This window comes from Rhodoferax sp. (assembly GCF_028714215.1).
Classification (GTDB): Bacteria; Pseudomonadota; Gammaproteobacteria; order Burkholderiales; family Burkholderiaceae_C; genus Rhodoferax.
Map to the genome: position 1 here is coordinate 1 of NZ_JAQTMS010000030.1, position 57,671 is coordinate 57,671.

Genomic DNA, 57,671 nt, shown 5'->3' on the forward strand with positions numbered 1-57,671 from the left:
ACGGCGGACTTGACGAATGCTTCCTTGAACGCCGCATAGGAACCCCACTTGGCATTGATGGCCGCAGCCAGCGCACCTGAGGGTTCGCCACCGCCTTGCGGTTTCATGCAGTTCCAGAAAAAGGTGGGATTCCAGATCTGGGCCGCGTTGTTATAGATGCCGCCACTGGACTTCTTGACAATGTCTTCCAGCGCCATGTTCTCAAAATCGGTCCCTTTTTGCAGATTGTTGAGGTTCACCACATAGGCGTTGTGGTGCTTGCCATGGTGGTACTCAAGCGTTTCCTTGGAATAGTGCGGCGCCAGGGCGTCAAGCGCAAAAGGCAGTGCAGGCAGTGTATGTTCCATGAGATCCTCGTTGGTCGGTTGGTTGAGATGGGCGATTGTAGAAACTTTGCCTACTTTGGGTTGGATACCGTCAAATCAAGCTCACCGTCAGCAAGGGTAGCCCGCAACGGCTGACCGCCCCGGACCTGCCGCACGCTGTTGATGGTGTCGCCGTCACGGTTGCGCAGCCAGGCATAGCCACGCTGCAACACCAGTGTCGGGTCCAGCAGACCCAGGCGCAAGGAGGCGCGCTGCAAGCGCTCGTCGGCGTGACTCAGACCGCGCCCCATGGCGTCTGGCAGAGAGTCCTGCAAGCGTTGTAATTCCTGCTGTCTTTGTTTCAATAGCTGCAAGGTAAAAAGGTGCAGCCGCTGCGCATTGGAGGACAGTTGCAAACGCTGCCGACCGACCAGCGCGGACGGTCGCCCCAACCGGGAAGCCGTCAAATCGAGCTGCTGACTCCGTTGGTCGATGTGTCGGTAGGCCGCGTCCCGCAGACGCTGCGCCAGCCCCTCGACGGCACCCAGCCAGACCTCGCGCGGCTGCGCCACCAGCTCGGCTGCGGCAGTCGGAGTGGGAGCCCGCAGGTCGGCGGCAAAATCAGCCAGGGTGAAATCGGTTTCGTGTCCGACACCACAAACAATGGGGACCGGGCTTTGCGTCAGGCTGCGCACCAGTTGCTCGTCATTGAAAGCCCACAAATCCTCCATGGAGCCGCCACCGCGCACCAGCAGGATGACGTCAATGATCGGAGCTGACAGGCTTGGCGCGCCTTGCCCCTGCGCGGTGAAATCGACGGCAAGACGTCCTTGCGGCGTCAGCCGGTATAAATTCGACAGCGCCTGGATCAACTCGGCCGGCGCATTGGCCCCTTGAACCAGGGCCGGTGCGACCACCACCGGGATATGCGGTGCGCGCCGTTGCAGGGCACTGGTCACATCGTGCAGCGCTGCCGCACCCAGCGAAGTCACCACACCTATGCCACGCGGCAACACCGGCAGCGAGCGTTTTCTGGCAACGTCGAACAGCCCTTGCGCCTCGAGCTTGGCTTTGAGCTTGAGGAACTGCTCAAACAATGCGCCCTGTCCGGCCCGGCTCATGCTCTCCACTATCAGTTGCAGATCGCCCCGCGGCTCGTAAATCCCCAAGCGGCCGCGCAACTCAACCAGTTCGCCGTCGCGCGGTGAAAAATCCAGCAAACTGGCGGCCCGGCGAAACATCGCACACCGAACCTGGGCGCTTTCGTCCTTCAGGGAAAAATAACAGTGACCACTGGACGCGCGGGAGAAGCCGGACAACTCGCCACGTACCACGACCGGGTTGAATCTTGCTTCCAGCGCGTCCGCAACAGCGCGGCACAACGCGCCGACCTGCCAGATTCTTGGCGCCGATGGAGGTGAAATGATTTCAGGCATTGATCTGCAAAAGGGTCTTGGCAAACCCCCAATCGGTTAAGGACAGAGCTTGCTCATCCGGTGTGACTGCGGTTTGTCCGACAAGGTTTTGAGTTGATGGTCGGGGTCTGTCACGGGAAGTTACAAAAATGAGTGTTCCACTGCAAGTTCCATTGTCGGGGCCTTGGGTAAAACCCCTTGGGGAACCCTATTTTTATGTTGTAAGTCATTGATTTCATTTGATTTTTAACCGCCCAATTTGTCATCAATGTGTCACAAGCCACAGCCCATGCGGCTTGGCGGCACTTCGCCGCCTGGTTCTTCACAAAGTTATCCACAGATTTTGTGGGTGGCCACGAACCGACGACAAGACCTGAACTGCCGCGGCAACTCTCCATGTCTCAAAATGCCGGAGCCTGGGACATAATCGCGTGGCCCCTCATCTGCGCGGAGATTTCATTTGCTTTCAATCATACAAGCCGCCGGCTGGCCGATCTGGCCATTGATTGCCTGCTCTGTCCTGGCTTTGGCGCTGGTCATTGAACGCTTTATCAGCCTCAAGACCTCCAAGGTGGCCCCCCCCAAATTGCTGGAAGAGGTGTTGATCGTCTCTCGTACCACGGTGCCTACGCCGGACATGGTCGTCCAACTGGCTCAAAATTCCGCCTTGGGCGAGGTGCTGGCCAGCGGCTTGCGCGCGCTCAACAGCAACCCGCGCTGTAGTGAGGCCGACCTTCGCTCCGCCATGGAAGGAACCGGCCGCCTGGTCGCGCACCGGCTGGAGCGTTACCTGAGCACCCTGGCCACCATCGCCTCGGCCGCGCCGCTGATGGGCCTGTTTGGCACCGTGATCGGCATGATCGAGATTTTTGGCTCCCAGACTCCATCCGGCGTTGCCACCGGTGGCAACCCGGCACAACTGGCGCATGGCATCTCGGTGGCTCTGTACAACACGGCTTTCGGTTTGATTGTGGCCATTCCGTCGCTGATTTTCTGGCGCTACTTCCGGGCTCGACTGGACGCCTATCTGCTGGTCCTGGAACTCGCCTCCGAACGCTTGGCGCGCCATCTCAATACCCTGCGCAGGTAAAGAACAAGAATCATGAATTTCCGCCCCCGAGTTCGCGAGGAGCCCGAAATCAACCTGATTCCGTTCATCGACGTATTGCTGGTGGTGCTGATTTTCTTGATGTTGTCCACCAGCTACAACAAATTCACCGAACTACAGCTCAAACTGCCGGTGGCGGATGCCGAGGTACAACGCGACTACACCAGGGAAATCATGGTCAGCGTCGGCAGCGATGGCTCCTACGCGGTCAACAAAATGCCGCTGCCTGAGCGCAGCGCCGATGCCCTCGCGGCGGCCCTGCTGGAAGGCGCCAAAGCGGGCCGGGAGACGGTCTTGATCATCAACGCCGACGCCAGTGCCAGGCACCAGGCGGTGGTCACCGTGATGGAAGCGGCCCGGCGTGCCGGCCTGACGCAAATCACTTTCACCACCCAGTCGTCGGCCCAGGCCAGGACCCGGTAAGCCATGATCGGAGCAGCGCAACAGTCAGCGTTGCAGCGCGTGTTGACCGGCGCCTGGACACACCGGGGCGCGCTGGCCTGGCTGCTCTGGCCGGTCGCGCTGATGTTTGGTGCGCTGGCGGCACTGCGGCGCGGCTTGTACCGCGTCGGCTGGTGCCGGACCGGACGCGTGCCGGTGCCGGTGATCGTGGTCGGCAATGTAGTGGCGGGCGGTTCCGGCAAAACCCCTGTCGTCATTGCCCTGGTGCGCCACCTGCAGTCCGCCGGCCTGCGGGTGGGCGTGATCTCGCGCGGCTACGGTCGGCGTACCAGGGACTGCCGGGAAGTCCTTTCAAGCAGCCCCATTTCGGAGGTCGGGGATGAACCGGCGCTGATCAAACGCAACACCTCGGCCGCCGTTTTTGTGGCGCCGCGTCGCCTGGCCGCGGCCAGATCGTTGCTGCGACTCTATCCTGACACCGACGTCATCGTCTGCGACGATGGCCTGCAACACCTGGGCCTGGGGCGCGACCTGGAGATTTGCGTGTTTGACGACCGTGGCATCGGGAATGGCTTTTTGCTGCCGGCCGGGCCCTTGCGCGAGCCCTGGCCGCGCGCCGTCGATCTGGTGCTGCACACCGGGGTGCGGCCGGCTTTTGCCGGTTTCAGCGCGCAACGTACCTTGGCCCGGCAGGCCCAGCGTGCCGACGGCAGCCAGGTCGCCTTGACCGATCTGATGCGCGCTGGCAGCAAGCCCTTGCTGGCGGTAGCTGCCATCGCCAAGCCGGATGATTTTTTCGCCATGCTACGCGCTCAGGGCTTGAAGTTGGCCGGCACCATGGCACTGCCGGATCACTTTTCTTTTGCCGCCTGGTCGCCCGACGACTACCGCGGCCACACCGTTATTTGCACTGAAAAAGATGCCGTCAAGCTGTGGCACAAGCAACCGGATGCGCTGGCAATACCGCTGCTGTTCACGCCTGAACCGGCGTTCCTGACCAAGTTCGACTCCCTGTTGTCCGTTTTACTGGCCGCCCAACCGAAGCCGACGCTATCATCACGCCATGGACACACGATTACTTGAACTGCTGGTTTGCCCGGTCACCAAAGGCCCCCTGGAATACGACCGCGAAAAGCAGGAATTGACCTCCCGCAGCGCGCGCCTGGCCTACCCGGTGCGCGACGGCATACCGATCCTGCTCGAAAATGAGGCGCGCACCCTGACGGACGAGGAACTCGGACTTTGAATTTCACGGTTCTGATTCCGGCCCGTCTGGCATCGACCCGCCTGCCCAACAAGCCGCTGGCCGACATCGGCGGCGCTCCGATGGTGGTGCGCGTGGCGCAGCGGGTCAGGTCAATCTCCTGTCCCGGTGGCTTCGTCCGGGTGGTTGTTGCGGCCGACAGCCCGGCCATCGTCAAGGCCTGTCAGGAGCACAACATAGAGGCTTTGCTGACCGGCACCGACCATCCTTCGGGCAGCGACCGTCTGGCGGAGGCCTGTCAGTTGCTGGGTCTTGAGGACGACCAGATCGTGGTCAACGTGCAGGGCGACGAGCCCTTGATTGATCCGGCATTGGTGGACGCGGTCGCGCAACTGCTGGCCCGGCGACCTGAAGCCAGCATGAGCACGGCGGCCCATGCCATCGAGACTCTGGCCGACTTCCACAACCCCAACGTGGTCAAGGTGGTGCTCGATGGCGGTGCCATGGCGCTCTACTTCAGTCGCGCGCCGATTCCGCTTTGGCGTGATCGACCCGACGCCCTGCCCAGCCCGGCGCCGTTGCGTCACATCGGCATTTACGGCTACCGGGTCGGCTTTTTGCGCCAGTTCCCCAAGCTGGCGCAAGCGCCCCTCGAAATCACGGAAGCGCTGGAGCAATTGCGCGCCCTGTGGCATGGCCACCGCATTGCGGTCCACATCACGGCGCACACACCCGGCCCCGGGGTCGACACGCCTGAAGACCTGGAACGGGTGCGCCAACTATTCAAGTCCTGAGCGGCGGCCGTGAGAACTTGTCCCAGAGCAATAGGTGGCCAAATTCCAGGTCGGCGAGCAACGGCGGCATGCTATTCTTCACTGTAGCCAAGCATTGCGGCCTGCCCCGGAACAAGCACGGTGATGCTGCCTGATAGTCATTTATTCGAAGGACATCCATGAAACTTATTTTGTTGGGCGCACCCGGCGCTGGCAAGGGCACACAAGCGACCTTTATCTGCCAAAAATACGGCATACCGCAAATTTCTACCGGCGACATGCTGCGCGCCGCGGTCAAGGCCGGCACGGCGTTGGGCATTGAAGCCAAGAAGGTCATGGATTCAGGTGGCCTGGTCAGCGACCAGTTGATCATCGACCTGGTGAAAGAACGCATTGCCCAGAACGACTGCGCCGGCGGCTTCCTGTTTGACGGGTTCCCGCGCACCATTCCGCAGGCCGACGCCATGAAAGCAGCGGGCGTGAAACTCGATTACGTGCTGGAGATAGCCGTGCCGTTTGAGGCCATCGTCGAGCGCATGAGCGGCCGGCGCTCGCACGCCCCCTCGGGTCGTACCTACCACGTCAAATTCAACCCACCGAAAGTCGCGGGTGTCGACGACATCACCGGTGAAGCCCTGATTCAGCGCGATGACGATAAGGAGGAAACCGTCAAGAAACGCCTGGCGGTGTACAGCGCCCAGACGCGCCCACTGGTGGACTACTACGCCAACTGGGCCAAAGCGGAGCCCAGCGCGGCACCCAAGTACCGGGCCATCGACGGTACCGGCAGCGTCGACGAAATCAGGGCCAAGGCACTCGCCGCATTAGCCGCTTGACCTTGCCTGGGCGCCAGGTTCAATAGCGGGCGCTGCCTGGCGTGCGCGGAAACGGGATCACATCGCGCACATTGGAAAGACCGGTGGCATAAGCAACGGTGCGCTCGAAGCCCAGTCCAAATCCGGCGTGGGGAACGCTGCCGTAGCGACGCAAGTCGCGATACCAGGCGTAGGCGTTCTTGTCCAGGCCGGTCGCCTCCAGGCGCGCATCCAGCACATCCAGCCGCTCCTCGCGCTGGCTGCCGCCAATGATCTCACCGATGCCGGGCGCCAGCACATCCATCGCCGCCACGGTCTTCCCGTCGTCGCTTAGCCGCATGTAAAAGGCCTTGATTTCCTTCGGATAATTCATCAGCACCACCGGACCACCCACATGTTTCTCGGCGAGGTAGCGTTCATGCTCGCTTTGCAGGTCGATGCCCCATTTCACCGGGTACTCGAATGGATGCCCGGAATTTTCCAGAATCCTGACCGCCTCGGTGTAGTCCATGCGCACGAACTCGCGCTCGACGATGCCCTGCAGCTTGGCGATCACGCCCTTCTCGATCCGGTCCTCGAAGAAGGCCATGTCATCAGGCCGTTCGGTCAGCACAGCCTTGAAGATGTACTTGAGCAGAGCCTGCGCCAAATCGGCGTTGGCCGACAGATTGGCAAAGGCGATTTCCGGCTCCACCATCCAGAATTCGGCCAGGTGGCGGCTGGTGTTGGAGTTTTCCGCGCGGAACGTGGGGCCAAAGGTGTAGACCTTGGACAAGGCCATGCAATAGGTCTCGACATTGAGTTGCCCGGAGACGGTCAGGAAGGCCTCACGCCCGAAGAAGTCCTGCGAAAAGTCCACCTTTCCATCGGCCGTGCGCGGTGGATTGAGCGCGTCCAGCGTCGACACGCGGAACAGTTCTCCAGCGCCTTCGGCATCGGAGGCGGTGATGATGGGCGTGTTGACCCAGAGAAATTCGTTCTCGCTGAAAAACCGGTGAATCGCCATGGCCAAGGTGTGCCGTACACGCGCGCTGGCGCCAATCACGTTGGTGCGCGGGCGCAAGTGCGCCACCTCGCGCAGGAACTCCATGCTGTGCGGCTTGGGCTGAATGGGATAGGTGTCCGGATCGTCGACCCAGCCCACGACCCTGAGTTCCGTTGCATGCATCTCAAAAGCCTGGCCTGCGTTGGGCGAGGACACAATCATTCCCTCCGCCTCCACGGCACAACCCGCGGTGAGCTTCTGGATTTCGCTGGCGTAATTGGCAAGTGCTGCCGGTGCCACGACCTGTACCGGATGGAAGCAGGAACCATCGGAAACCTGAACAAAAGACAAGCCCGCCTTGGAGTCGCGTCGGGTGCGAACCCAGCCACGGACGATGACGGGGGTATCAGAGGGTGCGCGTCCAGCAAGGATGGCGTGGCAGGATAACGAAATCATCTGGATGCCCGGCAAGTGAAAGTGCCCGATTTTAATGCCTCGCCTCCGGCCGCCGATCCGGCTTGACCGTCACGGGTCGCGCAAACAAGCCACTTTTTAGTCCGTATCGCACGCAACGCTTGCATATTTCCAAAAACTGGTTAAAAATACAGTTACTGGATATCAACACAGCGTGTACAAACCCACAGCAAGACCCACCCAAACCCCAAGGAGTCGCCATGCTTGAAAGCCCCAAACTGACCGCCCGCCAGCAACAGATTCTGGATCTCATCCAGAGCGCCATTGCCCGCACCGGTGCACCGCCGACGCGGGCCGAGATCGCCACCGAATTGGGTTTCAAGTCAGCCAATGCGGCGGAAGAGCACTTGCAAGCCTTGGCGCGCAAAGGCGTCATCGAACTGATCAGTGGCACCTCGCGCGGCATCCGCCTCAAAAGCGACGCCTTGCGCTCCATCAATGAATCCCGCAACAAGCAGTACTCTTTCCAGTTGCCCAGCTTGGCCCAATTGGCCTTGCCCCTGATTGGGCGGGTCGCAGCCGGCTCGCCGATTCTGGCGCAGGAGCACATCGACCAAACCTATTACCTGGAAAGCAGTCTGTTCCAGCGCAAGCCCGACTATCTGCTCAAGGTGCGCGGCATGTCGATGCGTGACGCTGGCATCATGGATGGCGACCTGCTGGCAGTGCAGTCCACCAAAGACGCCAAAAACGGGCAGATTGTGGTGGCCCGCTTGGGCGATGAAGTGACCGTCAAGCGTTTCCGGCGTAACAAGAACCTGATAGAACTGCACCCCGAAAACCCCGACTACCAAACCATAGTGGTCGAGCCCGGCGAGCCGTTTGAAATTGAAGGACTCGCGGTTGGCCTGATCCGCAACACCATGTTGATGTAGGCCCGGTTACTGGCACCGATTGAAAGATTTCAAATGAGTACTGCACTAACTGTTGTTCCCGGAGTATTGGCACCACTGCACGGTTTGTGGCGCTGGCTGATGCCCAACGCGGCGCTTGGACCGGCCCGGCCAGGCAGCGACCGGGGCGCTTGCCAGGTTCCGCTATCGGCAATAACTGACACCACCTACTGCTCCAAGGTTGAGCGGCAAAATTCCCTGAAAAACTCAGCCCACAAGCCTCTGCGCATCGTGCGTATCCTGGAGGCGGGCCAGGCCCCCGCCAACGTCGGACGCATGGTGATCTCAGGCCGCATGGCCGATGTCTGCGCCGAGTTGGATCGGCTGGCCGCCCTGCACTGAGTCGGCATTCCCGCTAGCGTCTGTGGCCGACAGACGAAATGCCAAGGCACAATAAGGACTTATGAATATTGTGATTCTTGACGATTACCAGGATGCGGTCCGAAAGCTCAACTGCGCGACCAAACTGGAACCCTATCAGGCCAAGGTTTACACCAACACGGTCAAGGGGCTGGGGCAGTTGTCATTTCGGCTCAAGGATGCCGACATCATTGTGTTGAACCGGGAACGCACTCACTTACCGCGCCAGTTGATCGAAAAGCTACCCAAACTCAAGCTGGTTGTGCAAACCGGGCGCGTCGGCGAGCACATCGACATCACCGCCTGCACCGAACGCGGCATTGCCGTGGCCGACGGGGCCGGTTCACCGGTAGCACCGGCCGAACTCACCTGGGCGCTGATCATGGCCGCCATGCGCCGCCTGCCCCAGTACATTGGCAATCTCAAGCATGGCGCTTGGCAACAATCGGGTTTCAAGGCTGGCTCCATGCCGGTCAATTTTGGCTTGGGAACTATTCTCAAGGGCAAGACACTGGGTATTTGGGGTTACGGAAGAATCGGCCAGTTGCTGGCCGGCTACGGCAGAGCCTTCGGCATGAACGTGCTGATCTGGGGGCGTGCACCGTCACGCGAGAGAGCCATTCTGGACGGGTTTGCCGCCGCACCCAGCCGCGAAGAATTTTTTTCTCAATGCGATGTACTCTCGCTGCATCTTCGACTGGCGGACGAAACCCGCGGCATTGTCAAGCTCGACGATCTGGCGCGCATGAAACCGACCGCGCTGCTGGTCAACACTTCACGCGCCGAATTGGTAGAGCCCGACGCCTTGATCGGGGCCCTCAACCGGGGTCGGCCCGGCATGGCCGCCGTCGACGTCTTTGAGACGGAACCGATTCTGCAGGGTCACGCTCTGTTGCGCATTGAAAACTGCATTTGCACGCCCCACATCGGCTATGTCGAGCAGGACAGTTATGAAATGTATTTTGGCGCTGCTTTCGACAACGTCATCAACTTCATCAAGGGTACCCCGACCAACATCGTCAATCCCGGTGCTTTGCAGGTCCGCCGCTGAATCCGGCCTGACTTATTTTTTGGCCAAATCTGCTGCCAACATCAGATCCGTATTGGCTTTGCGGTCAGCCTCGACTTTTTGCACTGCGGCACGCTGACCCAGCAGGCGCAGGTAATCCTTCAGCGGCAGGGTTGCCAGCAAGTCCTCACCGTAAATCTGCTTGCTGACAATCCTCATCAGGGGTAGATGAGCGATAGCGGCACAGTCGGCCAGGGTAAATTGGGCTCCGGCGATGAACGGCTCAAACCTGGCCAGTTTGGCGAAAGCGGCAACGCCCTTGATCAGCAACTTGCGCGTGCGCTCCTTGTTGCCGTCACTGACCCTGCCGCCAAAAAAAGCCTCCGGGTAGAGTTCCCTGGCGACCAATTCAAGGTGCAGCTCACTGTAGATGATGAGTTCGCGCACCTTCGCCGCAGCAAAAGGATCGGCAGGCAGCAATGAGTTTTGCGGATAGACCGCTTCGATGTATTCGGCACAGGCCATCGATTCCGAGATGGGGCCGTCCGGAGTATCCAGAAATGGCACCTTGCCCAGTGGCGATCGGTCCACCAGTGTGGCGTGATTGTTGCCAGTCCAGACCAGTTCCTCCTCGAAGGCAACTTCTTTTTCCAGCAACTGAAGTTTGATTTTGTTGTAGTAATTACTGGCTGCGAAACCGCATAGCTTGATCGTCATGGCAGTTGAAATAGTAGTTGAAGCCCCATGCCGGTGACGCACGCAGACAAGGGCCAAGTTCATTGTGTCACAAGCGCAACCCATCACCTATGTCCTGCGTGTCACGTCATAATTGGTCGCATGAAACCAATTTTTTCACACGTCGGCATCGTCGGCGTCGGCGCCATGGGGCGTGGCATCGCCCAGATTGCCGCACAAGCCGGTAGCACGGTATTGCTGTTCGATCTGCAAGCCGAGACAGCGCGGGTGGCACAAACCTCGGTCTTCTCCCAATGGGACAGGCTTTGCGAAAAAGGTCGCCTGGACGCCGCTCAAACTGCCTTGTACAAATCCCGCCTGCACTGTGCCGACTCGCTGGCCGCGCTGTCCGGCAGTGACCTGATCGTGGAGGCCATCGTTGAACGGCTGGATGTCAAGGCCAGTTTGTTCGCGGAACTCGAAGCCCTGGTCGCCCCGAGCACCGTCCTGGTGACCAATACCTCGTCCCTTTCGGTCACTGCGATCGCGGCAAGACTGAAGCGTCCGCAGCAGTTTGCCGGCTTTCACTTCTTCAACCCGGTGCCCCTGATGAAGGTAGTGGAGGTCGTCGCCGGCCTCAAGACCGGCGCCAGCGTCTGCGCCGATCTGACCGCTTATGCCCGGCAAATGGGCCACACGCCGGTACTGGCACAAGACACACCCGGTTTTATTGTCAATCACGCCGGCCGCGGCTATGGCACCGAAGCGCTACGGGTCGTCAGCGAAGGGGTCGCCGATTTCGCCACCATTGACCGGATTTTGAAAGACCAGATTGGCTTCAAACTAGGCCCTTTTGAGTTGATGGACCTGACCGCGTTGGACGTGTCACACCCGGTGATGGAATCGATTTACCACCAGTACTTCGAAGAACCACGCTACCGGCCCAGCGTCATCACCGCCCAGCGACTGGCCGGCGGCGTGGTCGGAAAAAAAGTGGGTGAAGGTTTTTACCGTTACGACAAAGGCGTCGCGCAGACCGAACCCGAGCCAGCCGCACCGTCGGTCGATCAGATGCCGCCGGTATGGGTCTCACCGCGCGCCGCGCGGCGCGCCGATCTGCTCTTGCTGCTGAAGAATCTGGGGGCCAGGATTGAGACCGGTGCCACGCCCTCAGCCCAAGCCCTGACCTTGGTAGCGCCCTTGGGCTTCGACATCACCACGGTGGCCGTGGTGGAACGACTGGACCCGGCTCGCACCATCGGCATTGACATGCTGGTTGACGACGCTGTCAGCAAGCGGCGCGTGCTGGCCACCAACCCTGCCACCCGCCTCGACATGCGTAATGCCGCCCACGCCCTGATGGCCCGCGACGGCAAGGCGGTCAGCGTGATTCGGGACAGCGGCGGGTTTGTAAGCCAACGGGTGGTGGCCACCATCGTCAACATTGCCTGCGACATCTGCCAGCAAGGCATCTGCTCGCCGGCTGACCTTGAAACCGCAGTGACGCTGGGTTTGGGCTACCCCCTAGGGCCGCTGGCCATGGGCAATCTTTATGGCCCGACCAACATCCTCGAAGTGCTGTTCAACATGCAAACGGTCTATGGCGACCCGCGCTACCGTCCCAGCCCCTGGCTACGCCGGCGCGGCGCCATCGGCCTGAGCCTGCTGCACCAAGAAGCCTGAAACATTGCGGGACAGCCCGCAGTTACGCGAAGCGAACAAGCGCTGTCCGCCACTGTTCAAAGACACGCAGGCGACAAGCCTTAAGTGCCAGGATCGTCACCAGCGCGACAATGGAGGTGTTTTCAGTCACCCAAAAGACAGGCCATGGACGACCCTATTCTTACCATCGAGGAACGCGAGGCGATCAACTCCGGTCGCTGGTTTTCAACCCTCTCACCCTCACTGCGGCACGATATTCTGCGATGCGCCTACGTCAAACGTTACAAGGATGGCGAACTCATCACTGCCCGCGGCGAGCAGCCACAGGAGTGGATTGCCTGCGCCCGTGGTGCCGTGCGGGTCAGCTCGACTTCTATCTCGGGCAAGCAAATTACCCTGACCTATGTCGAGCCGGGGATCTGGTTCGGCGATGTCGCCATCTTCGACGGCGACCGGCGCACGCACGATGCCTATGCCCACGGCGACAGCACGATTCTGTGCGTGGCCAAAGCCGATTTCAAGAAGATTCTGGCGCTGCATACCGAACTCTACGAAGCGCTCTTGCGCCTGCACGCGCGGCGCATCCGGCAACTCTACGGCCTGGTGGAAGACCTCAATACGCTGCCGCTGCGAGCGCGTCTGGCCAAGCAATTGCTGCATCTGGTGCGCAGCTATGGCGTGCCCTCTCTGAGCGACGGGCGCGAGATGCGCATCGGTTTGCAATTGGCCCAGGAAGAGTTGGCGCAGTTGCTGGGTGCTTCGCGCCAGCGCGTCAATCAGGAACTCAAATCGATGGAACGCGAGGAAGCGATTCGGATCGAACCGGGTGGTCTGGTGATTCGCAACCGCGAAGCCTTGATGCGCATTATTGAAGCCGACAACTAACCCTCTGAAGAAGCACAGCACGATGAGCGACTTTGATCATTTCACGGGCACCCGTCCGGTCTCGGAAAACCAGGCCTTTGATGTGGGAGCCCTGTCCGCCTGGCTGACGCAAAACCTGGACGGTTTCTGTGGCCCCGTTACCGTGGAATCGTTCAAAGGCGGTCAGTCCAACCCTACTTACAAACTGAGCACGCCGACGCAAAGTTATGTCATGCGCGCCAAGCCAGGCCCGGTCGCCAAATTACTGCCTTCCGCACACGCCATTGAGCGCGAATTTGCCGTCATGAGCGGTTTGTACGGCACCGATGTTCCGGTACCCCGCATGCACTGCCTGTGCGAGGACGAAGCTGTCATTGGCCGCGCCTTCTACGTCATGGAATTCATGCCAGGACGCATTCTGTGGGACCAGACCTTGCCCGGCATGAGCACCCAGCAACGCGGCGAAATCTACGACGAAATGAACCGCGTCATCGCCGCCCTGCACACCGTCAAATTCGCCGAACGCGGGCTGGCCGGCTACGGCAAACCTGGCAATTATTTTGAACGCCAGATCGGCCGCTGGAGCAAACAGTACGTCGCCTCGATCACGCAGCCGATTGTCGAGATGGACCATCTGATGGCCTGGCTGCCGCAGCACATTCCGGCCATGGCCAGAGCCGAAAATATGGTCAGCATCGTGCATGGCGACTACCGGCTGGACAACCTGATGTTTCACCCGACCGAGCCGCGCATCGTGGCGGTGCTGGACTGGGAACTGTCGACACTGGGCCATCCGCTGGCCGACTTCAGCTACCACTGCATGGCCTGGCATATTCCGCCCGGCTCCTTCCGCGGCATCGGCGGGCTCGACGTGGCCAGCCTGGGTATTCCGACCGAAGACGACTACATCCACCGCTATTGCGAACGCACCGGGCTCACGACGCCGGAGGCGCTCAAGGCCGACTGGAATTTCTACATGGCCTACAACCTGTTTCGCATTGCCGCCATCCTGCAAGGCATCGCCAAACGGGTGGAGGCTGGCACCGCTGCCAGCGCCCAAGCCGTCAGCTCGGCCGCTGGCGCCAGACCGCTGGCCCAGATGGCCTGGAAATTCGCCCAACAAAGCTAACCCAATTTCAACTGACATCAACGGAGATCCCATGGACTTTGACTACTCACCCAAAACAAAAGAGCTGCAAGGCAAGTTGCAAGCGTTCATGAACGAGTACATCTACCCGTCTGAAGGTGCTTACCACGCCGAAATTGCGGCCAATACGGCAGCCGGCAAGCGCTGGACGCCGCTGCAAACCATTGAAAACCTCAAGCCAAAGGCGCAGGCCGCCGGCCTGTGGAACCTGTTTCTGCCGGTCGACAGCGCCGCCGCTTCGGGCTACAACGGCGCCGGCCTGACCAATCAGGAGTACGCGCCTCTGGCTGAAATCATGGGCCACGTGATGTGGTCCAGCGAGGTCTTCAACTGTTCGGCGCCCGACACCGGCAACATGGAAACCATCGCCCGCTATGGCTCGGAAGAAAACAAGGCGCGCTGGCTCAAGCCCCTGCTGGAAGGCAAAATCCGGTCCTCTTTTGCCATGACCGAACCCGAGGTCGCATCCAGCGATGCCACCAACATCCAGACCCGCATCGAGCGTCAGGGCGACGACTACGTCATCAACGGCCGCAAGTGGTGGACCTCCGGTGCCGGCGACCCGCGTTGCGCGGTCTACATCACGATGGGAAAAACCAACCCCGAGGCAGCGCGTCATTCGCAGCAAAGCATGGTGCTGGTGCCGGCCAACACGCCCGGCATCACGGTGGTGCGCGCGCTCAACGTGATGGGTTACGACGACGCGCCGCACGGCCACATGGAAGTGCTGTTTGAAAACGTGCGGGTGCCGGTGACCAATATCCTGCTGGGCGAAGGCCGTGGCTTCGAGATCGCGCAAGGGCGCCTTGGGCCGGGACGCATTCACCACTGCATGCGCCTGATTGGTCTGGCTGAACGGGCGCTGGAGTTGATGTGCAAACGCGCCTCCCTGCGGGTCGCCTTTGGCAAGCCCATCGCGGCGCAGACCGTGACCCAGGAACGGATCGCCGAAGCCCGCTGCAAAATCGACATGGCGCGTCTGCTGACACTCAAAGCGGCCTGGATGATGGACGTTGCCGGCAACAAATTCGCCAAGAACGAGATCGCCATGATCAAGGTGGTGGCGCCCAGCATGGCTTGCCAGGTGATCGATTGGGCGATGCAGGCGCATGGCGGCGGCGGCATGTGCGACGATTTTCCGCTCGCCTACAGCTATGCCAATGCGCGCACCCTGCGCTTTGCCGATGGTCCGGATGAAGTACACCGGAACTCCATCGCCAAAATGGAATTGGGCAAGTACGCGGTCAACACCAAACCGGCCTGAAACTCTCTTGCTGCCGTTGCCCGACCGAACCCCGCACCGGCAGCATTACAGGACGAGTTAATGCAAATGGCGCGGCTTGCGTCCGCCGCCATGGCCCAAGCCACCGTGGCCGCCACCCGAGCCACGCGGCGGCTTGCCAAGCTGCAACGAATTCACCAGGTCATCGAAGCGCTGGCCGAACAGTTTATCGATTTCAGCCACCACGCCACCCAGTTCGGCACCGTCAAAATGGCGCTCCATCAGGTTGACAACGTCCTGGACCAGCAAATCGCGCTGGACTTGCATGATGGCTGCGGGGTCTGGCCCGACAAAGAGCATGACGAAATCATCGCGTGACTGCGCGTCCGACTCCTCTTCGTCCTCATCGTCAAATTCGGTGTCGTAAAAAGTGACTTCAATGGCGGCGCCGGTTTGCGCCAACTCATTGAGGTTCATGCACATCTCATCAAGCGTTTGGCGAAAATCGTCATCGCCCTCAATGGTCCAGCACATTTGCAACAGGTGTTCCTGCGGATCAAACTTGATGCCCGGTTCGTCCTCGTAGGAACTGTCGGCTGCATCCGCCAAAGAACGCGCACCGGCGTACTTCCAGAGAGGCTTGAGAGCGTCTTGCAGCTGTGCAAAGACAACCTCGGCACGCAGAATCACCTGGCCATGAACATGAATCTCTAGGGGGCGGTTATAGCTTGACATGGAACGCTAGTGTACTGGTGCCCGAGACCGGAATCGAACCGGTACGCCCCATTTCTGGAAGCGGCGGATTTTAAGTCCGATGTGTCTACCAATTTCACCACTCGGGCGCAGGTCAAAATTAGTGGAGGCGCGACCCAGAGTCGAACTGGGCTCCACGGATTTGCAATCCGTTGCATAACCGATTTGCTATCGCGCCAATTTTTCTGACAAAAAAGGGAAGCCTGGGCTTCCCTTTTTGGAATTTGGAGCGGGAAAAGAGTCTCGAACTCTCGACCTCAACCTTGGCAAGGTTGCGCTCTACCAACTGAGCTATTCCCGCGTTTCAAGCCATAAATTATAGCGCATTTTTTCTCATCACTGCGCACCGCTGCAAAAAGTTCAAGCGGCAATCCCGTCTAGTGCTTGACCGACCCGACCGGTTCGGGCGCAGCCACCGAAACCGCTGCGCCAGCAGCCAACGCCGGCTCTTCCTCCGGCAAGGGCGTTGGCGCTCTTTCCAGGGCAATTTCTAGCACCTTGTCGATCCAGCGCACCGGCACGATCTCAAGACCGTTTTTCACGTTCGCCGGGATGTCCTGCAGGTCCTTGGCATTTTCCTCCGGGATCAACACCGTCTTGATGCCACCGCGCAAGGCTGCCAGCAGTTTTTCCTTCAAGCCACCAATTGCCGTCACCTCGCCGCGCAAGGTAATTTCACCGGTCATGGCGACATCACTGCGCACCGGAATACCCGTCATGGCAGAAACAAAAGCGGTGGTCATTGCGGCTCCGGCGCTCGGTCCGTCCTTGGGCGTGGCGCCATCCGGTACGTGGATATGAATATCCTTCTTTTCGAAAAACTCGTCCTTGATACCCAGGCGCCGCGAGCGGCTGCGCACCACTGTGCGGGCGGCCTCAACCGACTCTTTCATCACATCGCCCAATGACCCGGTGCGCGCGATAACGCCTTTGCCAGGCATCATGGCGGCCTCAATCGTGAGCAGATCGCCGCCGACCTCGGTCCAGGCCAGACCGACCACCTGCCCGACCTGATTTTGCTGCTCGGCACGCCCATAGTTGAACTTCCGAACACCCAGAAAATCGTTCAAATTGTCGGCCGTCACTCTGACCTGCGGCGTCATCTTCCCAAGTTGCAGGCCTTTCACCACTTTGCGGCAAATTTTGGAGAGTTCGCGTTCCAGCGAACGCACACCGGCTTCACGGGTGTAGTAGCGAACAATGTCGCGCACCGCCTCATCGGCGATTTTCAACTCTTCTTCCTTGACGCCATTGTTCTTGAGTTGCTTGGGCAGCAAAAACTTGATGGCGATATTTGTTTTTTCGTCTTCCGTGTAACCCGACAGGCGAATCACTTCCATGCGGTCCAGCAACGCCGGCGGAATGTTCATGGAGTTCGAAGTGGCCACAAACATGACATCGCTCAAATCAAAGTCAACCTCGACGTAGTGGTCGCCAAACTTGTGATTTTGCTCAGGGTCCAGCACCTCCAGCAGCGCGCTCGACGGATCGCCCCGGAAGTCCGTTCCCAGCTTGTCTATTTCATCGAGCAGAAACAGCGGATTGCGCGTTCCAATCTTGGACAGGCTTTGCAGCACCTTGCCAGGCATGGCCCCGATGTAGGTGCGCCGGTGACCGCGAATCTCGGCCTCATCACGCATACCGCCCAAGGCCATGCGCACATACTTGCGCCCGGTCGCCTTGGCAATCGATTGCCCGAGCGAGGTTTTTCCGACACCCGGAGGCCCGACCAGGCACAGGATCGGTGCCTTCACCTTGTCGACCCGTTGTTGCACCGCAAGATACTCAAGAATCCGGTCTTTCACCTTGTCGAGGCCATAGTGGTCTTCGTTAAGGACTTTTTCAGCATTGCCCAGGTCGTGCTTGATCTTGGTCTTGCCGACCCAGGGTAAACCGGTCAACACATCGATGTAATTGCGCACCACCGTCGCTTCGGCCGACATGGGTGACATGAGTTTGAGTTTCTTGAGCTCGCCCTCAGCCTTTCTCAGTGCTTCCTTGGGCATCTTGGCGGACTTGATTCTCTTCTCGATCTCGTCGATATCGGCGCCGTCTTCTCCTTCACCAAGCTCTTTCTGAATCGCCTTGACCTGTTCATTCAAGTAGAAATCACGCTGGTTTTTTTCCATCTGCCGTTTGACACGACCACGGATTTTTTTGTCCACGTTCAGGATGTCAACTTCACGTTCAATCTGCTCAAACAGGTTCTCAAGGCGCTCCTTGACGCCCGCAAGGTCCAGCACCGCCTGCTTGTTGTCAAGCTTCAAGGGCAGATGCGCGGCAATCGTGTCGGCCAGACGTCCAGCGTCATCGATACTGGAAATGGAGGTCAGAATTTCAGGCGGGATCTTCTTGTTGAGCTTGACGTACTGTTCAAACTGCTGCATCACAGCACGGCGCAAAGCCTCGATTTCACTGGCCTTGGTACGTGACTTTGGCTCCGCCTCGACGACTGCTTCAACCGGCGTGACATTGGCCAGGAAATGCAATTCACCGTCTTCGATCCGGTTGACGCGGGCGCGCTGCTGTCCTTCAACCAGCACCTTGACCGTGCCGTCAGGCAGTTTCAGCATTTGCAGGATGGTCGAGATACAACCGACATCAAACATGTCGGTCACCAGCGGATCGTCCTTGGCGGCAGCTTTTTGCGCCACCAGCATGATGCGACGCTCGGACTCCATGGCCGCTTCCAGGGCCTTGATGCTCTTCGGTCTACCGACAAAAAGCGGAATCACCATGTGCGGAAAAACAACCACATCGCGCAGTGGCAGCAGTGGCAAATCGAGGGCAGTGGCAGGTAATTGGGTATGGCTGGACATGGAGGAAACCTTTTCGTTACCTGTTGAATATGGATCAGCAACGCCGATTTTCAAGCCGCACGGGCAAAATCAGGCCTTGCGGGCGGCCTCACGGTAAACCAGCAGCGGTGGCTTGTTCTCTTCGATGGTGGACTCGTCAACCACAACCTTATCAACGTTGGTGGTATTGGGCAGCTCGTACATGGTATCGATCAGAGCCTGCTCCAGGATCGAGCGCAAGCCACGCGCTCCGGTCTTTCGGGCCAGCGCTTTTTTGGCAATGGCCTTCAGGGCCGAGGGACGAATTTCGAGATCCACGCCTTCCATCGCCAGCAGCTTGGCGTACTGCTTGACCAGTGCATTCTTGGGTTCGGTCAATATCTGCACCAGCGCTTCTTCAGTCAGCTCAGCCAAGGTCGCCACCACCGGCATGCGGCCCACCAGTTCAGGAATCAGGCCGAACTTGATCAAGTCTTCCGGCTCCACGTCCTTGAAGACCTGGGTCAGGCTGCGCTGCGCCTTGCTTTTGACCGACGCCCCAAACCCAATGCCGGAAGATTGGGTACGGTTGTCAATCACTTTTTCGAGTCCGAAAAATGCGCCGCCACAAATGAACAGGATGTTGGTGGTATCGATCTGGACAAAATCCTGATTCGGGTGTTTGCGCCCCCCTTGCGGCGGCACGCTGGCCATGGTGCCTTCAATCAGCTTGAGCAGCGCCTGTTGCACCCCCTCGCCCGAGACATCGCGTGTGATCGAGGGGTTGTCGGACTTGCGGGAAATCTTGTCAATCTCGTCGATGTAGACAATGCCACGCTGAGCCCGTTCGACCTCGTAATTGCAGCTCTGCAGCAGCTTGAGCACGATGTTTTCAACGTCCTCGCCAACGTAACCGGCCTCCGTCAGGGTCGTCGCATCGGCCATCACAAAGGGCACGTCCAACATGCGCGCCAAAGTCTGCGCCAGCAGCGTCTTGCCGGAGCCGGTCGGACCGATCAGCAATATATTGCTTTTGGCCAACTCGACGTCATCTTTTTTGGCTTTTTCCTTGTGCCTCAAGCGCTTGTAATGGTTGTAAACCGCCACCGCCAAAGTACGTTTGGCCGGCTCCTGACCGATCACGTAATTGTCCAGATTGGCCTTGATCTCGGCCGGGGTCGGCAATTCTCCGCCTGAGCTGCGCGCCTCGGTACTGCCCGGCAATTCATCACGAATGATTTCGTTGCAAAGTTCAATGCATTCATCGCAGACAAATACCGATGGGCCGGCAATCAGTTTTTTAACCTCATGCTGGCTCTTGCCGCAGAAAGAGCAATAAAGGGTTTTCTCGCCCGAAGAACCTTTTTTTTCAGCCATGTGAACTACGCCCGTTTCGAGATAACCTTGTCGATCAGACCATATTCCTTGCACTCATCGGCAGACATGTAATAGTCACGCTCGGTGTCGCGCTCAATGCGCTCCAGCGGCTGGCCAGTACGTTCAGCCAGAATTCTATTGAGCTGTTCGCGCGTCTTCAATATCTCACGGGCCTGAATCTCGATCTCGGTCGCCTGGCCTTGACTGCCGCCCGACGGCTGGTGAATCATGACCTTGGAATTGGGCAGCGAGAAGCGCTTGCCCTTGGCCCCGGCCGCCAACAAGAAGGCTCCCATGCTGGCCGCCATGCCGGTGCACAGGGTGGAAACGTCAGGCTTGATGAAATTCATGGTATCAAAAATCGCCATGCCAGCGCTGACCGAGCCACCGGGAGAGTTGATGTAAAAAGAAATATCCTTGTCCGGATTGTCACTCTCCAAAAACAACAACTGCGCCACCACCAGGTTCGCCACGTGGTCGTTGACCGGACCGACCAGAAAAATCACCCGCTCTTTCAGCAGGCGCGAGTAGATATCGTAAGACCGCTCACCGCGACCTGACTGCTCAATCACCATCGGGACCATGCCCAGGCCTTGCGTTTCCATTGCACCAAATCGCTCGTTCATGTTTTCTCCTAATCAATTGAGGACAGAGCCGGCCCGCCGTGTGAAGCAGCGGCCTGTCCCGCAAGGTCTCAGTTTAGTTGAGAACAGAACTGCCTCGCTGCGCCTAGCTGGGGTCTGCCCCGCCAGATTTAAAGGTCAATTTTGAGCCATCAATTCGTCAAATGATAGGCTCTTCTCGTTGACGACGGCCTTGGCCAGCACAAATTCAGTGACATTGTTTTCAATCACGATGGCCTCGACTTCGGCCAGACGATTATTGTCGCTGTAATACCAGCGCATCACTTCGGCCGGTTTTTCGTAGCTGGCGGCCAATTCCTCAATATGCGCCTTGATCTGTTCAGGCTTGGCTTGCAGGTTGTGGGCGCGCACCAATTCGGCCACGACCAGGCCCAGACGTACCCGGCGCTCGGCCTGGGGTCGGAAGATGTCCTCGGGCATCGGCGTCTTGTCGGCATCCTTCATGCCGCGCTGCTTCAGGTCGGCGCGGGCACTTTCCATCAAACGGCTCACTTCGGCCTGCACGCTGGCGTTGGGCAGGTCCAGTTCGGCCTTCGCCACCAGGGCATCCATGACGGCTTGTTTGTTGCGAGCCAGCAGACGGAACTTGACTTCACGCTCCAGGTTCTTCTTCACATCAGCACGCAAACCGTCCACCGTGGCGTCCGCAATACCAAGCGACTTGGCCAAGGCATCGTTCACCTCAGGCAGATGGGCGGCCTCGACTTTTTTCAGGGTAACCATGAAGTCGGCAGTCTTGCCAGCCACGTCCTTACCGTGGTAATCGGCCGGAAAAGCCAATTGGAAGGTCTTACTTTCGCCTGCCTTCATGCCACTGGTCGCGTCTTCGAACTCCTTGAGCATCTGGCCGTCACCCAAGATGAACTGGAAATCTGCTGCTTTCCCGCCGGAGAATGGCTCACCATCAATCTTGCCTTCGAAATCGACCGTCACGCGGTCACCCACCTGTGCCGCGGCGTCATGGGCGCGCTGGGCAAAGGTCCGGCGCTGCTTGCGCAGGATGTCCAGCGTCTTGTCGATCGCGCTGTCTGTCACTTCAGTGGCTATTTTTTGCACTTCGGCGCCGCTCAGGTCGCCAATTTTGACGTCCGGATAAACCTCGAAAACAGCATCGAAAGCCATTTCACCTTCCGGCGAGGTTTCTTTTTCGGTGATGCGGGGCTGGCCGGCGACACGCAGCTTGGCTTCGTTGGCGGCGCTGGCGAAGGCCTCGCCGACTTTGTCGTTCATGACTTCATAATGAACCGAGTAACCGTAGCGTTGTGCCACCACATTCATGGGGACTTTGCCAGGGCGGAAACCGTCCATCTTGACGGTGCGAGCGAGCTTCTTCAGACGCGACTCGACCTCCGACTGGACCTTGCCGACGGGCAAGGTCAGGGTCATTTTTCGTTCCAGCTTTTCCAGGGTCTCAACCGTAACAGTCATCGCAATACTCCTAAATGGTTGGGGACAGAGTTGGCCGCTTTGCGACTGCGGACTGTCCCGCAAGTTAAAACAAGTGGTGCGCGGGGGGGGACTCGAACCCCCACACCATTGCTGGCGTCAGGACCTAAACCTGGTGCGTCTACCAATTTCGCCACCCGCGCAAAAACAAAGGGGTCGGTCCACCAGACCACCCCCATGAAATTGATCAACCGGTCATTTTACCCTGCTGCGTGCGCCATCAGCCTGCTGCCGTTCCCGGCCCGGCTCAGGGGTGGGGAAATGGCCGGCCGTGCCGCCGTATCGCCTGGCATTGAGGCTGCGGCAATTTGCTGCCTGGCAGCTTGCCGGGAAGGGGGAAAACCTTGCTTACAAGGTGGTCAAACTCTCTTCCCGTGCGGGATTGATGCTGCTCATGCAAAAGTCTTCAAACTGAGCCCGTGGCATTGGCCTGGCGAACAGGTAGCCTTGCCCGTAGTCGCAACCGGCTTGTGCCAGCAGATTGCGCTGCTCGATGGTCTCCACGCCCTCGGCAACCACTTTCAACCCGAGCTTGTGCGCCATCACGATGATGGCTTCGGCAATCGCCCGATCACTCGGATCGGTGACGATATCGCGCACAAACGAGCGGTCGATCTTGAGATAATCGATGTCGAATTTTTTAAGGTAGGACATAGCCGAGTATCCGGTGCCGAAATCGTCCAGCGCAATCTGAATTCCTGCGTCCCGGAAGGCGATCAATTTCTCCATGACTTCAGGATGCTGATCGAGTAGCAAGCCTTCCGTGATCTCGATGGTGATGCAGTCGGAGCAGATATCGTGCTCCCGCAAGTAGTCGATCCAGGTCCTGTCCGTGTTCCCGGTAAAGAACTGGCGCGGCGACTTGTTCACGGTAATTTGATGCCGGCAGGCTGCCCCAGCCCCCTCGGCCACCCTGGTTTTGGCACAGACACCATTCTCCGAGAAGCTGCAACGGCTGCACCAGCGCTTGACCGTTTGCGCCGCTTCCCTGAAAACCCAATCGCCAATTTCGCTGATCAAGCCGGTTTCTTCGGCAATCGGAATGAACTCCACCGGACTGATCATCCCGCGCTCCGGGTGATGCCAACGCAACAAGGCCTCCGCCTTGACGATCATTCCTGTGGCCAAGTCCACGATCGGCTGGTAATGCACTTCGAATTGATCGGCGGCAAGCGCACCGCGCATGTCGTTGGCAAGCTGCATGCGGGTCCTTGCCGCCAGTTCCATGGAGGCCGTGAAGTAGCAATAGCGATTGCGTCCTTCGTTCTTGGCGGCATACTTGGTCTGGTCGGCATTCTTGAGCAGATTGGCGACGTCCTGCGCGTCCGCGGGATAACGCGCGATGCCAATGCTGGCCGAGATATAGACCTTCTCTCCGTCGAGACAAAACGGTTGTGCAATCGTGTGCAGGATCTCACCCGCCACCTGTGCCACCCTGGGCGAGGCCTCGCTCAGGGTGCTCAGGACGACGACGAATTCGTCCCCGCCAAGGTGTGCCACCGGGTCCACGTCTATCCCGGGACAGGAGGAAATCCGTCTGGCAGTTTCGACGATCAACCGATCGCCAGCGTCGTGACCCAGTGTGTCGTTCACTTGCTTGAAACGATCCAAATCGATATGCAGCACCGCCAGTGAAAAGCCCTCCCGAAGCGACTTCTCCTGCATTTGCCGCATCAGTTCGTTCAGCCGGTGACGATTCGGCAGCTTGGTCAGCAGATCATGGTTGGCCTGTTGCCAAATGACGGCTTCGGCCTGTTTTTGCTTCGTGATGTCAGCGGCAATGGCGATATACCGCAGAACCTTGCCTTCCTCATCGTGCAGCGCGGAAATCGTCAAGCGTTCGGGGTATATCTCTCCGCTCTTGCGCCGGTTCCAGATTTCCCCTTGCCATTGGCCCGTGTTCTGTAGCGATGCCCACAGTTTCTGGTAAAAGGCGCGATCCTGTCGTCCCGACTTCAACAGTCCTGGATTGGCCCCGATCAACTCGCCGGGGTCGTAGCCGGTCATTTTGCAAAAAGCCCGATTGACGCTGATGATCCGGTTATCAGGAGAGCAAATCATGATGGCCTCGCCGGTTCCCTCAAACACCGAGGCAGCCAACCGCATCTGCTCCGCATGTTCCTGCAGCGCCTGATTCTGTGTCTTGATGTGTTGCTGCAACTTGTTGAAGCTGGCCAGTAAACGCCTGATTTCCTTGCTGCCCTCGATCCGCAGGGGGCGCAGCGGCTCCCGTCCGCCCGCCATGGCATCGATGATCTGTGCCGAGATCTGCACCGAGTCAGCGAGGGGGCGGAGCTGGCAATAGAGGATCAACCACAGCAACAGGGCAATCACACCACAGGCCACGGCGGACTGCAGGTAAATATCTCCGCGCAGCGATTCAATTGCCTTGAAGGCGACGGCGGTCGGCAGGGTGGCCATGACAAGCCAACCGGTGCTGGCAACGCGCGTTGCTGAACTAAGTGATTCGCTCCCCTGATAACCGACTGCGACCCCCGAGCCCTCAAAACCCTGGCGGTAGCGGTCGTACATTTTGTCGACGCCCACGGCCGGATCGGGTTGCATGATGTGCTTCGGGTCGGTGGAGGTCACGAACAGGCCATCCTTGGGAGACAGGACGTGAAGGTCACCGTTCGCGACCGAGTTTTGGGGCATGTTTGCGCCGAACAAGCCGCCGCCGGCAATCTGACTGGCACCCACCAGTACGGCCGTGACTTCGTTGCGACTGTTTTTGATCGGCACCCCGATATTGACGACGCTCTGCTGCGTGAAGCGATCCAGCATGGGCTTGCCTACAACAGCTTGCCCCGTTCTGATGACCTCGCGAAAGAAATCGGCATCCGCAAAGTTGCCGCCCTGACGTCCCTGCGGCGTCGGCCAACCGGCCAGCTCAAGGCCTTTGCTGGAGATCACAAACAGGCCTAAGTTGAAGAGTCGGTTCAGGGCTGTCCGCGCCAGCAATGCCTGCATGTGCTCCGCGTTGTCCCTCCCCTCGGAATTCATCTGGGCGGCCGCATCGGCCAGTGCGTTGATATGCAACTTGATGGCGTCGTCAAGGTTGCCGGCAAAGTGCTGGGTGGTTTGGAGTTGCTGGGCCGCCAGCACCTCCTGAACGTTGTCACGAACTTTGCGGTCCAGGTCATGAACCAGCAACCAGGTTGCACCGGTGCACAGCAGCACGGCAACGATGGCAATCTGGGCCTTCAGGTCAAGCGCGTCCAAAATGGAACGAAACTTCATGGCCGTCGCAAGGGTCGGCTTGGCGTTCGGGCGCGGGTCCAAGTCTTTGGGCATCTCCGGCACCTTCATTCCAGTCCACCAATATACGGACGATAAGCTTGATCCTCACCAAGAATGTGCTCTCGCAACCAGTCGCGCAACACGCCCAGAATGCGCTCGCCCAATTGGCGTCGGCGGTAATAAATGAATTCCTCGCGCAATTCCTGAACCCGCTTGACAAAACCCTGGTGAGTTCGTCGATGACTCTCCAGCTCGGGGTAGCCAGCGTCCTCCATCAGTTGCTCTTCGAAGTTGAAATGGAAGGCGGTATAGCTTATGAGTTCGTCAATGATCATGGCAATGGCCGGGCGATCGCTCTGACTCTCGGCACTGGCCAGCTGGTTGATGGTGTCGATCAGGATCCGGTGCTGCTCATCGATGTGCAAATGGCCCACGCTCATGGCTTCCGACCACTGCACCAGCGACACCGTTTCACAGCGCTGGACAACTTCCAGAAAAACCTCAGCCACCAGCGGATCGAACTGGCTACCCGCTTGGCGGTGGACTTGCATCACCGCCCGCTCGGTGCTCCAGGGAGTTTTATAAGGGCGGCGCGAGGTCAGGGTATCGAACACGTCAGCAAGGGCGCAGATACGTCCCGAGATCGGAATATCTTCGCCGGCCAAACCCTGCGGATAGCCGGTGCCGTCGAACCATTCATGATGTGTGAGTGCGATTTCCGCCCCAACCTGCAGGTAACGGCTGTCGGGCACCATCAGACTGGCTTGACGCAGCATCTTGGCACCGGCCGCGGCATGCAGCTTCACGCTCGTCCGCTCTTCTTCCGTCAGCGGTCCGGCCTTGAACAGAATCCGGTCCGGCGTGGCGATCTTGCCGACGTCGTGAAGAATACTGGCGGTCGAGACCTGATCGATAAAGTCCTCGTCAACAATAGCCGGGAACAGACCGCGCCGATACAACTGCCAGGCGGTTTGTCCCACCAGTCTGGCCACGCGTAACACGTGAATGCCGGCATAGGTATCCCGATGTTCCGAGAAATTGGCCATCGCCACAACCGTTGCCTTGGCGTTACGCCGTATGTCTTCCAGCGCCCGGCTCTCGTGGGTGATGTCCAGACAAGTATGGACATAGCCGCCGGACGGCAGCGGAGCGGTGGCAATCCGCAACACCGTCCCATTGGGCCGCACCCGCTCGAAGCGCCGGGATTCCCGGCGTCGCATGCTGCGCAAACTCTCTGCAATGAAGCTTACGTCGTCGCCGCTATCGAAAAATTCGCCGCGTTTGAGCAGCAGCTTGAGAACGTCCCAATACGGTTGGCCTATCAGTTGGTGGTCATCTTCAAGCCGCAGCAACTTGCAGTAAGCCTGATTGTTTCCACGAACCGTCAGCTTGTCGTCCAGCCATAGATAACCCTGATCGATGGCTTGCAGGGCCTCGGCCAGTCCGTCCCGCGTAGCCGGGTATTGAGCGCTCTCAAGAGTGGCACTGTCATTCATTAAATCCCCCCTCTGTCTCGGCGACACCAGAAGTCAGGCCAGCACCCCCTCCAGGACGCTGGTGGCGAACCATTCAGCCGAACAATTGATATTACTGGCGGAGGGCGTGAATAGCTATTCCGGTATCTGCGTACTGCAACTAACGGTAAACCAGTAATGGCGGCCAGGCACCGCCGTCGCCGACGCGCTCAAACGTTGGAGACGAGACCGTTGCGGATGGCGTAACGTGTGAGCCCAACGACGCTGCTGACATTGAGCTTGCGCATGATGTTGCGCCGATGGACTTCGACGGTAGCCTGGGCAATGGCCAATTGTTCGGCAATTTGTACCGAAGTGAAGCCCACCGCAACCAGCTGCAGCACCTGCACTTCGCGCGCGCCGAGCTTGCTGCCCGGGGCCGGCTTTTCCCCGCCATGACCGCACATGACCTCCTTGACTGCGTCCGTGGCATCCGGGCACAAATAGGAATGGTTCTGGCTGACCGCTTCGATCGCACGCAGCAGTTCGACGCCGGCCGCCGCCTTGGTAACGTAGGCGGAAGCGCCGGCCTTCAACATGTCCGTTATGTAGCCACGGTCGGAGAAGGTCGACAGTGCGATCACCTTTACAGCGGGCAAGGCAGCAACGATCTGCCGTGTGATTTCAATGCCATTGAGACCGGGCATGTCGATGTCCATGCAAACGATATGCGGCGCTCTTTCGCGCGCCAGGGCCAGGACTTCGAGTCCGTCGCCGGTTTCCGCCACCACCGTGAAGTCCGGATTTCGATCCAGCAGGAAACGCAGGGCCTCACGAAACATCCGGTGATCGTCGGCTAGCAGGATGCGCACGTTCATGTCTGTCCTTCAACGGAATACATTTCCACCTTGATCCGCGTGCCCTGCCCCGGGCTCGACTCGAGGGTGAATTTGGCACCGGAGAATTCGGCCATTTCTCTCATGGTGAGGATTCCAAGACCGCTGGTATGGCTGGTTTTGCCCAGTAAATCCAGATCGAACCCGATGCCATCGTCGCTCACCAGCAAGGCCACGGGCGGGCGGTCCAGGTTCAACGCTACCACAATCGACTTGGCACGCGAATGCTTGGCACAGTTCGTCAAGGCTTCCTGAACGATGCGAAACAACGCCGATTCCAGCACCGGAGCCAGCCGCACGGCGGGGCTGGTACAGTCGATCCGAACCGTGATGCTGGTCCGCCGCTGAAACTGCTTGACATAGCTCTCCAATGCCGCCACCAGACCGGCATAGTCGAGCACCGGCGGGCGCAAATCGGAACAGATTTCGCGAATGCTGGCGGTCGTATCCTCGATCAGTGCACGAATATCGTCGATGCGCGCGGACAGCACCGGCGACTGCTGTTCCCGCATGATGGCGTTGACGACATCAAGGTTAACCCCGATGGCGGCCAGATTGGGGCTGGTGCGCTGGTGCAGTTCGCTGGACAGGCGCCGGCGCGTACTCTCCTGCACCACCACCAGATGCCGCGACAATTCATGCATTCTTTGCTCGCTCTGCCGGCGCTCGTCCATCATGTGGATCTTGGTCAACGCAATGCTCACCTGCTGGCTGACCGCCGCCAGAAAATCGAACTCCTCGTTGCTCCATTTCACCTTCGAGTGAATCTGATTCAACACCAACAGATGGCAGGCATCGTCACGGAAATCGAAGGGATACCAGAGCAGGCTTTTAATCTTCATTTGATGGTGCAGCAGCTGGTCGGAGCCGTCTTCCAGAAAATGCGGATTGATGTTGTCGGCCTGACTCACCAGCCAATGCTGCGTGCGCCGCATCTCGCCGGCCGCGCCGGCAAACATGTCGAGCGGGTAAGTCGTTTTGGCAGACATCAGGTCCGGGTACTGCGGATTGAGCCACTCGCACAAGCCGATCAGTTGCTGTTTTTCGAAAGAAATGTGGTAGATCAAGGCCCCATCCACCGCCAGCGTCTCGCCGACAACGCTGGCCGCCACTTCCAGGATCGAACTGGAAACACCGTGCGCGGCGATAGCCTCGGCGATCTGATTGAGCGCATGGGCGAATTTCATTTGCTTTTTCAAGGCATCTTCCACCAGCTTGCGCTCGGTGATGTCGCGTTTGACCGAAATGAAGTGCCCGATCGTGCCATCTTCGTCCCGCACCGGCGTGATGGTCTGACCCTCCAGGTACTGCGTATCATCCTTGCGCCGATTGATCAGTTCACCACGCCAGACATCCCCCGACAGAATGGTGTGCCAGAGCTCCTGGTAGTCGCCGGGCGTCTGCACGCCAGACTTGATCAATTCCCGCGGATTGTGACCGAGCGCTTCCTCAAGGGTGTAACCGCTCAGGGCGCAGAACGCCGGGTTGGCCCATTCGATCGTCCCCATTCGATCGGTGATGATGATGGCATTGGCCGCCGCCTCAAGCGCGGCACCACTCAAACGCAATTGCTTCACGTCGGCATCACGCTGGCGAGCGGCGCGCTCGGTGCGCACGAAATACAGGCCGGCCAAGGCCAGGGCCAGCAGCAGCATGCTGCCGACGACGGCCAGCGTGCGTGCCGCTTCGCGGCGCCAGCCGGCCAAGCCAACATCCTTGTCCAGATGAACCACGATCAGGAAGGGATAGGCACGGGAACTTCGATAGGCCGTCAGCACCGCGCGACCATCGTCCCAGGATTGTTCGAACTGACCGAACTCTTCTTGGGCCAGCTTGCTGACCAAGCCAGTGCCCCTGGCGCGGCCGCCTGGCCTCTGTTTCTCATCGGTGGAAAGCAGCAGAGTGCCGTCGTAGCGCAACAACTCCACAACGCCGGTAGCGGCGGCCACGCTGTGACTGTAATAGTTGAGGAAGTAATCGGAATTCACCGATGCCAGCAGGGGAACCCAATGGTCATGATCGAGCGAAATGTCGCGCCGCACCGGTATCAGTCCCGCTGCGTCGGGTGCCGCCGGTGGTACCAGGCTGGCCGCTCGCCCATCGTGAAAATCGTGCCCAACCCAGGGTCGTCCGACGCGCAGCACGCCCCTGGACTCGGGTGCCGGCGGCAAAAAGTCGCCCGCCGCCACGGACACGCCGACATTGCGCGGGTCGGAACTGGCGACGATGGTCTCTTGGGTATCCAGCACTGACAGCGATCGCAGGTAGGGCGCATGGCGCAGTGCCTCGGCCAGCGTGGCGGTCGGCTGACTCTCGTTGACGACATTGGCCAGGGTCAGATCGATGACATTGAAACTCTGGGTCAGATGATCCTCGAAAGCACGGGCATACAGGGTCGCCACCTGGAACTGGCGATTGATGGCTTCCGTGCGCAAGCGCCACAGGGTAAAGACAGTAGCCGCGCTGGCGCAGGCCGCGATGCTCAGCGTCACCAGGAGAAAAGTCGAGCGCCGGCTGAAGCCGCCATTGATTCGCATGCTTAGAACTTGTCCCGCGCCACAATCGGATCGAGTTTATGGCGCCGGGCGGCCTCCAGCAGACGCCCGTCGCGTTTGATCGCGGCCACAAAAGTTTCGACCCGTGCGTGCCAGCGCTCGTCGCCAGGTTGCATGGCGTACCCATAGGATGTCAGGTGATAGGTGCCGGGTGGGGTGATGAGCCGGGCCCAGTCGGTGCTCTCCAGCAAGCGCCGGCTGAAGGGATAGTCGGTCATGAAGACGTCGGCACGGCCGGATTCCACTTCCTGTTCCCGACCTTGGGAACTGGCAAGCACCAGCGTCTGGGCGTGTTTAAGCCTTGCCCGCATCACCGACTCATGGTAAGTGCCCTTCGCCACCGCCACCACCACGCCAGGCTGATCGATGTCGCCCCAATCCTTGATGCGGCGGTTGCTTTTCGTGGTGATGGCGTAGATGTCGCTGATCAGATGGGGCACCGTGAAACGCAACTTTTCCAGCCGCGCCGGCGTGACGCCGATGGCGAACATGGCGATGTCGCAGTGATCCTGCTCCACATCGCCGATCAGACTGGCGAAAGAGCTGTCCACGAAGCGGACCGACACGCCCAGCTCCTTGGCCAACTCCCGTGCCAGATCGATGTCCATGCCCGACAGTTGCCGGGTTCTGGGATCGCGATAGGAGATGCCGTAGTAATCTGGCCAGATGCAGACGCGCAATTCCCTAGCCCCCAGCACCCGGTCCAGACGGCTCGATTGGGCACCGCTTGGGCCACTCAGGAGCAGGCACAGCAGCATGACTGGAAGTAATCGCTTCATGTCATTCGGCCGACTTGAAAAAACCTTGTTTGATGGACCTCATTTGACTTGCTCACCCTCTTTCGAACTGGCTTCACAGGACAAAAACTTGCCGCGCGGCGCACTGAACCGGCTATCTGCCCATGGCACGCGATGGATTCGGCTCCTGCTGGGTACCCAGGCGTCAATCTCTGGTCGGGCGCAGAGCCACGACCGTTGTTCTGGCAAGCCGTCTTACGGGCGCCCCGGAGACCGTGGCAGCCACCATTGTGGTGATAACGGTGTTGGCAGCGGAACCGGTATTCCCGATCTTCTTTTTCGCTGTGTTCATGATGATCTTTCCTCTAGATGAACCGAATGTACAGTCTATGCGGTTAATTTGCAGGTCGTCAAACTCGCTGCACCGCCGGGTAGCGTACATTGTCGGCAAATCATGGCAAGCCAAGCCGTGCCAACCCGCTGAACCACAGTCGCAACCGAACCACCGCCTCGCACCGACCACGCCGATGGACCATTACGAAAATTTCCCGGTCGCCTCCTGGCTTTGCCCTCCCCGGTTGCGCCCGGCGATTCTGGCCATTTACGGCTTCGCCCGCGGCGCCGACGACATCGCCGATGAAGGCGACGCACCGGCGACCCAGCGTCTGGCCGATCTGGCCGACTTTCGCAACGACTTGCGCGCCGTTGCCGCCGGCTCGCCGCATGCTGGCCGATGGCCCCAGGTGTTTGACCCCTTGCGTCCGGTGCTGCGGGATTTTCACCTGCCCAGTGCCTTGCTGGAGCAGCTATTGGACGCTTTTGAACAGGATGTACGCCATACCGCCGACGCCAGGCGCTACCAGACCGACGCCCAGCTGCTTGACTATTGCACGCGCTCCGCCAACCCGGTGGGCCGGCTTTTGTTGCACCTCTACGGCATCGGGGATGCGCGCGCGCTGGCGCAAAGCGACCAGATATGCAGCGCACTGCAACTCATCAACTTCTGGCAGGACCTGAGTGTCGATGTAGCGCGGGGGCGTTGGTACCCCAGTCTGCAGGCGATGCGGCAACATGCCGTGCAAGACGCCGACCTGCGATCCCGCCATAAATCGGCCAGCGCCAGCAAGTTGGTCGAAGCCTACGCGCTCCAGGCCCGGACCCTGATGCAGCAAGGTGCCTCCCTGGCGCTGCGCATACCGGGCCGCGCCGGTTGGGAATTGCGCCTGGTGGTGCAAGGCGGCCTGCGCATACTTGACAAGATCGAGGCCATGAACCATGAGAGCTGGCGCCAGCGCCCCCGTCTCGGGCTGCCGGACCTGCCCTTGCTGCTGTGGCGGGCCTGGCGCATGCGGCCTGATTAAACTAGGGTGAACAGACCCCAAGCACCCCAGCACAAACCTTTTATGACACCGCAAGAATACGTCCAACAAAAAGCCGCTGCCTCGGGCAGCAGCTTTTACTACGCATTCCTGTTTCTACCGGCGCCGCGACGCGCCGCCATCACCGCTTTCTACGCTTTTTGCCGTGAAATCGATGACGTGGTGGACGATGCCGTGGACCCCGGCGTCGCTGCCACCAAGCTGGCCTGGTGGCAGGCGGAAGTGGCGCAATCCTTTACCGGCCGAGCCAGCCATCCGGTACTGCAGGCTCTGATGCCGCTGGCGGCCGACTTCCAGATCGAACAGCGCCACTTGCAGGCTGTGATCGAAGGCTGCCAGATGGACCTGAGCCAGACCCGCTACCTCGACTACCCGGGTCTGCTGCGTTACTGTCATCTGGTGGCCGGCGTGGTGGGCGAAGTGGCGGCCAACATCTTTGGCCAGACGCAGACACAAACCACCTTGTACGCCCACAAGTTGGGGCTGGCCCTGCAGCTCACCAACATCATCCGCGACGTCGGCGAAGACGCGCTGCGCGGGCGCATCTACCTGCCGCTCAACGAGTTGCAGCAATTTGACGTCAAGGCCCACGAAATCCTCCAACGCAACTACTCCGAGCGGTTTACCAATTTGATGCGGTTTCAGGCCCAGCGCGCCTACACCTTGTACGACGAGGCGCTGGTCCTGCTGCCGCAGGCTGACCGGCGCAGCCAGAAACCGGGGCTGATGATGGCCAGCATCTACCGTGCCTTGCTCAAGGAAATTGAACACGACAACTTCCAGGTACTGCACCAGCGCGTCAGCCTCACACCTTTACGCAAACTGTGGCTGGCCTGGAAGGTCCAGGCGCTGGGAAAGATATGACGCCCTTGCCTGCCCCGCCGCAGAACATTGCGGGGGCTGTCTGCCGATGAAAATTGCCATCGTTGGCGCCGGCTGGGCCGGCCTGGCGGCGGCTGTGGAGGCCACGCAGGCCGGCCACCAGGCGGTTGTTTTTGAAGCCTCCCACTTTACCGGCGGCAGAGCCCGGGCGGTTGATGGCCGCTTGCCCGATGGCACGCCGGTGACGCTGGACAACGGCCAGCACATCCTGATCGGTGCCTACCGCGAGACCTTGCGTCTGCTGCAACGGGTTGGCGTGGACCCGCAGACCGCCCTGCTGCGCCAGCCCATGACGCTGCGCTTTGCCGATGCCAGCGGCTTGCAGTTCCCCGACTGGCCGACGCCGCTGGACGCGTTGGCCGGCATAGTGACGGCACGCGGCTGGAACTGGGGCGACAAGTGGTCCCTGCTGAGCCTGGCGAGCCGTTGGCACTGGCAAGGCTTCACCTGCGAAGCGAGCACCTCGGTCGCACAATTGTGCCGACGGTTGAGCTCACGCGTGATGGCCGAGCTGATTGAGCCGCTGTGTATCTCAGCCCTCAATACCCGGCCCGAGCAGGCCAGCGCGCAGGTCTTTTTGCGGGTCCTGAAAGACGCTTTGTTTGGGGCAGCGGGCGGCTCCAACTTGCTGCTGCCACGGGTCGATCTGTCTGCCCTGTTTCCGCAGGCTGCGGCGCGCTGGCTGGCCGGCCATGGCGCTCGGTTGCAGCTGGGTGCGCGGGTCGAGTCGATCTTGCCGCAGGGTTCGCAGTGGCAAGTCCGGGACGACTGCTTCGATGCCGTGATTCTCGCCACGCCGGCCTCCGAAGCGATCCGATTGCTGGAAAAAAGTGCGCCGGCAACGCCCGAAGCAATCGCGACAAAGATCCGCCACTGGACCGAGCTCAGCCGCGCCCTGCGCTTTGAGGCCATCAGCACCGTCTATGCCTGGGCTCCGGACGCCGTCCTGGCGCAGCCGATGCTGACCCTGCGCAGCAACCTGAGCCCTGACGCAGCAGCGCCGGCACAGTTTGTGTTTGACCGGGGCCAGCTCGGCGGACCCGCGGGCCTGCTGGCTTTTGTCGTCAGTGCCAGCAGCGCGCAGCGCGAGGTCTTGCAGTGGCAGGTGCTGCAACAAGCCCAGGCGCAACTGGGCCTGTCGCTAAGGGCGGTGCAAACCATCGTCGAGAAGCGCGCCACCTTCGCCTGCACACCGGGGCTGCGGCGTCCGGCTGTTGGCATAGCGCCCGGCCTGCTGGCCTGCGGCGACTACGTCGAAGGCCCCTACCCGGCCACGCTGGAGGGCGCGCTGCGCAGCGCAACGGTAGCCGTCAAGGCAGCCAGGCTCGACGTTTATGATGCCGAACCGGGATGAACACAACAAGCAAGGAGCCAAGTCGATGAAACGTGCCCTCAAAATCATTGCCCTGCTGCTGGCCGCACTGATCGCGCTGGCGGCGGCCGGCACCGCCTGGTACCTGCACGGCAAGCAGCCCCAGCGCTCCGGCACGCTGACCCTGACGCAACTCCAGGCGCCAGTCAGTGTGCGCTATGACGAACGCGGGGTGCCGCACATCCGGGCCCAGAACGAAACCGACTTGTACCGTGCGCTGGGCTATCTGCATGCGCAGGACCGTTTGTTCCAGATGGAGATGGTGCGCCGCCTGGCGCAGGGTGAACTGGCTGAAGTGCTGGGCCCGAAACTGGTCGATGTGGACCGGCTGTTCCGGACGCTGGGGATTCGCGCCCATGCCCAGGCCAGCGCCGCCAAAATGGACATGCAGAGCCCCGCGGCCAAACTGCTGACGGCCTACCTGGACGGCATCAACCAGTTTCAGTCCAGCCATCCGGCACCGCTCGAATTCGACCTGCTGGGCATCCCCAAACGGCCCTTCACGGCGCAGGACACGATCGCCGTATCGGGCTACCTGGCCTACAGCTTTGCCGCCACTTTCCGCACCGAGCCGTCCCTGACCTATGTGCGCGACAAACTAGGCCCGGACTATTTAAGAATATTCGACCTCGACGGCCACCCCGAGGGCGTGCTGACGCCCGCGGCGACGAGCGCCCTGAATGGCGCTGACTGGCGAGCGCTCAACCAGATAGCGCGAATCAGCCAGCAGGCGCTGGGGGAGGCCGGCCTGGCGCAGTTCGAGGGCAGCAATGCCTGGGCTGTTTCGGGCAAGCGCAGTGCCAGCGGCAGACCGCTGCTGGCCGGCGATCCGCACATCAGCTACTCGGCGCCCTCGGTCTGGTACGAGGCGCACCTGTCGGCGCCCGGCTTCGAGTTGTATGGCCACCACCAGGCACTCAATCCCAGCGCGCTACTGGGCCACAACCCGCAATTCGGCTGGAGCCTGACCATGTTCCAGAACGATGACATGGACTTGATCGCCGAGAAAGCCAATCCGGACAATGCCAATCAGGTCTGGTACCACGGCCAGTGGGTCGATCTGCAAAGCCGCGTTGAAAGCATTCATGTCAAGGGCGCCGCACCGATCCAGCTGACGCTGCGGCGCTCGCCGCACGGCCCCATCATCACCGACGCCTTCACCAGCAGCCTGGGTAAAACGCCGGTGGCCATGTGGTGGGCTTTTCTGGAAACCGAGAATCCGATTCTGGACGCCTTTTATGAGCTCAATCGCGCCGACACGCTGGCCAGGGCGCGCGCCGCCGCCAGCAAAATTCATGCGCCCGGTCTGAACGTGGTGTGGGCCAGCGCCAGCGGCGACATCGGCTGGTGGGCCGCCGCCAAGCTGCCGATCCGAGCGGCCCGGGTCAATCCCAACTTCATCCTCGACGGCAGCAGCGCCGAAGCCGACAAGCTCGGCTACTACCCGTTCAGTGACAACCCGCAGGAAGAAAATCCCGCGCGCGGCTACATCGTGTCGGCCAATCACCAGCCCAAGCCTGCGAACGGTGTGCCGGTGCCCGGCTATTACAACCTGGCAGACCGCGCCCAGCGACTCGACCAGCGGCTGCGCGATGACTCGGTCAAATGGGATGTCAAAACCAGCCAGGCGCTGCAGCTTGACAGCCAGACCGGCTACAGCCAGCGCCTGCTCAAACCTTTGCTGCCGGTCTTGCGGAGCAGCGTCACCGATCCGGCGGAGCAGGCGCTGCTGGAGGGCTTGGCGACCTGGGATGGCAGGCACAATGTCGACAGCATCGCCGCCACTGTTTTCAACCAGTTTCTGTTTGAACTGGCGCGCGGCGCCCTGGCCGATGAAATGGGCGAGGTGCAGTTCAAGAACCTGCTGGGCACACGTGCCCTGGACTTTGCCCTGCCCCGATTGGCGGCGGACGCCAACTCACCGTGGTGGGACAACCGCGCTACGCCGACCGTCGAGAGCCGTGCCGACACCCTCAAAGTGGTGTGGCGCGCCACCATCGACCACCTGCAAGCCACGCTGGGCAAAGACAGCAACGGTTGGACCTGGGGCAAAGCCCACACGCTGACCCACGGCCACCCGCTGGCGGCGCAAAAGCCGCTCGACAAACTCTTCAACATCGGCCCTTTTGCGGCGCCCGGCGGACGTGAAACACCCAACAACCTGGGCGGCTCGATCGGCCCGGCACCGTGGGCCGTCAGCTATGGCCCATCGACCCGCCGGGTGATCGACTTTGCCGACCCCAACCATGCCGTGGGCATCAACCCGGTGGGTCAAAGCGGCGTGCTGTTCGACGCCCACTACAAGGACCAGGCGCAAACCTTCATCGCCGGCGGCTATGTGCCGCAACACTTGAGTGAAGCCGATGTGGCGGCCAATACCCGCAGCACCTTGACACTTGCGCCGGTACGCTGAGACTCTTGTTTCTGTATTCTTTTCATTTTTTTTATTCCCCACTCTCTCACCCCCGCCTCTCTCCCGCCCCGCCGGGCGGAAGAGAGGAGCCAACAGCCGTATTTGGCCGCGTCTGCAAACGAAAGAAGTACACACGCCGCCGCGCGCTGGGGAAGATGATGAACACTACTTGTGTGTTAATTCCCCCAAGCCGTTTTGCGATCAACCAGAGCAGGCCACCGGCAAGGCAGAGCAAAAGTTATCGCCACAAATCCCAGCGGTCAAAACCTGACAGAGGCACTTCATATCTTTCACACTCGGCCACATGAGGCTCCCCTCTTCCGCCCGGCGGGGCGGGAGAGGGGCGGGGGGGAGTGAGTGGGGAAAAGATCGGAAGAATACAAAAACAGAAAATGGCAGGGAACAAGGCAAAGAACCCCGCGGATACGTGAGAATAGCGCCATGACTTCATTCCTGCCGGAACCCTCTTTTACCCATGGTCAGGTGCCGCGCACTGCCGTGCTGTTCTGCAATCTGGGCACGCCCGACACTCCCGGCACGGCCGATGTTCGGCGCTTTCTGGGCCAGTTTTTGAGTGACCGGCGGGTGGTCGAGATCCCGCGGCTGCTCTGGTGGCTGATTTTGCACGGCATCATCCTGCGCTTTCGGCCGGCCAGGTCGGCCGCCAAGTACGCCAGCATCTGGACGCCCGAGGGTTCACCACTCAAGGTCTGGACCGAAAAGCAGGCCAGGCTGCTGCAGGACGGCCTGGCCCGGCGCGGGCACGACGTGCCGGTGCGCTACGCCATGCGCTATGGCAGCACTGCCATCGCCCAGCAACTCGACGCGCTCAAAGCCGAAGGCTGCACCCGCATCCTGATCTTGCCGGCCTACCCGCAATACTCGGCCACCACCACGGCCAGCCTGTTTGACGCGGTCTACCTGTGGACCGCCAAGGTGCGCAATCTGCCGGAACTGCGTTTTGTCAACCGCTATCACGACGACCCCGGTTACATCAAAGCACTGAGCTCCAATATCCAGCGTCACTGGGCCGCCAATGGCCGAGCCGATCAACTGCTGCTGAGCTTTCACGGCGTGCCCCAGCGCACGCTGCAGCTGGGCGACCCCTATCATTGCGAATGCTTCAAAACGGCCCGCCTGCTGGCCGAGCATTTGGGCCTGACCGAAGCGCAGTACAAAGTCACTTTTCAATCGCGCCTGGGCCGTGCCCAATGGCTGCAGCCCTACACCGAACCGAGCCTGATTGCCCTGGCCCAAGCCGGCGTCAAGCGGGTCGACGTGGTGTGCCCCGGCTTTACCAGCGACTGTCTGGAGACACTGGAAGAAATCGCGATCGAAGGTCGCGCCGCCTTTCTGCAAGCGGGTGGCCAGCAGTTCCGCTACATTGCCTGCCTGAACGACGACCCGGTCTGGATCAACGCCCTGTGTGAACTGACCGAGCAGCATCTGGCCGGTTGGCCAACCCGGGCCACGCCCACGTCCCAGACCTTGGCCAGGTCACGGGCCGCCGCGCTGGCGCTGGGCGCCAAGCAGTAAGCCGTGAGCCAGCTGGAAGCTGCTTCCATCAAGCCGGCGTCCCATCCGCGCCAGGCGACCGACCGTTGCGATCCATGCGACATGGGAGTCTAATCAAGCCGTCACCTTGCCCGTCATGGGTGTGAACCGACCCTGGCCCGACCACTTGCCGCAACGAATCCATGTTTCATTTGTGAACCAGCTCAAGATTCTCGTCACAGCTGCCGCTTGGTCGTCGGCTCGCCGGCTGCTGCGCGCCGCGCTGTGGGCTGTGCTGGGGCTGTGCTGCACTGTTGGCGCAGCGCCGGCCCCAACGCTGCCAACCGAAACGCCGCCAAAGTCCATCATCGTGGTGCTGGACGACAACTACCCGCCCTTCATCTTTCGCGACAGCGCCGGTCAAATACAGGGCATTCTGAAAGACAGTTGGGCCCTGTGGGAGGCGCGCACCGGCGTTGCGGTCAAGCTGATGCCGATGGAATGGGCCAAGGCGCTGCAAATGATGCAAGCCGGTCAGGCCGATGTCATCGATACCATCTTCCTGACCGAAGCTCGCCAACGAATCTATTCCTTCAGCGCGCCGTATGCCAAGCTCGATGTCCCGATCTTCTTCCACCAAAGCATCGGCGGCATCATCGACGCAGATTCCTTGAAGGGCTTCACGGTTGGCGTCAAGGCCGGCGATGCCTGCATCGACGTGCTGCGCGCGCACGGCGTCGACAGCACCAAGCCGTACCCCAGTTATTCGGCAGTGGTGGCAGCAGCGGCGGCGGCCGAGGTACGCGTTTTTTGCGTCGATCACCCACCGGCCGCTTACCTGCTCAACCAACTGGGCATCGAGAAGGAATTTCGCCATTCGGTGCCCTTGTACACGGGTGAGTTTCACCGCGCGGTGCAAATAGGCAACAGCGCCCTGCTCAAGTTGGTGGAAGACGGTTTCGGCCGCATCAGTGCGGCCGAACGCCAGCAGATTGAAACCAAATGGTATGGCTCCGAAATTCAAGGCCCCGGCATTCCGCCCTACGCGCGCTACGCCGCCTATGCCTTGCTTGGCATCGCCATTGTGACCCTGGCGCTGGCGCTCTGGAACTTGACGTTGCGCCGGCGTGTGCGTTCCAGGACCGCCGAGCTGTCAAGCTCGTTGACGGCGCTGGGCCTGGAAAAGCAGGTCACGGAGCAGACGCTGGCGCAGATGAACGCCACCCTGGAGGCGATTCCCGATCTTTGGTTTGAAATTGACCTTGAAGGCCGCTATCACAACATCCACGCCGCGCGCACCGACTTGCAAATCGCGCCGGCACCGGACTTTCTTGGCAAGCTGATATCGGAAGTCATGCCGCCCGACGCAGCGGCGGTCTGCCTGGCCGCTTTGCAGGAGGCGAACGCCAGCGGCCATTCGAATGGCAAACAATTCGCCCTGAATCGCCCGCAAGGGCCAGTGTGGCTTGAGCTTTCGATGGCACGCAAAGCCAGCCTGCCGGCCGAGACGCCCCGCTTCGTGGCCATTGCACGCGACATCACCGCCAACAAGCTGGCCCAGGAGCAATTGCGCCTGAGCGAGGAAAAGCTGGCCACCACGCTGTATTCGATTGGCGACGCGGTGATTGCCACCGATCCGGTGGGCCGCGTGACCCGCATGAATCCAACCGCCGAACGGCTGTCCGGCTGGACGCTGGCCGAGGCCCGCGGGCGCGCCCTGACGGAGGTCTTTCGCATCGTCAACGCCGATACGCGCGCGACGGTAGCCGATCCGGTGCAGTTGGTGATGGCGCATGGCCATGTGGTGGGCCTGGCCAACCACACCGTGTTGCTGGCCCGCGACGGCGCGGAGTACCAGATTTCCGACAGCGCCGCGCCGATCCGCGATGCCGCCGGTGAAATCGTCGGCGTGGTGCTGGTGTTCAGCGATGTCAGCGAGCAATACCGGGCCGAAGTGGCGCTGCGCGAGAGCGAACAGCGCTACCGCACCGCCTTCATGACCAGTCCCGACGCCGTCAATATCACGCGCCTGGTGGATGGACGCTATCTCGATGTCAATGACGGCTTCCTGCGCATGGTGGGCCGCACGCGCGACGAAGTCATTGGCCGGACGGCGCAGGAACTCAACGTCTGGCAAGACCCCGGCGACCGGCGGCGGCTGGTGCAAGCCATGCAACGCGAGGGTCATTGTGAAAACCTGGACGCCAACTTCGTCGCCAAGGATGGCCGGGTGTTCGCCGGCTTGATGTCCGCGCATGTGATCAGCCTGCAAGGTGAGCAGTGCATTCTGTCGGTGACGCGCGACATCACCGCGCGCAAGCAAGCGGAAGACGCGCTGCGCGTTGCCGCCGCCGCATTCGAAGCGCAGGAGGGTATTTTTGTCACCGACCCGGCGCGGGTGATCCTGCGCGTCAACCAGGCCTTCACCGAAATTACCGGCTACAGCGCTGAAGAGGCGGTCGGCAAGACGCGACGCCAGCTCAATGCCGAGCGCCACGATGGCGCGGCCAACGCGGCCATTATGGATGGCGTCATGCTGAAGGGGAAATGGCAGGGAGAGGTTTCCAACCGACGGAAAAACGGCGAGCCCTATACCGAATGGTTGACCATCAGCGCCGTGATGGGCAGCGACGGCAAACTCTCCCACTACGTCGGCACACTGATTGACATCAGCGCCCGCAAGGCCGCCGAGGAAAGCCTGCAACTCGCCGCCAGCGTCTTCACCCACGCGCGCGAGGGCATCATGATCACGCAAGCCGACGGCACCATCATCAACGTCAATCAGGCCTTTAGCCAGATCACCGGCTACAGCCGCGAGGAAGTGTTGGGCCAGAACCCGCGCATCCTCAAGTCGGGACGGCAGAGCCGGGAGTTCTACCAGGCGATGTGGCGCGAACTGGTCAGCAAGGGGCAATGGGACGGTGAAGTCTGGAATCGGCGCAAGAATGGCGAGATCTACCCGCAGATGCAAACCGTCAGCACGGTGCGCAACGAGCAGGGCAAGGCGTACAACTATGTGGCGCTGTTTTCCGACATCACGGCGCAGAAGGCGCACCAGCAACAGCTAGAACACCTGGCTCATTTTGACGTGCTGACCAGCTTGCCGAACCGGGTGCTGCTGACCGACCGACTGCACCAGGCGATGGCGCAGGCGCAGCGGCGCAACCAGACCCTGGCCGTGGTCTATCTCGATCTGGACGGCTTCAAGGCCGTCAATGACCACCATGGACATGAGGTCGGCGACCAGTTGCTGATGACCGTGGCCAGCCGCATGAAGCAGACCCTGCGCGAGGGCGACACGCTGGCCCGTCTGGGTGGCGACGAGTTTGTCGCCGTGTTGATCGATCTGAGCGATGTCGCCGCCAGCGTGCCCATGCTGACCCGTCTGCTGGGCGCGGCCGCCCAGGCCGTGCCAATGGGCGAGATCAACCTTCAGGTCTCGACCAGTGTCGGCGTCACCTTCTACCCACAGTGCCAAGACATCGATGCCGACCAGCTTCTGCGCCAGGCCGACCAGGCCATGTACCAGGCCAAGCTGGCGGGGAAAAACCGCTACCACTTCTTCGACGCCGAACAGGACAGCAGCATACGCGGTCGTCATGAAAGCGTGGTGCGCATCCGGCAAGCCCTGACGGACCACGAATTCGTGCTCTATTACCAGCCCAAAGTCAATATGCGCAGCGGCCTCGTCACCGGCGCCGAGGCGCTGATCCGCTGGCGGCACCCGGAGCAGGGACTGCTGTTGCCGGCGCTGTTCCTGCCCGTGATCGAAGACCATCCGCTGGCCGTCGAGATCGGCAAATGGGTCATCGACAGTGCTCTGGCCCAGATGGAACTGTGGCGCGAAGCCGGCCTGAACATCCCGGTCAGTGTCAATGTCGGCGCCAACCAGCTGCAGCAAACCAACTTCGTGCCGCGTCTGCGCGAACTGCTGCAGGCGCATCCCGGCATCAAGGCCGGCGAACTCGAACTCGAGGTGCTGGAGACCAGCGCGCTGGAAGACATCGGGCGCATCGGCCAGGTGATTGAGGCTTGCGGCCGCCTGGGTGTCGGCTTTGCCCTGGACGATTTTGGCACCGGCTACTCCTCGTTGACCTACCTCAAACACCTGCGCGTCACCCTGCTCAAGATCGATCGCAGCTTTGTCAGCAACATGCTGGACGACCCCGACGACCTGGCCATTCTGGAGGGCGTGATCGGGCTGGCCAACGCCTTTCGCTGCCAGGTTGTCGCCGAGGGCGTGGAGAGCGTGGCCCACGGCGCGCTGTTGCTGCGACTCGGTTGCGAATTGGCACAAGGCTACGGCATTGCGCGCCCGATGCCGGCGGCCGATCTGCCGGCCTGGGTAGCCAGTTGGCGGCCTGACCCGAGCTGGGCCGATCTGACCCGAGTGCGACGCGACGATCTGCCGCTGCTGCGTGCCGGCGTCGAGTACCGCGCCTGGATCGCTGGGCTTGCATCCTTCCTCAAGGGTGAGCGCCAGATACCGCCGGTACTCGATCCGCAGCACGACCTCTTTAACCTGTGGCCACGCGGTCGGGCGCCAGCGCAACAAGACGCAAAACCAGCCTGGCGGGACATCGAAGCCCTGCAACAGCGGGTGCGGACGCTGGCCACCGAGCTGCTCGAACTCAAGGCCAGTGGCCGCCAGGCCCAGGCGCTGGCGCAACTCGACAAGCTGCACCAACTGCACCAGCTGATGCTCGACCAACTGACGTCCCTGGAGCAGGAGAGTCAGGTTGCCGATCTGCGCTAGCCTGGTCAATCGGCATGATTGGCACAGTCGGCAGCAGGCCCCGGTTGAATGGCGATTCAGCTGGCAAGGGTTACCCTGCGGGCCAACTGCCACCCCCTCTTTTCTGCCGTCCGAGTAGGCCCCAAAGGCCCGCGTTGGACTTAGAATGTATCCATAAGTAATAGTACTTGGGAGCCGCGCAAATGGATTTCCGGGAGGGGATGCTGGCAGCCTGTCGGGCTTGGAACGCGGGTGCGACGGGGCTGAATTCGGATGCAGCGCTAGGCGAAAAAGCCATGGCAAGGGAGTCTGTCTTGCCTGGCTGCGCAACACTGCGGAACGCCCAAAAATCGGCCTACCCACCGGCTCGGGATGCCAGCGAGCGATCTTCCCACCTCAGCCTCAAGCAACGCCATGCCTAATACTTTTGCGACCACGCTGCTGGTTATTGCCGATGATCCCGACGAGCTGCCGGCCACCGCCCGCATCCTGGTCGAGGCCGGCTACCAGGTGATCACAGGGGGCAACGCGGCCGAGGCTCTTGAACTCGCCCGGCGGCACCGGCCCGCGCTGTTGCTGCTCGACGCCGTGCTGCCCGACGGCAATGGCGTCGACATCGCGCGTCAGTTGAAGAGTGAAGCGGCGCTGGCCGGCGTTTTTGTAGTTTTGGTGTCGGTGCTCAAGACTTCCGGAGAGCACCAGGCAACCGGTTGGGCACACGGTCTGGCCGACGGCTATCTCTCGTGGCCTTTGGGCAAACCCGAGTTCTTGGCGCATATCCACGCCATGCTGCGGCTGCGCGCGGCGCAGGAGTCGCTGCGGGTGGAGCGGGAACGGCTCGATCTGGCGGTCAGCACGACCGGCCTGGGCCTGTACAACTGGAACCCGCAGACCGATGCGGTGCAGTGCAGCGCCCTGTGGGCGGCGATCTTCGACTATCGGATGGATGACCGGCCGACCCGCTTCTCGACCTGGCTTGAGCGCATGTGGCCGGACGACCGGGCCATCAAGCGCCAGGCCATCGAGAACGCGTTTCGCGACGGTACGCCCTGCACCTGCGAGTACCGCATGCGCCATCGCGACGGTTCGTGGCGCTGGGTGCTGGACCAGGGCCGAATCCTGTCCCGCGACGCGCAGGGTGAGGTGGTCAGCTTCGCCGGCGCGGTTCTGGACATCACCGAACGCAAACAATTGCAGGACCAGGTGCGGCAACTGCCATTCCACGACGCGCTCACCCAGTTGCCCAACCGCCGCCTGCTGATCGACCGTCTGAACCAGGCCATGAATGCCAGCCAGCGCAGCAACCGCTATGGTGCGCTGATGTTGCTCGACCTGGATCACTTCAAACTGCTCAACGACACCCAGGGGCACTCGGCCGGCGACTTGATGCTGCAGGAAGTGGCCAATCGAATGAGAAAATGCGTGCGCGAGATCGACACCGTGGCGCGTTTCGGCGGCGATCGGTTTGTCGTGATACTGAGCGAATTCGTGAACCAGTCAGAATCGGTGATGCATGCGGCCGCCATCGCCGAAAGAATCCGCGGCAGATTGTCGGAGCCTTATTCGCTGGGCCTGCAGCGCGAGGGCGAGGTGAATACCGCGGTTGCGCACCAGGGCTCGGTCAGCATCGGCGTGATCCTGTTTCTCGGCCACGAAAGCAGCCAGGATGACCTCCTCAAGCGAGCCGACCGCGCGCTGCAGCAGGCCAAGGAAGCGGGGCGCAATGGGGTTCGGTTTTTTGTTTTGCAGCCTTGAAGCGGAATAAAAAGTTCAGTCCGCGGCAGCAATGAAAGCGCTCACGCGCTCCAGCTGATCGGCCACGTTGAGAGCCGGTGCGTGGCCGCAACCGGCAATTTCAACCACCTCCAGCAGACCCGCCAAACCGGGGCCGCGACGCATCATCTGGTGCGTGGTTTCAGGCAACACCAGGTCCGACCGGGCACCGCGCAAGCACAGCACCGGAATGGCGATCGCATCGTAGTATTGCCAAATCGAATAATCGTCAGGATGACTGATGAACTGCTGCACCATCGCCGGGTCATAGTGTGGCGTGACCCGGCCGTCGGGCAAGCGCCGGATCGAGGTTTCAGTCAGACGACGCCACTGGGCCTGGCTCAACCAGCCATAGGGCTGGTAGACCTGGCGGAAGAAGGCTTCCAGCTCCAGCACCGTGGCAAACGCAGGCGGGCTACCGGCGTAGGCGCGAATGCGGGCTATGGCCGCCTCCGCCAGCTGCGGCGCGTTGTCGTTCAGGGTCAGGCTCTGAATGCGCTGCTTGCTGCCGCCGTCCAGCAGGCCCGACGCGCATACCGTGCCGATGGCGCCACCCATCGAGGTTCCGACCCAATGGGTTTTTTCAATCCCCAGCCGATCCAGCAACTCCAGCGCCAGACGAACGTAGAACGACAGGCAGTACTCCTGCGCCGGCAGCGGGCTCCATTGACTCAGGCCCCGCCCGATCGTGTCGGGACAGATCACCCGGTAGCCGCGCGCGCTCAAGTGGGCGGCCAGCTCGTCCATGTCGCGCCCGGTGCGCGCCAGACCGTGCCAGGCCAGCACGGTTTTCCGATGCTGTGCGCCCCACTCGATGTAATGAATCTCGCGTCCGGCACAAGTCACATAGTTGGAAGAAAAGGATGAATTCAGGCTCATGATCTACCTCCGGCGACACCGGCACGCAAGCGCCCGACGACGCCAGTGGGAAAGTAATACACCGACAGCACAAACAGCACGCCCAGCCAAAGCAGCCAACGGTCCGGCGACAGCACGGCGGCGAGCCACGGCAAGGGGGCCGCCAACTCGCTGCCCAGACGCAGCAAATCCTGCAGATAGCTTTGCGCCACCAGGAACAAGGCCGCGCCGATGGCGGCGCCGTAAATGGTGCCCATGCCGCCGATCACCACGATCAGCAACACGTCCATCATGACCTCGAACGAGAGCGAGGTATCGGGTCCGTTGTAGCGCAGCCAGAGCGCCAGCATGGCACCGGCGAGGCAGGCAAAGAGGGCCGACAAAATGCTCGACGTGGTGCGGTAAACAACCACCCGGTAGCCAATCGCCTCGGCCCGAAACTCGTTCTCGCGGATCGCCTGCAGCACGCGACCAAACGGTGAGTTGACGATGCGCAGCATGGCCAGCAGCAGCAGCAGCGCCGTCGCAAACAAAAGGTAGTAGCAAAGCAGCCGGCCATCGAGCATGACGCCCAGGAAAGGCTGCTGCGTCAACTCAAAGCCGGGTGACAGAACTTCCGGCACCTTGAACGACAGTCCATCCTCGCCACCCGTGATGTCGGAGAGTTGTGACGCCAGGGTCAGAAAAGCCGAGGCCACGGCCAGTGTGATCATGGCAAAAAAGATGGCGCGCACGCGCAGCGAGAATAAGCCGACCAGCAGCGCCAGCCCAAACGAGAGCGCCAGTGCGCACAGCAAGCCCAGCGCCAACGCGGACCAGGTCGGCCCCAGTCGGGTGCTGGCAACCGCGATGCCGTAAGCACCAATGCCAAAGAACATGGTGTGCGCAAAACTGACAATGCCGGTGTAGCCCAGCAGCAAATCAAAACTGGCCACCAGCACGATGAACACCAGCACCTTGGCCGCCACATTGAGCGCCTTGACGCCGGTAAAGATGAACGGTGTCCCGGCCAATGCCACCAGCAGCACGATCAGCAGCAGCGCCAGCAGGCGGCTGCGCGGGAAGTCGTTGGAGAGGATTCTTTTCAGCATGCTTCAGCCCTCACAAACGTGAACAAACCGTGGCCGGCGAGCGGCGCGGTGGCAACATCGGTTGGCGCAGCTTGACGCATGGCTGGTCAGCGCTTGGCCACCGGGTAAACGCCTTGCGGCCGCCACAGCAGAATTGCCACCATCAGGGCAATATTGGAAAACAGGGCCGCCTTGGGCAGCAGGAAGCCGGTGTAGTTGGCCATCAAACCGACCAGCAGGGCACCCATCAAGGCGCCGCCGGTGGAACCCAGGCCGCCGATGATGATGACGATGAAGATCAACACATTGACCTGCGCGCCCATTTGCGGCGTGACGTTTTGCTGGTACAGCCCCCACATCACGCCACCCAGGCCAGCCAGGGCGCTGCCGACCACAAACACGCCGACAAACAGACGCTTGATGCGGTAACCAAGCGCCTCCACCATTTCCCGGTCCTGCACCCCGGCGCGAATCAGCAAGCCAATCTTGGTGCGACTCAGGGTCCAGGCCAGCAGCGCAAAAACCGCGCCCCCCACCAGCACCGCCAGCAAGCGGTATTTCTCGATCGCCGAGTCACCCAGCAGCACGGCGCCGCGCAAGCCCTCGGGCAGCGGCAGCGCAATCTGCTGCGGCCCCCAGATCACCTTGATCAGTTCTTCGCCGATGATCATGCCGCCCATGGTGATCAGGATCTGCTTCAGGTGTTGGCCGTACACCGGGCGCACGATGAAGCGCTCGAACGCCAGTCCAACCGCGCCCGACACCGCCATCGCCAGCAGCATGGCAAGAAACACCGCCAGCAGGTTGCGCCACAGCTCGGCCGAGCCGGTCCAGTCGCCCATCAACGCCAGCACGCTGGTGGCGACAAAAGCGCCCAGCGCGATAAACACGCCATGGCCAAAATTGAGCACATCCATCAACCCGAAAATCAGCGTCAGCCCGGAGGCGATGATGAAGATGATCATGCCCATCGCCAAGCCGGCCACGGTCAGGGTCAGCCAGGTCGAGCTTGAGCCGATGAAGGGCAACACCCCCAACGCCAGCAGCGGCACCAACACCAACGGTTTCCAATCGAAGTCGATTTTGTTCATATCGCCAGCCCCAGCAGCGACTGCTGTAGTTGTTCGTCCTCGGCCAGCGCTTGCATGGCACCGGCGTGTACCACGCGGCCGTTGTCCATGACCGCCACCTGGTCCCCCAGCCGTTTGGCGAAGTTGATGTTCTGTTCCACCAGCAGGATCGTGGTGCCGGTCGCCTTGAGTTCTTCAAAGGCATCAATCATGTTGTTGATGATGGCCGGCGCCAGGCCTTTGCTGGGCTCGTCGACGATCAGCAATTGGCGCGGCTCGACGATGGCGCGCGCCACCGCCAACATCTGCTTTTGTCCGCCCGAGAGCTTGCCGGCCGGATGATTCCAGAATTTCTCGACGGCCGGGAAAAGGGAAAAAATCCACTTCAGGCGGACCTCGTCCATCTGGCTGGCGCGCTTGGCCGCGCGCGCCGCCAGCAGCATGTTTTCCTTGACGCTGAGATCGGCAAAGATGCCCATGTTCTCCGGCACGTAGGCGATACCCTGGGTGGCAATCTCGGGGGTGGCAAGCCGGGTGATGTCGGCTTGATCGAAAGTCACGCGGCCCTGGCTGGCGTGCCACAAACCCATGATGGTGCGCAGCGTGGTGGTCTTGCCGGCGCCGTTGCGCCCCAGCAGCATGGTCAGTTGCCCGCGCGGCACCAGCAGGTCAACACCGTGCAGGATGTGGTAGACGCCGATATGGGTGTGGACGCCTTCCAGCGTGAGCAGGTTTTTCTTCATGGCGCCGCCCTCCTTCCCCCTTCAGGCGCAACACCGGGTTCAGGCGGCGTCTCATCCTGCGCACCGGCGTTTTGCGGGCTTACCCCCAAATACGCCTCTTGCACGATGGGCGAGGCAATCACCACGGCGGGTTCGCCATCGGCCACCAAACTGCCGTTGTGCAACACGATGATGCGGTCGGCCAGTTCGCGCACCACATCCATCTTGTGCTCCACCAGGAGAATGGTTTTGCGCTTGTCCTCCTTCAGCTTTCGAATCAGATTGAGAATCACCGGTGCTTCGTCATGGCTCATGCCGGCGGTCGGTTCGTCGAACATGAAAACGTCGGGCTCCAGTGCCATCAGCAGCGCCACCTCCAGCTTGCGCTGGTCACCGTGCGGCAGGCTGGCCACCGGCGTAGCACGCTTGTCGCTCATGGCCACTGCGTCCAGCACCTCCTCGGCCAACTGCGTCAGGGCTTTGTGGTCGCTCCAGATGCTCCACAGGTTGAGGCCGCGCAGATGGGCACCGGAGCGCGCCGCCTGCACCGCCAGCCGCACGTTCTCCAGCACCGACAGATTGGGGAACAGGTTGGTCAACTGAAAAGCCCGCCCCAGACCGGCGCGGGTACGCGCCGACGGACTCAGGCCGGCCAGGCTGTTGCCGTTCAGGAAAACGTCGCCCGAGCTGGCCTTGAGCTGGCCCGAAATCAGGTTGAAATAAGTGGTTTTGCCAGCCCCGTTGGGGCCTACGATGGCCGTCAGGGTGCCGGGCCGGAAGGTACAGCTGACAGCATTCACCGCCACATGACCGCCGAAGCGCACCGTCAGTTGTTTGGTTTCAAGCATGTGCGAAGGAGCCCAAAAAAGTGAGCGCTTCTTTGTGGGGCTGTCATTGCGGGCCTGACCCGCAATCCAAGGATCCCGGATCAAGCCTGCCCTGGACCTCGATCCGGGCAGGGACGACAACTTCAACTAGCGTTTATTCCTTATCGGAATTTGCATTTCCTCCGCCTTGATCTCGTGCACCAGTTCCGGCACACCCCAGGCAAACGCCGGGTCGACCTTGATCTTGAAATGGTACATGCTCTGCATCGCCTGGTGATCTTCCTTGCGGAACGTCATCTTGCCCTTGGGCGTGTCGAAGCTCATGCCTTCCATGGTCTTGATCAAGGTGTTGGCGCTGGCGTCGCCCTTGCTGTTCTTGAGTGCCGTCACCACCGCCATCGCGGCCGAGAAGCCGCCGGCGGTGAAGAAGTCCGGCGGCGCCTTGAACTGGCTGTAATGACGCGCCACCATGGCCTCATTGACCGCGTTCTTCGGGATGCCAAAATAGTAATAGGCGGCGCCTTCCATGCCCGGGAACTGCTTGTAGGCGACCATCGCCGGCAGGATGTTGCCGCCGGTGGCAATTTCAATGCCGTAGCGCTTGATGTCCATGTCGGCGATCTTGAAGGGATTGCCGGCACCGGCCCAAATAATGAAGATCACCTTGCGCCCGGGTTGGTCCTTGAGCTTGTCGATCAGACGCTGGGCACCCGCAGTGAAGTCAGTGGTGCTGGTGGGCAGGTACTCCTCATGCACCAGCTTGGCCTTCTTGATGGCATCCTTGAAGGCCTTGACGCCGTCCCGGCCAAAAGCGTAATCCTGCGCCAGGGTGGCGATGACGGTTCCGGGCTTGTCCAGTGCGACGGCGTTGGAGATGGCATCCTGCGAGCTGTTGCGGCCGGTGCGGAAAATGTACTTGTTCCACTTGTCTCCGGTGATCGAGTCGGCCACAGCCGGCTCCACCAACAGGATCTTTTTGTATTCCTCGGCAATCGGCAACATCGCCAGCGCCACACCGGAAGAGGTCGGCCCCACGGCCAGATCGGCCTTGTCGTCGGAATAGGCGGCGGCCAGCAACGACTTGCCCAAGTCCGGCTTGCCCTGATCGTCTTTTTCAATCACCACCAGTTTCTTGTCGCCTATCATCATGGTGCCGCCGGTGGCGTAGTCCAGGCCCATCATGAAGCCGATGGCGGTTTGCTTGCCATAGGCTTCCAGCGGACCGGTCTTGCTGTAGATGTGGGCAATCTTGATTTGCTTGTTCTGGCTCAAGGCCAGGGGCGAAGCGAAGGCACAAGCCATGGCGACAGCGCCCAGCGCGGCGCGCGCGATCCAAGTACGACGATGCATAGTTGTCTCCTGTTGTGATAGTCAATCTGAGAGTCCATGATGCACCAAACGTGCCAAATTGCAAGCCCTTGAATTTATTGAACTAAATTCGGAGGATTCCGGTTATGTCCAACTATTAGACATATCAGATTGTCTGCTATTAAGACATATGTCTATACTTTAGACAGACTGATCAAGCCGTTGATAGAGTGTTGCGCGCGAAATACCCAGCATTTTGGCAGCCGCCACCTTGTTTCCGCAGGCCGCCGTCATGGCCGCTGCGATAGCCTGGCGTTCCAGCTCGGCCACCTGCTGCGCCAGCGGTCGACCCGCCTCGCCGGCACCGGCGCGCGCCAGTGCCGGTGCCGCCGCAACCGGTGCGGCCACCGGTGGCTCAACTCCCGCTTCGCGCAACACCGCCTCCAGTTGCGAGGCCACGATGCGATGCGAATCGCTGCGCATCATGGCCTGCTCCAGCACGTTACGCAGTTCCCGGATATTGCCGCGCCAAACCTGCGCCGACAGCAATGCCAGCGCCTCGGTGCTGAGCTCCGGCGGCTGGGCGCCGCTGCGCAAGGCCATGTCCTCGCCCAGCACTTCGACCAGGGCCGCAATGTCCTCGCGTCGCTCGCGCAGCGGCGGCACCCGGATGGGCAGTACGTTGAGGCGATAAAACAGGTCCTCGCGAAAGTTACCTTCACGCACCAGTTTGCTCAAATCGCGCGAGGTGGCGGCGATCACCCGGGCATCGAACGGGATCAGCTTGTTGGAGCCCAGCGGCTCGATCTCGCCCTCCTGCAGGACGCGCAACAACTTGGCCTGCAAGCCCAGTGGCATGTCGCCGATCTCATCGAGAAAAAGCGTGCCGCCATGGGCCAACCGGAACTTGCCCTCGCGCCCCTTGCGCTCGGCGCCGGTGTAGGCGCCCGGGGCGACGCCAAAAAACTCGGCCTCCAGCAAGGTGTCGGGTACCGCGGCAATGTTGAGGCTGATGAAAGGACCGCTGGCGCGTGCCGAGGCGCCGTGGATGGCGTGCGCCAACAACTCCTTGCCGGTCCCGGTTTCACCCAGCAGCAATACCGGGCTGGCAGTTTGCGCGGCGCGCCGCGCCTGCCGCTTGACCTCCACCGCGGGCGCACTGGCGCCGACAAAACTGGCAAACGTGTAGCGCGACTGACGCTGGCCACTGCGCTCACTGTTGCGCTGGTTGATGCGTTGGCTGGCCAGTTCGCGCCGGGCGTCATCGAGATCGCGCTGCAACACGGCAAACTTTCCGACCAGGGGTTGCAGACTGGTTTCCGCGTGGTCGAACAAGACGATACCGAGGGCACCGATCACCTCCCCCAGGTTGTCGCGCAAGGGAATCCGGCTGACCACAAAAGTGCCGGCCCGGTTGGTCAGCAAATCGATCAGGATCGGCTTGCCGCTCTCCAGCACATGGTGCATCTGGGTGTTGTGCACGACACTGGAAACCGGGTGGCCGACAAAATCCTCCACCCGCTCAAAGCCCAAGGCCGGCAGGAAGCGTTTGTATTGCTCGTTGATCCAGACCACCCGGGCCTGTCGGTCCACCAGCATCATGCCCTGGCTGGCGTTGGCAAACAGCTCGAACATGGAGCGCGCCGCCAGCTCCAGAATGCTCTGGGCGTCCCGCGGCAGCAAGTCGGTGTTGTCCATCGCCGGATGTTACCGCGCGGACCGCGGCCCCGGCTGCGCCGACGCCACCGCCACGGGGCGATGCCATAATGAAAGCACAACAATGACAGGAGACTGGCTTGGCGGCATTCCACTGGGACAAGTGTTTTGAAACCGGACTCGAGATGGTTGACCAGCAACATCACGGCCTGGTTGATCTGATCAACCGCTTTGGCGAATTATTACTTCAGGGTGGCAGCGTCCCGCTCGCCGACATCGAGGACTTGTTCGGCCAATTGGCGGCCTATGCGGAATACCATTTCCGGGAGGAAGAAGGCCTGATGCAGCGGATCGGGCTGGACCCGCGCCATATCCGCAAGCACCAACAGGCGCACGCCGATTTCGTGCAGGACATGACGGCGCTGCACCAGGACGGCGCCCAGCGCCCGCAGACCTCGGATGGACTGCTGAAATTTCTCACTTACTGGCTGGCCTACCATATTCTGGGCAGCGATCAATCGATGGCCAAGCAGATTGCCGCCATGCGTTCCGGCCAGACCGCGCAAGAGGCTTACCTGGCCGCCGAGACGATGCATGAAGGCGCCACGGCACCGCTGCTGTTGGCACTCAATGGGCTGTTCCACCAGGTGTCGCAGCGCAATCGCGAACTCAAGCAATTGAACAGCACGCTGGAAGCGAAAGTCCTGGAGCGTACCCACTCGCTGGCCGAAGCCAATCAATTGCTGGAGCAAATCGCCCTGACCGACGTGCTGACCGGGCTACCCAACCGCCGCCAGGCGATGGCCTGGCTGGCGCAGGCCTGGGCGCAGTCGGAGCGGGACCGCCTGCCGCTGACCTGCATGATGATAGATGCCGATGGTTTCAAGCAGATCAACGACCGCCATGGACACGCCGCCGGCGACGAAGTGCTGCGCCAGTTGTCGGCGCGTCTGCGCCGCGCCGTGCGGGGCAATGACGTAGTCTGCCGCATCGGGGGCGACGAATTTCTGATCATCTGTCTGGGCACCGGCCTGGATGGCGCTTTCCACATTGCAGAGACGATGCGGCAAGACGTTGCAAAATTGCGCGTCGCCCTGGCCGGCGGTGAATGGCTGGGCCGAATCAGCGTGGGCGTTGCGGCGAAAACAGCCGACATGCAGAATTTCGAGGACTTGATCAAGACCGCCGATGAAGGTCTCTACATTGCCAAGCGCAACGGGCGCAATTGTGTCGCCTGCGGCAACGTGGCGAGCACCGCGTAGCGCAAATTCCCGCCCGGATCGGCAGCGGCCCGGACCCTCGCTCGTCGATGGCGACCGTCTGTGGCCCCGGACGGCAGCCTACAGCTGGCGCTGAGGCAAAATGCGGGATGATTCAGGCGGTGCCTGAAGCGGGCGCCCCGTTGGAGATTGCGCCACCCGACCGATATCGAAAATGACAAGGCCAGCCATGAACAAGAAGGAAGAATGTGTGGGCTTCCCGGAGCTCATTCCAGAGCAGGAGCTTGAATTGACCCGACCGATGCCGCTGCACGAACGGCCCCGCAAAGTCCGCATCGAGCATGACATGGCCATCATCCGGGCGCACCATGAGCGCATTGCAAAGACAATCGACGTCTTCTGGGGCCACAAGGAATGCGTTGAATACCTGCAAAAACTGGTGCTCAATGGCGATGACGGAAACGGCAAAGCCCGCGTCGGCTTCAAACACGAGGTGCTGTCTGCGCTCATCAACCTGCTGGCACTGCACGAAATTGGCTCGCCCTGAAAGAGCCCTCTGCGTCCTCGCCCGATCATCCGTACTGTTTTCCATCCCTCTCAAAATCTAGGAGTCTCTCATGCGTCGTGAAGTTGTTGTTGTCAGTGCTGTGCGCACCGCTATTGGTACCTATGGCGGCAGCCTGAAAGATATCCCCCCGACCGAATTGGCGGCGCAAATCGTGCGCGAATCGCTGGCGCGCGCCAAGGTGGCGGGCAGCGAGGTGGGGCATGTGGTGTTCGGCCACGTGGTCAACACCGAACCGAAGGACATGTATCTGTCGCGCGTGGCCGCCATCATGGGTGGCTGCGACCAGAGTACCCCGGCTTTCAACGTCAACCGCCTGTGCGGCTCCGGCCTGCAAGCCATCGTCTCGGCCAGCCAGGCGATCCTGCTGGGCGATGCCGACATCGCCATCGGCGGCGGCGCCGAGAACATGAGCCGCGGCCCCTATGCCAGCCTCACGGCGCGCTGGGGCGCCCGGATGGGCGACAGCAAATTGGTCGACATGGTGGTGGGCGCGCTGCACGATCCGTTCCAGACCATTCACATGGGCGTGACGGCCGAGAACATCGCCGCCAAATGGGGCATCACGCGCGAAGAGCAGGACGCGCTTGCGGTCGAAAGCCACAACCGCGCCCAGCGCGCCACGGCAGCCGGCTACTTCAAGGAACAGATCATGCCGGTCATCCTGAAAAGCAAAAAAGGTGATGTGGCCTTCGCCACCGACGAGCACTTCCGTCCCAATTGCTCGATGGCCGACATGGCCAAGCTCAAACCGGCCTTTCTCAAGGAGAACGGCACCGTCACCGCCGGCAATGCCTCCGGCATCAACGACGCCGCCGCCGCCGTGGTGCTGATGGAAGCGGCCACCGCCAAGGCGCGTGGCCTGCAACCGATGGCGCGTCTGGTGGCTTACGCCCATGCCGGTGTCGATCCCAGGTACATGGGCATAGGCCCGGTGCCGGCAACGCAACTGGCGCTCAAGAAAGCCGGTCTGACGGTGGGCGACCTGGACGTGATCGAGGCCAACGAGGCCTTTGCCGCACAAGCCTGCGCCGTCAGCCGCGATCTGGGCCTGGACCCGGCCAAGGTCAACCCCAACGGCTCCGGCATTTCGCTGGGACACCCGATCGGCGCCACCGGCGCGCTGATCACGGTGAAGGCTCTCTACGAATTGCAGCGCAGCGGCGGCCGCTATGCGCTGGTCACCATGTGCATCGGTGGCGGCCAGGGCATCGCCGCCATCTTCGAGCGCGTCTCCTGAGCACCGGACGCCGCCCCGCAAGCCGGCCATGACACAGCACAAGCACTGGAGCCTGGGCGCCAAGCTGACTCTGGTGGGGGCACCGTTTCTGCTGCTGGCGTTGCTCTCCACCGCGGCCACGTTGTGGGTCTCGTGGCAACTCGACGGCGGCGCCGCGGCGGTCAATGAAGCCGGACGCATGCGCATGCAGTCGTATCGCATGGCCTTGTCGATCGGCACCGATGAGACCAGCGCCCTGCCCGAACAAGTCAAGGAATTCGACCGCAGTCTGAGCACGCTGCGCAGCGGTGACCCGGAGCGCCCGTTGTTTGTGTCGTGGGATGAGACGACGCGCGCACGCTTCGCCGCCGTGGAGCAGGATTGGACCCGCTTTCGCTCCCGCTGGATCGATGCCAAGCCAAGCGTGCTGCGTGACCTGCGCGCTGAAACGGTGGACTTTGCTGCGCACATCGACGCCTTTGTGACGGCCATTGAGGTCCATATGGCGCACTGGACCGCGATGCTGCATCTGCTGCAGATGAGCATGCTGGCGATGGCCATCCTGGGTGCTGCGGTTCTGCTCTACACCGGCTATCTGTTTGTGCTGGAACCGGTCGGCCAGCTCAAGCTGGCAATTGAAAAGATTCAGTCGGGTGATTTCGACGCCCGCGTTGAAAGCGGCACCAGCGACGAATTCGGCACGCTGGCCGACGGCTTCAACGGCATGGCGGAACATCTGCAATCGATGTACCGCAATCTGGAACACAAGGTGGCGGAAAAAACCGCGCAACTGGAAGAAAAACGCGAACGCCTGGAAAGCCTGTACAAGGTCACGGCACTGGTCGCAAAAGCCAACTCGCTGGACGAACTGGCGCAGGATTTCGTCAAAGCCATCAGCCGCATTGCGCACGCCGACGGTGTCGCCTTGCGCTGGTCGGACCAGGCGAACCAGCGTTACCTGATGCTGGCGGCGCAGGGGCTGCCAACGGCCATGGTGGACGGAGAGCTGTGTATCGACCAGGGTGACTGCGATTGCGGGCTGGCCTCGGCCGCCGTCGGCCTGCGCGTGATTCCGATCCAGAGCGCCAACCAGCCGTCGCTGCGACATTGCGCCAAGGCCGGGTTCGAGACCGTGGTCAATATCCCGGTGCATCTACACCAGCGCCTGATGGGCGAAGTGGATCTGTTTTTTCACGCCCGCGTCAACCCGTCCGAGGCGGAGCGTTCCCTGCTGGACGCGCTCAGCAGCCATCTGGCCGGTGCGATGGAGAACCTGCGGCTCAATGCCCTGGAAAAAGAAGCTGCCGTGTCGCAGGAGAGGCATTTGCTGGCCCGCGAGCTGCACGACTCGATCGCGCAGTCGCTGGCTTTTCTCAAGATCCAGGTGCAACTGATGCGCGATGCCCAGCAGGCCGGTGACGCGGCTCAAATGAAACAGGTGCTGGAGGAAATTGATGTCGGCGTACGCGAGAGCTACGGCGATGTGCGCGAACTGCTGCTGCACTTTCGCACCCGCGCCAACGCGGAGGACATCGAGCCGGCGCTGGCCACCACGCTGCGCAAATTCGAACATCAGAGCGCCATGAAAGCCACTCTGAGCATGCAAGGCCAAGGCATGCCCTTGTCGCCCGACCGGCAAATCCAGGTGCTGCACATTATTCAGGAAGCCTTGTCCAATGTTCGCAAACATGCCCGCGCCTCGCAGGTCTGGCTCGATGTGCAGCAGCAACCGGCCTGGCGTTTCGAAATCCGTGACGACGGCGTCGGCTTCAACCCGGGCAGCGGCCAACTCGATGAAACCCATGTCGGCCTGCGCATCATGAGCGAGCGGGCCCAGCGCATCGGTGCCGCCTTGGAGGTGATCTCCACGCCGGGTCATGGCAGCTCCATCATCCTCACTCTGCCAACGCCGGCGC

Annotated in this window: 44 protein-coding genes, 4 tRNA genes and 1 pseudogene (1 of these 49 running past the window's edge); 24 read left to right on the plus strand and 25 right to left on the minus strand. The window is 61.1% G+C overall.

The window, feature by feature from the left end; translation table 11 throughout:
* Positions 1–347 (minus strand): annotated as a pseudogene (locus PHS32_RS14300) (superoxide dismutase [Fe]); the annotation flags it as partial.
* A 50-nt stretch (positions 348–397) separates the two neighbouring features.
* Entirely contained in the window at positions 398–1,741 is a 1,344-nt protein-coding gene (gene xseA, locus PHS32_RS14305; RefSeq protein WP_301079687.1) for an exodeoxyribonuclease VII large subunit, read from the minus strand.
* 439 nt (positions 1,742–2,180) lie between these two features.
* Between xseA and PHS32_RS14310 the strand changes: the two genes are divergently transcribed.
* The 6 genes from PHS32_RS14310 (at position 2,181) to adk (ending at position 6,043) form a co-directional block, all read left to right on the plus strand.
* Positions 2,181–2,810 (plus strand): MotA/TolQ/ExbB proton channel family protein, encoded by a 630-nt coding sequence (locus PHS32_RS14310; protein ID WP_301079688.1) that lies wholly within the window; start codon positions 2,181–2,183, stop codon positions 2,808–2,810.
* Positions 2,811–2,822: 12 nt separating this feature from the next.
* A complete protein-coding gene (locus tag PHS32_RS14315; protein WP_301079689.1) occupies positions 2,823–3,251 on the plus strand; it encodes a biopolymer transporter ExbD in 429 nt (142 codons plus the stop codon).
* A gap of 3 nt (positions 3,252–3,254) precedes the next feature.
* Positions 3,255–4,313, plus strand: coding sequence for a tetraacyldisaccharide 4'-kinase (gene lpxK / locus PHS32_RS14320; RefSeq protein WP_301079690.1), 1,059 nt, complete (start codon positions 3,255–3,257; stop codon positions 4,311–4,313).
* A complete protein-coding gene (locus PHS32_RS14325; protein WP_301079691.1) occupies positions 4,294–4,476 on the plus strand; it encodes a Trm112 family protein in 183 nt (60 codons plus the stop codon). Before lpxK ends, PHS32_RS14325 begins: the two co-directional genes overlap by 20 nt.
* Complete coding sequence (kdsB, locus tag PHS32_RS14330) at positions 4,473–5,228, plus strand: 3-deoxy-manno-octulosonate cytidylyltransferase (protein ID WP_301079692.1); 756 nt, start codon at positions 4,473–4,475, stop codon at positions 5,226–5,228. The genes PHS32_RS14325 and kdsB overlap by 4 nt, the downstream gene beginning before the upstream one ends.
* A gap of 158 nt (positions 5,229–5,386) precedes the next feature.
* Positions 5,387–6,043 carry an adenylate kinase gene (gene adk / locus PHS32_RS14335; RefSeq protein ID WP_301079693.1) on the plus strand — a complete coding sequence of 219 codons (657 nt, stop codon included), beginning with the start codon at positions 5,387–5,389 and terminating at the stop codon, positions 6,041–6,043.
* 19 nt (positions 6,044–6,062) lie between these two features.
* Here the strand turns inward: adk and asnS are convergent, their stop codons facing one another.
* Positions 6,063–7,463, minus strand: a complete 1,401-nt coding sequence (gene asnS, locus PHS32_RS14340; protein ID WP_301079694.1) for an asparagine--tRNA ligase — start codon at positions 7,461–7,463, stop codon at positions 6,063–6,065.
* Positions 7,464–7,681: 218 nt separating this feature from the next.
* Here asnS and lexA point away from each other — a divergent pair, with 218 nt between their 5' ends.
* The 3 genes from lexA (at position 7,682) to PHS32_RS14355 (ending at position 9,785) form a co-directional block, all read left to right on the plus strand.
* The gene (gene lexA, locus PHS32_RS14345) at positions 7,682–8,356 is read left to right on the plus strand and encodes a transcriptional repressor LexA (protein WP_301079696.1); all 675 of its coding nucleotides are present in this window, start codon (positions 7,682–7,684) and stop codon (positions 8,354–8,356) included.
* 33 nt (positions 8,357–8,389) lie between these two features.
* The gene (locus PHS32_RS14350) at positions 8,390–8,716 is read left to right on the plus strand and encodes a hypothetical protein (protein WP_301079697.1); all 327 of its coding nucleotides are present in this window, start codon (positions 8,390–8,392) and stop codon (positions 8,714–8,716) included.
* Positions 8,717–8,777: 61 nt separating this feature from the next.
* Complete coding sequence (locus PHS32_RS14355; protein ID WP_301079698.1) at positions 8,778–9,785, plus strand: D-2-hydroxyacid dehydrogenase family protein; 1,008 nt, start codon at positions 8,778–8,780, stop codon at positions 9,783–9,785.
* 12 nt (positions 9,786–9,797) lie between these two features.
* On the opposite strand, the gene PHS32_RS14360 is transcribed toward PHS32_RS14355, so the two are convergent.
* A complete protein-coding gene (locus PHS32_RS14360) occupies positions 9,798–10,460 on the minus strand; it encodes a glutathione S-transferase (protein ID WP_301079744.1) in 663 nt (220 codons plus the stop codon).
* A gap of 120 nt (positions 10,461–10,580) precedes the next feature.
* On the opposite strand from PHS32_RS14360, the gene PHS32_RS14365 reads away from it, so the two are divergent.
* From PHS32_RS14365 to PHS32_RS14380, 4 genes are all read left to right on the plus strand, one after another.
* On the plus strand, positions 10,581–12,101 hold the full coding sequence (locus PHS32_RS14365; RefSeq protein WP_301079699.1) for a 3-hydroxyacyl-CoA dehydrogenase: 1,521 nt from the start codon (positions 10,581–10,583) through the stop codon (positions 12,099–12,101).
* A gap of 144 nt (positions 12,102–12,245) precedes the next feature.
* The gene (locus tag PHS32_RS14370; protein WP_301079700.1) at positions 12,246–12,965 is read left to right on the plus strand and encodes a Crp/Fnr family transcriptional regulator; all 720 of its coding nucleotides are present in this window, start codon (positions 12,246–12,248) and stop codon (positions 12,963–12,965) included.
* A 22-nt stretch (positions 12,966–12,987) separates the two neighbouring features.
* A complete protein-coding gene (locus PHS32_RS14375; protein WP_301079702.1) occupies positions 12,988–14,073 on the plus strand; it encodes a phosphotransferase family protein in 1,086 nt (361 codons plus the stop codon).
* Positions 14,074–14,104: 31 nt separating this feature from the next.
* Positions 14,105–15,355 (plus strand): acyl-CoA dehydrogenase family protein, encoded by a 1,251-nt coding sequence (locus PHS32_RS14380; protein WP_301079703.1) that lies wholly within the window; start codon positions 14,105–14,107, stop codon positions 15,353–15,355.
* A gap of 57 nt (positions 15,356–15,412) precedes the next feature.
* Here the strand turns inward: PHS32_RS14380 and PHS32_RS14385 are convergent, their stop codons facing one another.
* The 14 genes from PHS32_RS14385 to PHS32_RS14450 form a co-directional block, all read right to left on the minus strand.
* A complete protein-coding gene (locus PHS32_RS14385) occupies positions 15,413–16,048 on the minus strand; it encodes a DUF6806 family protein (RefSeq protein WP_301079704.1) in 636 nt (211 codons plus the stop codon).
* 15 nt (positions 16,049–16,063) lie between these two features.
* Positions 16,064–16,155 (minus strand) — tRNA-Leu (locus PHS32_RS14390).
* Positions 16,156–16,170: 15 nt separating this feature from the next.
* A tRNA-Cys gene (locus PHS32_RS14395) sits at positions 16,171–16,244 on the minus strand.
* A 47-nt stretch (positions 16,245–16,291) separates the two neighbouring features.
* Positions 16,292–16,367, minus strand: a tRNA-Gly gene (locus PHS32_RS14400).
* 76 nt (positions 16,368–16,443) lie between these two features.
* Complete coding sequence (gene lon / locus PHS32_RS14405) at positions 16,444–18,885, minus strand: endopeptidase La (RefSeq protein WP_301079705.1); 2,442 nt, start codon at positions 18,883–18,885, stop codon at positions 16,444–16,446.
* A 69-nt stretch (positions 18,886–18,954) separates the two neighbouring features.
* Complete coding sequence (gene clpX, locus PHS32_RS14410) at positions 18,955–20,220, minus strand: ATP-dependent Clp protease ATP-binding subunit ClpX (protein WP_301079706.1); 1,266 nt, start codon at positions 20,218–20,220, stop codon at positions 18,955–18,957.
* A gap of 5 nt (positions 20,221–20,225) precedes the next feature.
* Positions 20,226–20,846, minus strand: coding sequence for an ATP-dependent Clp endopeptidase proteolytic subunit ClpP (gene clpP, locus PHS32_RS14415; RefSeq protein WP_301079707.1), 621 nt, complete (start codon positions 20,844–20,846; stop codon positions 20,226–20,228).
* Positions 20,847–20,981: 135 nt separating this feature from the next.
* On the minus strand, positions 20,982–22,292 hold the full coding sequence (gene tig / locus PHS32_RS14420) for a trigger factor (protein ID WP_301079709.1): 1,311 nt from the start codon (positions 22,290–22,292) through the stop codon (positions 20,982–20,984).
* A 74-nt stretch (positions 22,293–22,366) separates the two neighbouring features.
* Positions 22,367–22,453, minus strand: a tRNA-Leu gene (locus tag PHS32_RS14425).
* Between the two features lie 205 nt (positions 22,454–22,658).
* Positions 22,659–25,604 carry an EAL domain-containing protein gene (locus tag PHS32_RS14430; protein ID WP_301079710.1) on the minus strand — a complete coding sequence of 982 codons (2,946 nt, stop codon included), beginning with the start codon at positions 25,602–25,604 and terminating at the stop codon, positions 22,659–22,661.
* A gap of 11 nt (positions 25,605–25,615) precedes the next feature.
* On the minus strand, positions 25,616–27,046 hold the full coding sequence (locus tag PHS32_RS14435) for a bacteriohemerythrin (protein WP_301079711.1): 1,431 nt from the start codon (positions 27,044–27,046) through the stop codon (positions 25,616–25,618).
* Positions 27,047–27,234: 188 nt separating this feature from the next.
* A complete protein-coding gene (locus tag PHS32_RS14440) occupies positions 27,235–27,882 on the minus strand; it encodes a response regulator transcription factor (RefSeq protein WP_301079712.1) in 648 nt (215 codons plus the stop codon).
* A complete protein-coding gene (locus PHS32_RS14445) occupies positions 27,879–30,437 on the minus strand; it encodes a PAS domain-containing protein (protein ID WP_301079713.1) in 2,559 nt (852 codons plus the stop codon). Before PHS32_RS14445 ends, PHS32_RS14440 begins: the two co-directional genes overlap by 4 nt.
* Before the next feature lie 2 nt (positions 30,438–30,439).
* On the minus strand, positions 30,440–31,234 hold the full coding sequence (locus PHS32_RS14450; protein ID WP_301079714.1) for an ABC transporter substrate-binding protein: 795 nt from the start codon (positions 31,232–31,234) through the stop codon (positions 30,440–30,442).
* 485 nt (positions 31,235–31,719) lie between these two features.
* Here PHS32_RS14450 and hpnC point away from each other — a divergent pair, with 485 nt between their 5' ends.
* From hpnC to PHS32_RS14485, 7 genes are all read left to right on the plus strand, one after another.
* Positions 31,720–32,553, plus strand: coding sequence for a squalene synthase HpnC (gene hpnC, locus PHS32_RS14455; RefSeq protein WP_301079716.1), 834 nt, complete (start codon positions 31,720–31,722; stop codon positions 32,551–32,553).
* A gap of 42 nt (positions 32,554–32,595) precedes the next feature.
* Positions 32,596–33,435 (plus strand): presqualene diphosphate synthase HpnD, encoded by an 840-nt coding sequence (hpnD, locus tag PHS32_RS14460; protein WP_301079717.1) that lies wholly within the window; start codon positions 32,596–32,598, stop codon positions 33,433–33,435.
* Positions 33,436–33,481: 46 nt separating this feature from the next.
* Entirely contained in the window at positions 33,482–34,807 is a 1,326-nt protein-coding gene (hpnE, locus tag PHS32_RS14465; RefSeq protein WP_301079718.1) for a hydroxysqualene dehydroxylase HpnE, read from the plus strand.
* A 25-nt stretch (positions 34,808–34,832) separates the two neighbouring features.
* On the plus strand, positions 34,833–37,238 hold the full coding sequence (locus PHS32_RS14470) for a penicillin acylase family protein (protein ID WP_301079719.1): 2,406 nt from the start codon (positions 34,833–34,835) through the stop codon (positions 37,236–37,238).
* Between the two features lie 441 nt (positions 37,239–37,679).
* Complete coding sequence (gene hemH / locus PHS32_RS14475) at positions 37,680–38,774, plus strand: ferrochelatase (protein ID WP_301079720.1); 1,095 nt, start codon at positions 37,680–37,682, stop codon at positions 38,772–38,774.
* A 172-nt stretch (positions 38,775–38,946) separates the two neighbouring features.
* Positions 38,947–43,488 carry a PAS domain S-box protein gene (locus PHS32_RS14480; RefSeq protein ID WP_301079722.1) on the plus strand — a complete coding sequence of 1,514 codons (4,542 nt, stop codon included), beginning with the start codon at positions 38,947–38,949 and terminating at the stop codon, positions 43,486–43,488.
* A 393-nt stretch (positions 43,489–43,881) separates the two neighbouring features.
* Positions 43,882–45,222 (plus strand): diguanylate cyclase, encoded by a 1,341-nt coding sequence (locus PHS32_RS14485; protein ID WP_301079723.1) that lies wholly within the window; start codon positions 43,882–43,884, stop codon positions 45,220–45,222.
* Between the two features lie 15 nt (positions 45,223–45,237).
* Here the strand turns inward: PHS32_RS14485 and PHS32_RS14490 are convergent, their stop codons facing one another.
* From PHS32_RS14490 to PHS32_RS14520, 7 genes are all read right to left on the minus strand, one after another.
* The gene (locus tag PHS32_RS14490; protein ID WP_301079724.1) at positions 45,238–46,119 is read right to left on the minus strand and encodes an alpha/beta hydrolase; all 882 of its coding nucleotides are present in this window, start codon (positions 46,117–46,119) and stop codon (positions 45,238–45,240) included.
* Entirely contained in the window at positions 46,116–47,189 is a 1,074-nt protein-coding gene (locus PHS32_RS14495) for a branched-chain amino acid ABC transporter permease (RefSeq protein WP_301079725.1), read from the minus strand. Before PHS32_RS14495 ends, PHS32_RS14490 begins: the two co-directional genes overlap by 4 nt.
* 86 nt (positions 47,190–47,275) lie before the next feature.
* Entirely contained in the window at positions 47,276–48,259 is a 984-nt protein-coding gene (locus tag PHS32_RS14500) for a branched-chain amino acid ABC transporter permease (protein WP_301079726.1), read from the minus strand.
* On the minus strand, positions 48,256–48,981 hold the full coding sequence (locus PHS32_RS14505; protein WP_301079727.1) for an ABC transporter ATP-binding protein: 726 nt from the start codon (positions 48,979–48,981) through the stop codon (positions 48,256–48,258). The genes PHS32_RS14500 and PHS32_RS14505 overlap by 4 nt, the downstream gene beginning before the upstream one ends.
* Entirely contained in the window at positions 48,978–49,808 is an 831-nt protein-coding gene (locus PHS32_RS14510; protein ID WP_301079729.1) for an ABC transporter ATP-binding protein, read from the minus strand. The genes PHS32_RS14505 and PHS32_RS14510 overlap by 4 nt, the downstream gene beginning before the upstream one ends.
* Before the next feature lie 126 nt (positions 49,809–49,934).
* Complete coding sequence (locus PHS32_RS14515) at positions 49,935–51,137, minus strand: substrate-binding domain-containing protein (RefSeq protein WP_301079730.1); 1,203 nt, start codon at positions 51,135–51,137, stop codon at positions 49,935–49,937.
* Positions 51,138–51,296: 159 nt separating this feature from the next.
* Positions 51,297–52,793 (minus strand): sigma 54-interacting transcriptional regulator, encoded by a 1,497-nt coding sequence (locus PHS32_RS14520; RefSeq protein ID WP_301079731.1) that lies wholly within the window; start codon positions 52,791–52,793, stop codon positions 51,297–51,299.
* 98 nt (positions 52,794–52,891) lie between these two features.
* Here PHS32_RS14520 and PHS32_RS14525 point away from each other — a divergent pair, with 98 nt between their 5' ends.
* The 4 genes from PHS32_RS14525 to PHS32_RS14540 all read left to right on the plus strand — a co-directional run.
* Positions 52,892–54,013, plus strand: a complete 1,122-nt coding sequence (locus tag PHS32_RS14525; RefSeq protein ID WP_301079733.1) for a GGDEF domain-containing protein — start codon at positions 52,892–52,894, stop codon at positions 54,011–54,013.
* Between the two features lie 187 nt (positions 54,014–54,200).
* On the plus strand, positions 54,201–54,518 hold the full coding sequence (locus PHS32_RS14530; RefSeq protein ID WP_301079735.1) for a hypothetical protein: 318 nt from the start codon (positions 54,201–54,203) through the stop codon (positions 54,516–54,518).
* 70 nt (positions 54,519–54,588) lie between these two features.
* A complete protein-coding gene (bktB, locus tag PHS32_RS14535; RefSeq protein WP_301079736.1) occupies positions 54,589–55,776 on the plus strand; it encodes a beta-ketothiolase BktB in 1,188 nt (395 codons plus the stop codon).
* Between the two features lie 28 nt (positions 55,777–55,804).
* Positions 55,805–57,671 carry the 5' portion of a type IV pili methyl-accepting chemotaxis transducer N-terminal domain-containing protein gene (locus tag PHS32_RS14540; protein ID WP_301079738.1) on the plus strand. The gene runs 44 nt beyond the window's last position, so the window shows 1,867 of its 1,911 coding nt (coding positions 1–1,867); its start codon is at positions 55,805–55,807; its stop codon lies beyond the right edge, outside the window.

Coding starts and splice junctions, on each gene's coding strand:
- hpnD (WP_301079717.1), top strand. CDS start 32,596: ATGACACCGCAAGAATACGTCCAACAAAAAGCCGCTGCCTCGGGCAGC.
- clpP (WP_301079707.1), bottom strand. CDS start 20,846: ATGAACGAGCGATTTGGTGCAATGGAAACGCAAGGCCTGGGCATGGTC.
- PHS32_RS14505 (WP_301079727.1), bottom strand. CDS start 48,981: ATGAAGAAAAACCTGCTCACGCTGGAAGGCGTCCACACCCATATCGGC.
- PHS32_RS14380 (WP_301079703.1), top strand. CDS start 14,105: ATGGACTTTGACTACTCACCCAAAACAAAAGAGCTGCAAGGCAAGTTG.
- lexA (WP_301079696.1), top strand. CDS start 7,682: ATGCTTGAAAGCCCCAAACTGACCGCCCGCCAGCAACAGATTCTGGAT.
- lpxK (WP_301079690.1), top strand. CDS start 3,255: ATGATCGGAGCAGCGCAACAGTCAGCGTTGCAGCGCGTGTTGACCGGC.
- lon (WP_301079705.1), bottom strand. CDS start 18,885: ATGTCCAGCCATACCCAATTACCTGCCACTGCCCTCGATTTGCCACTG.
- hemH (WP_301079720.1), top strand. CDS start 37,680: ATGACTTCATTCCTGCCGGAACCCTCTTTTACCCATGGTCAGGTGCCG.
- PHS32_RS14350 (WP_301079697.1), top strand. CDS start 8,390: ATGAGTACTGCACTAACTGTTGTTCCCGGAGTATTGGCACCACTGCAC.
- adk (WP_301079693.1), top strand. CDS start 5,387: ATGAAACTTATTTTGTTGGGCGCACCCGGCGCTGGCAAGGGCACACAA.
- PHS32_RS14360 (WP_301079744.1), bottom strand. CDS start 10,460: ATGACGATCAAGCTATGCGGTTTCGCAGCCAGTAATTACTACAACAAA.
- PHS32_RS14495 (WP_301079725.1), bottom strand. CDS start 47,189: ATGCTGAAAAGAATCCTCTCCAACGACTTCCCGCGCAGCCGCCTGCTG.
- PHS32_RS14510 (WP_301079729.1), bottom strand. CDS start 49,808: ATGCTTGAAACCAAACAACTGACGGTGCGCTTCGGCGGTCATGTGGCG.
- xseA (WP_301079687.1), bottom strand. CDS start 1,741: ATGCCTGAAATCATTTCACCTCCATCGGCGCCAAGAATCTGGCAGGTC.
- PHS32_RS14435 (WP_301079711.1), bottom strand. CDS start 27,046: ATGAATGACAGTGCCACTCTTGAGAGCGCTCAATACCCGGCTACGCGG.
- PHS32_RS14470 (WP_301079719.1), top strand. CDS start 34,833: ATGAAACGTGCCCTCAAAATCATTGCCCTGCTGCTGGCCGCACTGATC.
- asnS (WP_301079694.1), bottom strand. CDS start 7,463: ATGATTTCGTTATCCTGCCACGCCATCCTTGCTGGACGCGCACCCTCT.
- PHS32_RS14385 (WP_301079704.1), bottom strand. CDS start 16,048: ATGTCAAGCTATAACCGCCCCCTAGAGATTCATGTTCATGGCCAGGTG.
- PHS32_RS14430 (WP_301079710.1), bottom strand. CDS start 25,604: ATGCCCAAAGACTTGGACCCGCGCCCGAACGCCAAGCCGACCCTTGCG.
- PHS32_RS14520 (WP_301079731.1), bottom strand. CDS start 52,793: ATGGACAACACCGACTTGCTGCCGCGGGACGCCCAGAGCATTCTGGAG.
- PHS32_RS14485 (WP_301079723.1), top strand. CDS start 43,882: ATGCCTAATACTTTTGCGACCACGCTGCTGGTTATTGCCGATGATCCC.
- PHS32_RS14490 (WP_301079724.1), bottom strand. CDS start 46,119: ATGAGCCTGAATTCATCCTTTTCTTCCAACTATGTGACTTGTGCCGGA.
- PHS32_RS14500 (WP_301079726.1), bottom strand. CDS start 48,259: ATGAACAAAATCGACTTCGATTGGAAACCGTTGGTGTTGGTGCCGCTG.
- tig (WP_301079709.1), bottom strand. CDS start 22,292: ATGACTGTTACGGTTGAGACCCTGGAAAAGCTGGAACGAAAAATGACC.
- clpX (WP_301079706.1), bottom strand. CDS start 20,220: ATGGCTGAAAAAAAAGGTTCTTCGGGCGAGAAAACCCTTTATTGCTCT.
- PHS32_RS14445 (WP_301079713.1), bottom strand. CDS start 30,437: ATGCGAATCAATGGCGGCTTCAGCCGGCGCTCGACTTTTCTCCTGGTG.
- PHS32_RS14355 (WP_301079698.1), top strand. CDS start 8,778: ATGAATATTGTGATTCTTGACGATTACCAGGATGCGGTCCGAAAGCTC.
- hpnC (WP_301079716.1), top strand. CDS start 31,720: ATGGACCATTACGAAAATTTCCCGGTCGCCTCCTGGCTTTGCCCTCCC.
- PHS32_RS14375 (WP_301079702.1), top strand. CDS start 12,988: ATGAGCGACTTTGATCATTTCACGGGCACCCGTCCGGTCTCGGAAAAC.
- PHS32_RS14315 (WP_301079689.1), top strand. CDS start 2,823: ATGAATTTCCGCCCCCGAGTTCGCGAGGAGCCCGAAATCAACCTGATT.
- PHS32_RS14515 (WP_301079730.1), bottom strand. CDS start 51,137: ATGCATCGTCGTACTTGGATCGCGCGCGCCGCGCTGGGCGCTGTCGCC.
- PHS32_RS14440 (WP_301079712.1), bottom strand. CDS start 27,882: ATGAACGTGCGCATCCTGCTAGCCGACGATCACCGGATGTTTCGTGAG.
- PHS32_RS14365 (WP_301079699.1), top strand. CDS start 10,581: ATGAAACCAATTTTTTCACACGTCGGCATCGTCGGCGTCGGCGCCATG.
- PHS32_RS14450 (WP_301079714.1), bottom strand. CDS start 31,234: ATGAAGCGATTACTTCCAGTCATGCTGCTGTGCCTGCTCCTGAGTGGC.
- bktB (WP_301079736.1), top strand. CDS start 54,589: ATGCGTCGTGAAGTTGTTGTTGTCAGTGCTGTGCGCACCGCTATTGGT.
- PHS32_RS14325 (WP_301079691.1), top strand. CDS start 4,294: ATGGACACACGATTACTTGAACTGCTGGTTTGCCCGGTCACCAAAGGC.
- hpnE (WP_301079718.1), top strand. CDS start 33,482: ATGAAAATTGCCATCGTTGGCGCCGGCTGGGCCGGCCTGGCGGCGGCT.
- PHS32_RS14530 (WP_301079735.1), top strand. CDS start 54,201: ATGAACAAGAAGGAAGAATGTGTGGGCTTCCCGGAGCTCATTCCAGAG.
- PHS32_RS14370 (WP_301079700.1), top strand. CDS start 12,246: ATGGACGACCCTATTCTTACCATCGAGGAACGCGAGGCGATCAACTCC.